This window comes from Streptomyces sp. NPDC006134 (genome assembly GCF_040628835.1).
Classification (GTDB): domain Bacteria; phylum Actinomycetota; class Actinomycetes; order Streptomycetales; family Streptomycetaceae; genus Streptomyces.
In genome coordinates this window covers 1-56,771 of the sequence record NZ_JBEXTV010000040.1, presented here as the reverse complement: position 1 = coordinate 56,771, position 56,771 = coordinate 1, and the positions used below count along the sequence as shown (strand labels likewise).

The following is a 56,771-nucleotide window of genomic DNA, read 5'->3' as shown; positions in this document are numbered from 1 at the left end:
CGTCCCCGGCCGGGACCGGGCATCCGGGGAGGAAGGCCGGCGGCCTTTGCGGGCCCGTTTTCCTCCGCACCCGGCGCGCGGGGAGCGGGCGCCGGCCGTCCTGGCCTCGTCTCCCCGACGTCTCCCCATGGGTCCTGAAACGCCGGAACGGCCCGGCCGCTTCCCGCGGCCGGGCCGTTCCGTTCGCCGTTCCGGCCTGCGATGGTGCACCGATCGCGGGTCGTGGAGGCGGAGCGCCGGCTCAGGCCTTCTTGGCCTCCTGGCGATGGGGTGGGTCGGTGCCCTGCGGCGATGGTGGCCGCAGGGCCCTGAACTGGCCTTTTGGTGATGGGTGGTGATGGGGTGCGACTGTCTCGAGCGGATGTCCTGCGGACTGTGTGCGGACTGCTCGCGATCCAGTGGCAGGCAGCTCGTGCTTGGGGGAGCCCCTAGCCTCGACTTGTCCCACACCGCCATGGCCGTCGGCGCTTCGGAACTCACCGCCCGCCCGAGGTCCGGGAGGCGCACCACGTGGTCGGCGAGGACTGCTGGGTCCTCAAGGTCGCCGTCACCGACACCATCCACCTGGCGCAGGTCCCGGAGCAGATCTCCGCCTTCGGGTCGTTCCGTCTCCCCGGTGGAACGCAAGCCGCTGCTGCCGCACGAAGGCGCTTGAGCCGTCCCTGAGGCGCCTCAGCCGGTCAGCTTCGCAGCGAGCCGGAGTCGCTCGTCGAGTTGGTCCTTCGCCAGCTTCAGGGTCTCGGCGTTCTTCTCGACGGCGCGCTGCTCGTAGGCGGACAGCACGGCGTAGTGGACGCCGATCAGGTTGACCCGATGCTTGCAGACCACGTCGGTCTTGGCCGCGTTGACGGCCTGAGCGCTGGAGCGCGCGCCGTCGAAGCCGAGCTCCTTGGCCGCGTTGTGCGGGTCACGTGCCTTGTACCCGGACTTGGCCATGCAGTCGGACCACTTCTGGTTGACCGCGCGCACGCGGGAGTCCCCGCGGTACTCCGAGTCGGCCTGATTGCGCAGATTGAAGACGTAGAGCAGGTCGACGCTGCCCGGCTTGGGGGCGTACAGCTTGAGAAAGGACTCGCGGATGCAGCCGCCGACCGGGATCCGCTGATTGTTGACCTTGGTCGTGCTGCCGCCCTGGCGCTCGGCTTCCTCCTGGCTGGCCGGCAGGTGCTTGGGATCCTGCGCGTCCCCCATGAGCGCGAGCTCGGCGGACTTGCTCAGCGTTCCCCGGCCCGTGTCCGGTGGGTCGGACCGGGCGGTGCGCGGGTTGCGGTAGCCGTACTGTGAGGCCGTCTTCAGGTCGCTCACCCCGAACCGGCGGGAGTTGCCCTGCGGGCCCTGTGGCGGGTCGTCCTGCTTGTCCTGGTAGCGGAAGCCGAAGCGGGCCATGCACTGGGACGTGAGGACCCCCTGTGCCCGGCCCAGGGTGCGGCTCTGCTCGTCCGTCGCCTCATAGGCGTCGAGCGGGAACTTGAGCGCCGTCGCCTCGGTGAGGGTGGGGATCGAGGTCACCTGTGGCTCGGCCCCGCCGTCGGCGCGGGAATCGGTGTCGGAGCACCCGCTGAGCAGGACGACGGCCCCGAGCACGCTGACCCAGGGCAGAGTGCGGCGGCTTGTGGGTGACGAAAGCATGATGGTCCTCGGGTGATGTGCGAAAGCCTTGTGGCGGGCGGCGCGCAGGGACCCCGTTGCGCCGCCCGCCACGTGCACCGTCGTGGCGATCAGTGGGCGTCGTACGGGAACGCCGAGGAGATCTCGTTCTTGAAGGTGCTGCTGGCGTCACCGGCGTAGCCGGCGGGCAGGGTGCCTTCCGCGCCGTCGCCGTCGGCGTCCGTGTAGACCCACCACGTCTCGTTGTCACGGTTGCGGTAGGAGGCCGTGTTGTCGTTGGTGCTCTGGCCGATGCCGTTGCAGGTGCCGCTCACCTTCCAGAACGTGTCACCCGAGAAGTTCCAGTCGGAGTTCGCGAGGTCGAAGACGCAGCCGAGCTGACCGGAGTTGTAGTACAGGCCGAACTCGTACGCCTCCAGCGCACCGTCCTTGGTGAGGGCGGATGCGCTCGGAGCCGACGCGAGACCGATGCCGGCGACGGCTGTCACGGCCAGCGCCATTCTGGAGAGCCGGCGCACAGTGGTGCTGTTGTTCATGGAAACCCCCCACGTGAGTGACCCGGTTCCGAGGGCTGTCGGACCCAAACGGGGTCAATTAGACGGGAGTTGAGGAAGTCATGTCTAGGGTTTTCTGTTCTTCACACCTATGGGATGATCGCGAAGATGTCGTCGGGGTAATGGATCCTTCTGGTGGACGACCTCGGCGGACCGCGTGACTGTCTGCCACCTTCTGTGGCTTTCTTCCTCTCTTGTTCGGGATCTTGGGGGTCTGTCCATGTATGACGTGCGCACGGTTTCGCGCCGTGGCCGTCGCGCCGCCGCCGCGGTGCTCCTCGCGGCCGTTGCCGTCGGGTGTTCCGGTTCCGGGACGCCCGAGGCGAGCGACTCCCCGGCGCCAAGCAGTCAGGAGGTGGCCTACTTCGGCTGCCTCGAGCAGCACGGCGTCACCCTGGAGCGGCGGGACGACGGCCAGCTCCGGGTGGACAAGGACGCGACCGCCAAGGACCCCGATTCCCTGACCCGCGCCGAAGCCGCCTGCAAGGACCGGGTGCCACCACGGCGCGACGAGAAGCCGTCCGCGAAGACGCTGGCGGCGAGCAAGGCGTTCAGCGCCTGCATGCGCAGGCAGGGGTTCGCGGACTACCCCGACCCCGATCCGGAGACCGGCGACACCCGTCTCCCGGCCAGCGTCCAGAGCAAGGGGATGGATCGGCTGCGGGCCGCCCAGCGCTCGTGTGCGCCCGGGGCCGGTTCCGACAGCGGCGTGCTCGGCGGGTGAGCGGATGACCGGACGCCAGGAGGACGCGGCGAAACCGGCACCGCGCAGTGACGTGGCGCGGCGTCGGCGGTGGGCGCTGGCGGTCGCCGGTACGGCGCTGGCCCTGACCGTCGGTGGGGTACTGGTCGCCGGCACCGTCAAGTCGCCGGCGCAGGCCGCCGCTGACGCGGGCCCGCCTCGGGCCGATGTGCTCACCGCCCCGGTGGAGCACCGCGTGCTGGTCACCTCCGTCATCACCCGCGGCCAGGTGACGGCCGAACAGTCCCTGCGGATCAAACCACAGGTCGGGGCGGGCGAGGGGGTCACGGCCCCGGTGGTGACGCGGCTCCCCGTGCGCCAGGGCGAGGCCGTGCGGAACGGCAAGGTCCTCGTCGAGGTGAGCGGACGGCCGGTCATCGCCCTGCAGGGCTCGCTGCCCTCGTATCGGGATCTGCGCCCGGGCGCGTCCGGCGACGACGTACGCCAGTTGCAGACCGCTCTCGGGCGTCTCGGCCACCAGACGGGTCAGGACAGGAAGGGCTTCTTCGGCGCCGGTACCAAGACCGCTCTCGCGGCGCTCTACGCCGCCGTCGGTTATGACCCGCTGCCCGCACAGGACGACGAGGGCGCGGCGCTCACCGCTGCCCAGGAGGCCGTGAAGCAGGCCGAACGGGCTCTGGAGGACGCACGCGAGGCGGGCACGGGCGCGGACGCGGGCCAGAGCGGAGCGGCCGGCGGCAGGAGCGACTCCGACCGTGCCGTGCGCCGAGCAGCCGAGGACCTGGCCGCCGCCCGAAAGGCACTGGCGAAGGCCGAGGCCGCCTCGGGTCCCATGCTTCCCGCCGGCGAGGTCGTCTACCTCGGCAGCTTCCCGGGACGACTTGACGCCGTGCAGGGGAAGGTCGGCAGTGAGGCCGCGCAGACCTCGCTCACCGTGTCGGCGGGACGGCTGCTCGTCCAGTCGTACGTGCCCGAGTACCAGAAGGGGCTGCTGCGCCCGCAGCAGCGGGTGGAGATCCACTCCGAGCTGACCGGCGTGACCGCCTCGGCACGGGTCGCCTCGGTCGCTGCAACCCCCACCGAGCCGCCTCAGAATGAGGCGGAGGGGGCGCAGACCGGACCCGAGACGTCCGGCTACCTGGTGGAGGTGGTTCCGGACCGCCCGCTGGACGAACGCCTCACCGGGCAGGACGTACGACTCACCATCGAGGCGGCCTCCACCGGGACGAAGGCGCTCGTGGTGCCCATCACCGCACTCAGCTCCGGGAGCGACGGCAGGACGGTGGTCACCGTGGTCACCGGCTCCGGCGACCGGCGCCGGGTCGAGGTACGCCCCGGCACGACCGGAGACGGCTACGTCGCCGTCACCCCATTCGGCGGCGGCCGGCTTCGAGCGGGTGACGAGGTCGTCACCGGAATCGCCCACGCCACGACGGACGGCTCCACAGGAACGGTCGGCGACGGGACATGACGCTCGACGCCCCGGCGCTCCCGCCCGACGATCGCCCGCCGGTCATCGAATTCCGGGACGTCGGTCTCACCTACCCCGGAACGCCGCCGGTCGAGGCCCTGAAGCCCTGCCGGCTCACCGTGACCGCAGGATCCTTCCTGACCGTGGTGGGCCCTTCGGGATCCGGCAAGTCCACCTTCCTCAATATTCTCGGCCTGCTGGACGCGCCCTCCACCGGCACGTACCTCCTCGACGGCATCGACACCGGGGCACTGAAGGACACCGAGCTCACAGCTCTGCGCGGGCGTCGTCTCGGCTTCGTCTTCCAGGCGTTCCATCTCCTGCCGCACCGCAGCGCCCTGGAGAACGTCGCGCTCGCCATGCTCTACAACGGCGTGCCGCGCAAGGAGCGCGACGGCCGCGCTCTTGCCGCGCTGGAACGCGTCGGACTCGGGGACCGGGCCCATGCCGTCCCGACCACGCTGTCCGGCGGCGAGCGGCAGCGCGTCGCCGTCGCGAGGGCCCTCGTAGCCCGCCCGTCGGTGCTGCTGTGCGACGAGCCGACCGGAAACCTCGACACGGCCAACGCCCGTTCCGTGATGGCGTTGTTGAGAGAGCTGCATGAGGACGGCATGACCATCGTCGTGATCACCCACGACCCGGAGGTCGCTGCTCAAGGCGGCCGTACCCTCGCAATCCGGGACGGGGTACTGGAGGAGACACCTCCTGCCGTACCGCTCAGGACGGGAGCACGATCGTGATCCGTCGCCGTGGACTCCTGGTGCCGCCGTCGGTGTTCGGGTGGCGGGACCTGCTGGCCGAGGCTCTCGCCGGGATGCTGCAGAGGCCGGCCCGCTCCGCGCTCACCGCGCTCGGGACGGTGCTCGGCGTGGGCGCCTTCGTGGCGATCCTGGGCCTGACCGCCACCGCTTCCTCGCAGATCGATGCGCGCTTCAACGCCCTGACAGCGACGGAGGTCACCGTCCAGGACGTGGCCCGGGAACACAACGAGTTCGCCGGTCCCGCCTTCCCGGACGACGCCGAAGCGCGCATCGAGCGGCTCGCCGGAGTACGTGACGCCGGGGTGTACTGGCCGGTGAACCTGCCGCCGACCACTGCCGTCCGCTCAGCACCCGTGACCGGACCGGGCGGAGCGGCCGACAGCGAGTACGTCGAGGTGGTGGCAGCGTCTCCCGGCGTGCTGCGGGCCGCCGCCGCCTCGGTCGTCGAGGGCCGGCTCTACGACGACTACGCCGCGCAGAGGTCCCAGCCGATCGCCGTCATCGGCCGCGGCGTCGCCGCCCGGCTGGGCATTACCACGCTGCAGACCCGTCCGGCGGTGTTCATCGGGGACCAGCCGTTCACGGTCGCAGGCATCATCGGCGGTACCGAGCGCAAGGCGGACCTGCTGCTGTCCGTGGTCGTCCCGCACCGTACGGCGATGCGCATGTGGGGACCACCGGACGAGGGCGCCGCCATGCTGATCGCCACCGATCTCGGCGCGGCCCGCCAGATCGCGGACGAGGCCCCCACCGCGCTGCGCCCCGATCACCCGGAGTACCTCAAGGCGGTGCCCCCGCCGGATCCGCGCGCTCTGCGCGGCAGCGTGAGCAGCGATCTGAGCCAGCTGTTCCTCGTGCTCGCCGCGATCTGCCTGGTGATCGGCGCCGTGGGCATCGCCAACACCACCCTGGTGGCAGTGCTTGAGCGCACTGCGGAGATCGGCCTGCGGCGGGCGCTCGGCGCCCGGGGACGCCACATCACGGCGCAGTTCCTCGCCGAGTCGGGCGTGCTCGGCGCGCTCGGTGGACTGGTCGGCACCTCGATCGGCGTGCTCACCGTGGTGACGGTGGCCCTCGTCCGGGACTGGACGCCCGTAGTTCACCCCGCCACGGTCGCGGCGGCGCCCGCTATCGGCCTGGCCACCGGACTGCTGGCCGGGCTGTACCCCGCCTGGCGGGCGTCCCGCATCCAGCCCGTGGAGGCCCTCAGACGCTGAGCCGGCGCATGGCAGCCGCCTCACAACTCCCTCGACAAGGGTTCTGCCGGGGCGTTCGGATGAAGGGACTCGCGGCGCGTGTCGGTCCGCGCTCGAAAGCGGAGGCATGGAGGCAAGAGGACAGCAGGACGGCTTTGCCTCTCCATGACAAAGTGAAGGCCGCCGTGCTCAGGAAGAACTTCACGGTCGTGGCGGATGAGCAGGCCCGTGGCCGGGGGTGACGGTGTACGAGCAGACCGGCCGATCGCCGGGGCGGGAGTCCGCCGGAGATCGACGTGTGGTTCGTGAGCCGGCCGGGGCAGGAGGCTGCCCAGGCCGTGCGGCGTGCGATGCTCGGCACCAGCTCCAGCCGTCCAGGGAGACCTGCGGCCGGCCACTCAGGTGGCAGTGGAGGGCGCCGGCTGTGGTGCCGACGAAGTTCTCAGGGATGGTGTCCGCGTCGACCCAGCGGACATGGGCGTGTTTGCGCGGCTCGCGGTTTTCGGGTTCGCCGGTCCATTCATGGGCGGCGAAGACGACGGTGAGGAAGCCGTTGGGCGCTTCGACGCCCCCGGCGCCGTGAATGATGTGGGCGACCTTGAAGGCCTCCGGCTTCACGGTCAGGCCGGTCTCTTCGTACAACTCGTGTACGGCGGTTTCCGTGAGGGCTCTTGGAGCCGGCGTCAAGATGAACCGGACGGCGGCCTCCAACGGTAAATGGCGGGCCCGCTACCGCGACCTCGACGGCAAAGAGCACGCCCGCCACTTCGAGCGGAAGCTCGACGCCCAGTGCTGGCTCGACGAGGTCACGGCCAGCATGGTCACCGGCCAGTACGTTGATTTCCGCACCGGCCGCGTGACGTTCGAGAAGTACGCCGAGAAGTGGGAAGGCCCGCTCATCGCGAGCGAGGCGGGCGAGCGCATCACCGACAACGCGCTCCGGCTCCACCCCGCACCGGCGCTGGGTGTCCGCTCCATGGCGGCGATATGCCGCAACGACAGACAGGTGCTCTTCAAGCACCTGTCCGGCCAGCTCGGCCCCGGCAGTGTGCGGAACGTCTACGACGTCCTCGTACGCGTCATGACAGCGGCCGTGGACGACAAGGCCATCGCCTCCAGTCCGTGCCGCCGGATCACCCTCCCGGCCAGGCCGGACGAGGAAGTCACCCCGCCCGCGGTCGAGCAGGCCGAGGCGATGGCGCGGGTGATGCCGCCGTACATCCGCGCGGCGATCGTCACCCTGGCCGGATCAGGGCTGCGCATCGGTGAACTGCTCGGCCTGAAGGTGTCGGACGTCGACTTCAAGGCCGGCACCATCCGCGTCGAGCGGCAGCGGCTCCAGCCCGGGAAGATCGGCCCGCCGAAGACTGCCAAGTCCCGGCGTACGGTCCCGGTAGGCGAGGTCGTCGCCGACGCGCTCCTCGCCGCGCGTCCCGCCCAAGGAGTGGCTGTTCACGATGGAGGAGAGGGAGCCGCTCGACCATCGGCGGTGGAGGGCCGAGTGGAATGGGGCTCGAAAAGCGCTTCGGGCGGGCCGGGAACGGGGTCGCCGGACGCGAGGGCCGTAAGGCCGTCGAGCTGCCGCACATGGTCACCCACGACCTGCGGCACTTCTACGCCTCCGCGCTCATCGCCGGCGGCGCGAGCGTCAAGCAGGTGCGGATGGTCCTCGGGCACGCGTCCGCCGTCATCACGCTGCGGATCTACGTGCACCTGTGGCCGGGCGAAGAAGACCGCACCCGGGCCGTCACGGACGCCGTGCTCGGCGGCCTGCGGACCGGGTGCGGACAGCTAAGCAGCGCGACTGCGAAAGCGCAGGTCAGGCAGCCTAGGCTGCGATCAAGCCTTCTTGGTCTCCCAGAAGATCTTGTCGATCTGGGCGATGTAGTCCAGCGCCTTCTGGCCGGTGGCCGGGTCGGTCGACGCCTTGGCGGCCGACAGGGCCTTCAGGGTGTCGTTGACCAGCTGGTGCAGCTCCGGGTACTTCTCGAAGTGCGGAGCCTTGAAGTAGTCGCTCCACAGCACGGAGACGTGGTGCTTGGCGAGCTCCGCGCGCTGCTCCTTGATGACCGTGGCACGCGCCTGGAAGTGCGGGTCGTCGTTGGCGGCCATCTTCTCCTGGACGGCCTTCACCGACTCCGCCTCGATGCGGGCCTGGGCCGGGTCGTACACACCGCAGGGCAGGTCGCAGTGCGCGCTGACCGTGACCTTGGGGGCAAACAGGCGGGAAAGCATGGAGCAATCCTTCCTCGTGATCGTCTTCTCAGGGGGGACATTACTCCCTGGGAGACGTGTTTTCGCGGGTGCCCCCGTGGGCTTAGGACAAAAGTCCGGGGTGAGACTGGGACTGGTGGAGGAAAGACCGGGGAGGTGCCGGGTGATGCCGGAGCTGTCGCAGGGGACCGAACGCCCGAGGGGTGCGTTGCCGTTCGGGCCGGCCGAGGTGACGGGGCCGTCGATGGTGCCCACGCTGTACCACGGGGACCGGCTCCTGGTGCACTGGGGCGCCCGGGTCAGGCCGGGTGACGTGGTCGTGCTGCGGCATCCCTTCCAGCAGGACCTGCTCGTCGTCAAGCGGGCCGCCGAGCGGCGCGAGGGCGGCTGGTGGGTGCTCGGGGACAACGCCTACGCGGGCGGGGACAGCACCGACTACGGGGTCGTCCCCGAGGAGCTGGTGCTCGGCCGGGTCCGCTTCCGCTTCCGGCCGCGCAAGCCCGCTCAGCGCTCCCCGTTCGCGCTGGTCGGCTGGGCGCTGTCGGCCGTCAGGCCCGTGCTGTCGGGCCGGTCCGCCTCCAGGCGTTTGCGGGCGCGGTAGGCCGCCACGTTGGCGCGGGTGGCGCAGCGGTCGGAGCAGTAGCGCCGGGAGCGGTTGGTGGAGGTGTCCAGGTAGGCGTTGCGGCAGGGGGTCGCCCGGCACAGGCCGAGGCGGTCCACGCCGTACTCCGTCAGGTGGAAGGCCAGGCCCATCGCGGCGATGGCGGTGTAACCGGCGGTGGCGTTCGACGGGTGGTCCGCCAGGTGCATGTGCCACAGGGGGCGGCCGTCGTCGTCGCGGAAGTCGTGGCCGGAGATCTGCGGGCTCACCGGGAACTCCAGCAGCAGGGAGTTGAGCAGGTCCACGGCGAGGGTCTCGTCGCCGCCGTCCGCCGCCTCGAAGACCGCCCGCAGCCGCGCCCGGACCGACCGGAAGCGGGTGACGTCGGCGTCGGTGGCGCGCCGGGCCGCCGACCGGTTCTCGCCGAAGAGTCCGCGGACGGCCTCGACCGAGGTCAGGGAGTCCTTGCCCCGGATCGGTTCCTCCGTGTTGACGAGGCGTACGGCGTAATCCGAGTAATAGGCCAGTTCCACTTGTAGTCCTTACGGAGGGGCTCTATGGTCGTGCCTGCGCTCGGTAACAGCCGAACGCGCTTCCAGGGTATTACGTGACCTAGGTGAGGGAGGTTCGATGACGGACGCGGACACCACCACGGCCGCCGCCGACTGGCAGGCCTGGCAGGAGAGCTGGGACCGGCAGCAGGAGTGGTACATGCCGGACCGCGAGGAACGCTTCCGGATCATGCTCGACATGGTCGAGGCCCTCGTCGGCCCCGCCCCGCGCGTGCTGGACCTCGCGTGCGGCACGGGAAGCATCACGGCCCGGCTGCTCGCGCGGTTCCCGGAGGCCACCAGCACCGGCGTCGACCTCGACCCGGCCCTGCTCGCCATCGCCCGGGGCACCTTCGCGGGCGACGAACGGGTCACGCTGGTCACCGCCGACCTCAAGGACCCCGACTGGACGGCGAAGCTGCCGCACGACACGTACGACGCCGTGCTGACCGCGACCGCGCTGCACTGGCTTCACCGGGAACCCCTCACCGTCCTCTACGGCCGGGTCGCGGAGCTGGTCCGCGACGGCGGTGTCTTCATGAACGCGGACCACATGATCGACGAGACGACGCCCCGCATCAACGAGGCCGAGCGCGCCCAGCGGCACGCGCGCATGGAACAGGCCAGGCGGGACGGCGCCCTCGACTGGGCCGAGTGGTGGCAGCTCGCGGCCGAGGACCCGGTCCTCGCCGGACCGACGGCCCGGCGCTTCGAAATCTACGGCGAGCACGCCGACGGCGACATGCCGTCCGCCGCGTGGCACGCGCGCGTGCTGCGCGAGAAGGGCTTCGGCGAGGTGCGGCCGGTGTGGTGCTCCCCGTCCGACACCCTGCTGCTCGCCCTCAAGTAACCCGGTCCCGGGCAACCCCAGTTCCGAGCAAACCCGGTCCCGGACGCCCCCTGTTCGACGGTCACGAGGCGGTACGGAGAAATCCGTGCCGCCTCTTCCGCGTCCTGTCCGGCCCCCCAACGCACTGGAAGGGGTGAGACGGTCCGTACCCGGTGGGCCGGGAAGGGGGAGGGATGACGCGGGGCGCAGAAGCGGCTCTGCACGCCTTCGTCGAGGGCAGACGCACGGCGCTGTTCCGCAGTGCCTATCTGCTGTGCGGCAACCGCGACGAGGCGGAGGACCTCGTCCAGACGACGCTGGTGAAGGTCGTTCTCGGCGCGCGCCGGCACGGACGGCTGGAGAACATCGAGGCCTTCGCGCGCAGGACGCTGGTCAACACGTACATCTCGGCCCGCCGCCGGTTCTGGCGGCGGGAGCAGGCGTACGGCGATGTGCCGGACCGCCCGGCGCACCTGGTGGACAGCGACACCGGGCTGATGGTGCGGACCGCTCTCGCGGGGCTCGCGCCCAAACAGCGGGTGGTGCTCGTGCTGCGCTACTGGGAGGACCTCAGCGTGGCCGCCACCGCCGAGCTGCTCGGGATGCGGGAGAGCACGGTCAAGAGCCACACGGCGAGGGGACTGGCGGCGCTGAGGGCCGCGGTGCGGGAGGAGCACGTATGAGCGAGTGGGGGACGGGGGAGGACGGCGGTGAGGTGCGCGCGCTGCTGGGCCGGGCCGTCGAGACGGTCCCGGTGCCGGCCGGGCGCGGCAGCGAGGCCGTCTTCGCCCGGGCGGCACGACTGCGCCGGCGGCGCCGCGCGGCGGTGACCGGGGCCGCCGCGGCGGCGGTCGCGGCGGCGGTGGTCCTGGGGTCCGGCGTACTGCCCGGCCCGTCGGGAGGGAACGTGGCCGCGTCACCGGCCGGCGGCGGCACCGGCACCGGCGCCGCCGGATTCGCCGGGCTGCTGCCCCCGGGAACCGGCGAGGTGCGCGAGGTGTCGCTGCCGCGCCTGATCAAGCAGGTGCCCGACGCGGAGCCGCCCGAGGACGTGGGGCCCTACGACGGGGAGTACGCCGTCGAACGGAACGGCGGGACCGGGTACCTCGTCGTCCGGGTACGCGCCCCGGGGGCCCCGTGGAAGACGGACCCGGCCGAGGACCCGTGCACCGTCGACGGCGGAGCCGACCGGCGGGACTGCACGACCGAGCGGCTGCCCGACGGGTCCCGGCTGTCCGTCTGGGAGTCCGTCCAGGACCCCGACGACGGAGGGCGGCCCCAGTGGGGACCGGAGCTCGCCGCGCGCCTGCTCCTGAAGGACGGCACGGTACTGGACATCCGTGACTCCACGGGCTTCCGGGGCACCGGCGAGCAGGGCCCGCTGCTCAAGACGTTCCCCCTGACCCGGGCGCAGCTGCGTGAGCTGGCGCTGCGGCCGGAGCTGCTGCCCTGAGCCAGGGGAACGGGGAGAGGGAAGGGGCGGTACGGATCTCCCGTACCGCCCCTCGCCGCCGGTGCCGTCAGAGCACCTTGGACAGGAACGCCTTCGTCCGCTCGTGCTGCGGGTCGGTCAGGACGTCGCGCGGGTTGCCGGACTCGACGACCACGCCGCCGTCCATGAAGACCAGGCTGTCGCCGACCTCCCGGGCGAAGCCCATCTCGTGGGTGACGACGACCATCGTCATGCCGGTCTCGGCCAGGTCGCGCATGACGTCGAGGACGTCGCCGACCAGCTCCGGGTCCAGGGCCGAGGTCGGCTCGTCGAACAGCATCAGCTTGGGTTCCATGGCCAGCGCCCGGGCGATCGCCACGCGCTGCTGCTGGCCGCCGGAGAGCTGCGAGGGGTAGTTGCCGGCCTTGTCGGCCAGGCCCACGCGCTCCAGGAGCTGCATCGCGTGCTCCTTGGCCTGCGCCTTGCTCACGCCCTTGACCTGCACCGGCGCCTCCATGACGTTCTCGACGGCCGTCATGTGCGGGAACAGGTTGAAGCGCTGGAAGACCATGCCGATGTCCCGGCGCTTGAGGGCGACCTCGCTGTCCTTGAGCTCGTAGAGCCGGTCGCCCTTCTGGCGGTAGCCGACCAGCTCGCCGTCGACGTACAGGCGGCCGGCGTTGATCTTCTCCAGGTGGTTGATGCACCGCAGGAAGGTCGACTTGCCGGAGCCGGAGGGGCCGATGAGGCAGAACACCTCGCCCGGCTTCACCTCCAGGTCGATGCCCTTGAGGACCTCGACCTGGCCGAAGGACTTGTGGACGCCCTCGGCCTTGACCATGGCGGGGGAGGACTGCGTCATGCCGTGACCCCCTTCGGGCGGCGCGTGGGAAGAACGGCGGCCTTGAAGCGCTGCAGCGGCGTCGGCGGCAGGGTGCGGCTGGAGCCGCGGGCGTAGTACCGCTCGACGTAGTACTGCCCGACGCTCAGGACCGAGGTCATGATCAGGTACCAGGCGGCGGCGAGGAAGTACATCTCCACCGTCGAGCCCGCGTTCTGGCCGATGTCCTGGGCCTGCTTGAAGAGGTCGGCGAACTGCACCGCCGAGACCAGCGAGGTGGTCTTCAGCATGTTGATGACCTCGTTGCCGGTGGGCGGCACGATCACCCGCATCGCCTGCGGGATCACGATCCGGCGCAGCGTCTTCGCGTGGCTCATGCCGAGCGCGTGCGAGGCCTCCGTCTGGCCCTCGTCGACCGAGAGCAGACCGGCGCGGCAGATCTCGGCCATGTACGCGGCCTCGTTGAGCCCCAGGCCGAGCAGCGCCGTCAGCAGCGGCGTCATGAAGGACGACCAGTAGTCCTTGTAGATCGGGCCCAGATTGATGTACTCGAACACCAGGCCGAGGTTGAACCAGACGAAGAGCTGGACCAGGACCGGCGTACCGCGGAAGAACCAGATGTAGAACCAGGCGACCGACGAGGTCACCGGGTTCTTCGACAGGCGCATCACGGCGAGCAGGACGCCGCCGGCGATGCCGATCGCCATCGACAGCACCGTGAGCAGCAAGGTGTTCCAGACACCGTCGAGGATGCGGTCGTCGAAGAAGTAGTCGGGGACCGCACCCCAGTTGATCTTGCCTTGGGCGAAGGCGTAGACGACCGCGCCCAGGAGGGCGAGTGCGACGGCCGCGGACACGTACCGCCCCGGGTGCCGGACCGGTACGGCCTTGATGGCCTCCGGTCCGGCGGGGGGCGTCGCGTCGGGACCGTTCGTCTTGCTGACGTCGACAGTCACGGGTGGAACCTTTCGGGCCGGGACGAACGGGGCGGGTCAGGAGCCGCCGTTGATCTTGGCCTCGGTGACCGCGCCGTCCGCGACGCCCCACTTGTCGATGATCTTCTTGTACTCGCCGTTGTCGATGACCGCCTGGACGGCCGCCTGCAGCGCGTCCCGCAGCTGGGTGTTGTCCTTGGCGACGGCGATGCCGTACGGGCCCGCCTCGACCTGGTCGCCGACGATCTGGAAGTACTTGCCGCCGCCGGAGTTCTTCACGGAGTACGCGGCGATCGGGAAGTCGGCGGAGACGACGTCCGCGCCCTTGGAGCGCATCCGGGTCTCGGCCTCGGGGTTGGTCGCGAAGTCCTCGATCTTCAGGGCCTTCTTGCCGTCCTTCTCGCACTTGTCCGCCTGCTCCTTGGCGAGGTCGTGGGAGAAGGTGTTGCGCTGCACGGCCATGGTCTTGCCGCACAGGTCGTCCCAGGTCTTGATCCCCTGGTCGTCGCCCTTGTTGGTGTAGAGCGAGACGCCCGCGGTGAAGTAGTCGACGAAGTCGACGCCCGCGCCGACCTTCTTGCCGGTGTCCTCGTCGATGCCCTCCTGGCGCTCCTTGGTGTCGGTCATGGCCGACATGGCGATGTCGTAGCGCTTGGAGGCGAGCCCGCCGATGAGGGTGTCGAACGTGGCGTTCTGGAACTCGAACTTCACGCCGAGCTGCTTGCCCAGCGCCGCGGCGAGGTCCGGGTCGATGCCGACGACCTTGCCGGAGCCGTCCTTGAACTCGACCGGGGCGTAGGCGATGTCGGAACCGACCCTGATGACGCCCTTGTCGCGGATGGCCTGCGGCAGCTTGCCGGCGAGCGGAGCCGCGTCCGCCGACGCGTTCGTGCCGCCGGACTCCTTGTCCTTGGTGTTCTTGGTCTGGTCACCGCATCCGGTGAGCAGCAGGGCGCCTGCGACCGCGATCGCACCGACCACTGCTGTCCGGGAGTGCGCTGCGGTCGTACGACGGGTGGAGCGTGCGGTCATGGTGGTTCCTCCGGCGGATGGGTGGACGTGCCGATGGGACGGGGCGCCCGCCGAGCGGGCCCGGCGGGTGCCGTGCCGTGGGCCGACGGGAGCACACGGCGGTCGACTGGCGCACACACCTTCGAGTGTCGCGACCTCGTGTGATGACGGCATCTTGCCATTCGGACTGAGCCGTTCAGGGGGCTCGTCATGTCAAAATCGGATAACGGGTGCCACCTCGAACCCCAACAGGTCGGTACAACGCGACCGAACCCTTCCGGTGATCGATCGCTCCGACAGGAAGATCTGCGGCGCGTCTCAGGATGCGGACATCCTCGGGTCCGCTCGCCCTTCTCCGGGTCTCCCTTTCGTGGACTTGTCAAGAGCTCGGCGGAACCTTGTCCGGATGTCGGGCTATGAGGGATGTCACCGGCATATGACGTCGTCGTGATCCCGGGGTGACCTGCGGGTGACCTTCGGCGTCCGTGATGTGAGCTTGCTCCGAATGGACTCGTCGGCGGGGGCGTCCGTCGGGTAAGAAGGTTCTTTACACCCCTCATCCGGGGCTCAGGGCGCGTGTGCGGCGCGCCCGTCGCGCAGGCGCTCGCGCGCATCCGACGGTCAGGGCCTTGCGCGGTCCCGCCCGCTCCTCACCAGGAGTGGACAAACCCTCACGACAAGAAAAGCTAAGGGGTAAACGAAGTGGCAGCGGAGATCGTCAATCCTCGCAGCGCGAGCAGTCAGGAGAACGACAAGAGCAACAAGGGCCAGGAGGGCGGTGCGGAGCCCCTGGACTCCTTCGATCCGGCGTTCGCGCTGCACCGCGGCGGCAAGATGGCCGTGCAGGCCACCGTGCCGGTCCGGGACAAGGACGACCTGTCCCTGGCGTACACGCCGGGCGTCGCGAAGGTGTGCAGCGCGATCGCCGAGCAGCCGGAATTGGTCCACGACTACACGTGGAAGTCGTCGGTCGTGGCGGTCGTGACGGACGGTACGGCCGTCCTGGGGCTCGGGGACATCGGGCCGCAGGCCTCCCTCCCGGTGATGGAGGGCAAGGCCATCCTGTTCAAGCAGTTCGGCGGCGTGGACGCCGTTCCGATCGCGCTGGACTGCACGGACGTGGACGAGATCGTCGAGACGGTGGTGCGGCTCGCGCCCTCGTTCGGCGGCGTGAACCTGGAGGACATCTCGGCGCCGCGGTGCTTCGAGATCGAGCGCAAGCTCCAGGAGCGGCTGGACATCCCGGTCTTCCACGACGACCAGCACGGTACGGCGGTCGTGACGCTGGCGGCGCTGCGCAACGCGGCGCGGCTGAGCGGGCGGTCGCTGGGCGAGCTGCGGGCGGTGATCTCGGGCGCGGGCGCGGCCGGTGTCGCCATCGCGAAGATGCTGGTGGAAGCCGGTGTCGGGGACGTGGCGGTGACCGACCGCAAGGGCATCGTGTCGGCGGACCGGGACGACCTGACGCCGGTGAAGCGGGAGCTGGCCGAGTTCACGAACAAGGCCGGGCTCACCGGATCGCTGGAGACCGCCCTGAAGGGCGCCGATGTCTTCATCGGCGTCTCCGGCGGTACGGTGCCGGAGACGGCGGTGGCGTCGATGGCCGAGGGCGCGTTCGTGTTCGCCATGGCCAACCCGAACCCCGAGGTGCACCCCGACGTCGCGCACAAGTACGCGGCGGTGGTGGCGACCGGGCGGTCGGACTTCCCCAACCAGATCAACAACGTGCTGGCGTTCCCCGGCATCTTCGCCGGCGCCCTGCAGGTGCGGGCGTCCCGGATCACCGAGGGCATGAAGCTCGCGGCGGCGGAGGCGCTGGCCTCGGTCGTCGGGGACGACCTCGCGGCGGACTACGTCATCCCGTCGCCGTTCGACGAGCGGGTCGCGCCGGCGGTCACGGCCGCGGTGGCGGCGGCCGCGCGGGCGGAGGGCGTCGCCCGGCGGTGAGCCGGTGTCGTGACGTGGCATCGTGAGCACGGTGCCGTGCCATGACGTGGCACCGTAAGCCGGTGCCGTGATGTGACGTGATGTGCCGAGGACGGCTTCGCCCGGGTGGGCGGGGCCGTCCTTTTCGTGGCCGGCCCTTTCGTGACCGTCCTTTTCGTGACGGTCCTTTTCGTGACGGTCCTTTTCGGGACGGTCCTTTTCGTGGGAGGGGCGTGGTGCGCGGGCGGTCCGCAAGAGGGCGTGTCTCACAGGACCGGACGGTTCCGGACGGCGGGCGCGGACCCTATCGTCAAGGTCATGTTCGCTGTCTACGCCGCCCGAATCGACCGCGACCGGCCGCTGTCCGGCCTGGAACTGGGGGAGCGTCCGGCCCCCGAGGCCCGCCCCGGCTGGAGCGTCGTCCATGTCAGGGCCGCTTCCCTCAACCATCACGACCTGTGGACCCTGCGCGGGGTCGGCATCACGGAGGACCGGCTGCCGATGATCCTCGGCTGTGACGCCGCCGGGGTCGACGAGGACGGCAACGAGGTCGTCCTGCACTCCGTCATCGGGCAGACCGGGCACGGGGTCGGGCCCGGGGAACCCCGCTCGATCCTCACCGAGCGCTATCAGGGCACGTTCGCCGAGCGGGTCGCCGTGCCCACGTGGAACGTGCTGCCCAAGCCGAAGGAGCTGTCGTTCGAAGAGGCCGCCTGTCTGCCGACGGCGTGGCTGACGGCGTACCGCATGCTGTTCACCAACGCCGGGGTGCGTCCCGGTGACTCCGTGCTGGTGCAGGGGGCCGGCGGCGGTGTCGCCACGGCCGCGATCGTGCTCGGCAAGGCTGCGGGGCTGCGGGTCTTCGCCACCAGCCGGGACGAGGCCAAGCGGAAGCGGGCCGTGGAGCTGGGGGCGGTGGAGGCGGTGGAGCCGGGTGCCCGGCTGCCACAGCGGGTCGACGCCGTGATCGAGACCGTGGGGGCCGCCACCTGGTCGCACTCGGTGAAGTCGCTGCGGCCCGGCGGCACGCTCGTCATCTCCGGGGCGACGAGCGGCGATCGGCCCTCGCACGCCGAGCTGACCCGGATCTTCTTCCTGGAGCTGAAGGTCGTCGGGTCGACGATGGGGACCAAGGACGAGCTGGAGGACCTACTGTCCTTCTGCGCCGCCACCGGTGTCCGTCCCGTCATCGACGAGGTGCTCCCGATGGAGCGGGCCCGTGAGGGCTTCGAGCGGATGGAGTCCGGGGAGCAGTTCGGCAAGATCGTGCTGGCGTCGGCCTCCTGACGTAGCGTCACCGTTCGCTCCGTCTGCGGCGGGTTCGGGCAGGGTGCCCGGGCCCGCCGTTCGCTTTGTCCCGCACGGCCGGGGTGTCAACTTGTCCCGCACGGCCGGGGTGTCAACTGGGGTTGACGCGGTCGGGATGTCAACTTACGTTGACGTCATGACCGAAGCAACGGATCTGGCCGAGCGTGCGGGCGACCGCGACCCGCGGGTCGGGCTGCGGGCCGTCGCCGCGCTGCGCAGGCTGCTGGAGCAGCTGGAGGCGGTGCAGGTGCGCAGTGCGCGCCATCAAGGCTGGTCGTGGCAGGAGATCGCCACGGAGCTCGGGGTGAGCAGGCAGGCCGTGCACAAGAAGTACGGGAGGCGCTGATGTTCGAACGGTTCACGAAGGACGCCCGTGCCGTGGTGCAGGGGGCCGTCGAGCAGGCCGAAGGGGCGCGGACCGTCGAGGCCGAGCACCTGCTGCTGGCCCTGCTGGACCGCGGGGAGGGCCGTGGGGCGCACGCGCTGTCGGCGCTGGGGATCACGGGGCGTGAGGAGTCGGTGCGGCGGGCGCTGGGCGAGGCGCGGCGGCGGGCCGGGCTGTCACGGGCCGAGGCCGACGCCCTCGCCGGTCTGGGGATAGACGTCTCGGAGATCGTCGCCCGGGTGGAGGAGGTCCATGGCACCGGGGCGATGTCCGGTGACCGTGAGGACAGGGGCTGGTGGTCGGGGCGGCGCGGCTTCGGCCGGGGCGCCAAGGAGGTGCTGGAGAAGTCCCTGCGTATCGCCCTGGCCCGACGCGACCGGCATATCGGCGACGAGCACCTCCTCCTCGCCCTGACCACGCGGCCCGGTGTGCCCGCCGAGGTCCTCGCCGACCACGGGGTGACCTATGAGTCGGTGACCAGGGTGCTGGACGGGGCGGGGCGCGCCGAGGCGGGGTGACGGGCGCTTTCGGCGGTGTGCGCGCCGGCTTCCGTTCCCGTGGCGGCCCCGAGGTCTGCCGGTGGCGCACCCGGCCTGCGGAGTGCCGGGTGCGGCCGTGTCAGGTCTTCGGCGCCCGGAGGATCGCCCCGATGTGAGCCGCCGCCGCCGACAGGTGACGGCGGGCGTCGCGGAGCTGGTCGGGGGTGACGCCGTGGTCGCGGGCCGCGTCGCGGATGCCGTCCCGGAAACGGTCCAGCAGGCGTTCCAGGTCGCGGGCCGGGTCGCCGGAGGAGTCGGCGGCGTCCTCGTGGGCCCAGGACGGCAGGTAGTCGGCCGGGAAGTCCTCCGGGGTGTGGGAGTACTCCGGGGTGTGGGAGTGCTCCGGGGTACGGAAGTCTTCCGAGGCACGGGAGTCTTCCGAGGAGCGGGGGTGCTCCGATCGGGGCGCATGCGAGTCGGTGCCGCCGCCCGCGCCGGACCGGCCGGAGGCGAACTCCTTGCCGAAGTCGCCGAACTCCCTGGCCAGTTCGGCCAGGCCCTCGCGCAGTCCCGTCGGCCAGTCACCCCGTGCGAAGTGGTCCTGCACCTGCTCCTGGACGCGCCGGGCGATGCGCTGGACCTCCTCCTGCGCCTGGGTCCGGGCCCGTTCCTGCGCCTCCTTGGCCTGGCGCCGGGCGCGCTCGGCCTCCTCGCGGGCCCGGCGGCTCTCCTCCCTGGCACGCCGGGCCTGCTCCTTCCACTCCTGCTTGACGCGCCGCATCTCCTCCTTGGCGACCTGCCAGGCCGCCTTGTCACCGAGGTCCGCGAAGCCGCCGAAGGGACCGCCGGACTCGCCGGACTCGCCGGACGGCGAGCCGGTGCCCCGGCGGGTCGCGCCGACCGCCGCCCGCATCTCCCGGCGCAGGTCGCCCGCCGCGCCGCGCACGTCCGCGCGGATCTCGGCGGCGAGCTCGGCGACCGACTCGCGGATCTCCAGCTCCAGGTCGGCCAGCTCGCCGCTGCGGTCGGCCAGCTCGGCCCGGCCCGCGTCGGTGATGGAGTACACCTTGCGTCCGCCCTCGCTGGTGTGGGTGACCAGTCCCTCGGCCTCCAGCTTGGCCAGACGGGGGTAGACCGTGCCCGCCGACGGCGCGTACAGGCCCTGGAAGCGTTCTTCGAGGAGTCTGATCACCTCGTAGCCGTGACGGGGGGCCTCGTCGAGCAGCTTCAGGAGGTAGAGGCGGAGGCGGCCGTGGGCGAAGACGGGGGGCATGTCAGAGCACCTTCTTGTCGGTCGAGCCGTCGGCCGGGGCGCCGGTGGCTCCGTCGTCGCGGCCGGAAACGGAATTGTCCCCCGGGCCGCCCTGCGCGCCGCCCGCCGGCCCGGCGTCCTGCGGCGCCCGGTCCCACGGCTCCTCCTCGGCCGGCCTCCGCAGCAGGGCGATGGAGCCGGAGACCGTCGTCACCTTCAGCCGGCCGTTGCCCGCGCCGAGCCGGCCGGTGATCCGCTTGGCGCCCCACCGGCCGGTGACCCGGAGATCCTCGAAGGCGCTGGAGACCGTCCCGCCGGTCGTGCCGGCCTCCACCTGCGCGTCGGCCGGGTGGGGCAGCCGGACGGCGATCTCACCCGAGACGCCGGTCAGGGAGACGTCGGTGGGACGGCCGGCCGGATCCAGGTCGAGGATCATCGAGCCGCTCACCGACTCGGCCCGGACCGAGGAGCCCGCCTCCACCACGGTCAGGTCCCCGGAGACGGAGTGGAAGCGCAGGTCTCCGGTGAGGGCCTGGGCCTCCAGGTCCCCGGAGACCGTGTCGGCCCGCACCGGGCCGGTGAGACCCACCAGCGTGGTGTCCCCGCAGACCCCCTTCACCTCGGTCCGCCCCTGTGTCCCGGAGACCACGGCCGTGGCGCCGACCACGCCCAGTTCCACGTCCGCGCGCGCCGGAACGGCCAGGGAGACCACCGCGCTGCGGCGCCGGCTCCCGCGGTCCGGCCAGGTGAGGAAGTCCTTCCAGGTCAGGTCCTCGTAGGCCACCGTGAGCGTGCCGTCCCGCTGGGTCACGGTCAGGGGCGGGCCCTCGATCTCGGAGACCTCCAGGCGGGCGGAACCCTCGTCCGTCCCCACCACGTTCACCGTCCCGCCGACGATGCGGACCCGGAGCTCGCTCACGGGCTCCGGGAAGGTGAGCTTCTGCGGCTCCGCGACGGACCACTCGGACATGGTGCAGACCTCCTGGAAGCAGAACGGAACGGACCAGACCGGACCGGGGTGGAAGGCGACGGAAGGCGATGGAAGGGGACGAAGAGGAAAGGAGGGGAAGGGAACGGAAGGGAACGGAAGGGAACGGAAGGGAACGGAAGGGAACGGAAGGGAGTGGGCCGGACCGCACCGGGCCGGACGAGTGGACTCGACGCAACGAGCCATATCGCGTCCCGTAGCAATACGATATATCGCGGTGTGGGGTTGTCAAGGCACCCGTTCAGGTGATCAGTGATCGGTTCGAGCGGGTGGATTGCCCTAGTTTGTGGGCATGTTGTCGACGCAAGAGTCCTCGGCCGGCCGCCCCGCCGGGCCCGCGCCGGGCGCCCTGCTGCTGTGCCGGGCGGCACCGGACTCCGTCGCCCTCGCCGCCCCGCTGCTGCGTGAGCGCATGCTGTTCACGTCCGCCGGCGAGGAGTGGAGCGTGCTCGTTCCGGAGGGCACGCCGTGGCGGCACGGGGGCGAACCGGTCGACCGCGTCCTCACCGGCTGGGCCGCCGCTCTCGCCGTCGGCGCGCCCTGGCCCGTCCTGGCCCTGTGGTGGGACGCCGACCGGGCCGGCTTCACCCTCGCCTCCGGTTTCCGCCGGTCCGTCGGCTACGTGTGGCTCGCGAACGGCGCCCCGGCCGGCGAGGGGGAGGCGCTGCGCACGTTCGCCGCGCGGCTCGGCCTCGACCCGGTGCTGGACGTGCAGACCCTCGACCGGCTCACGGCACCCGACCCCGCCTCCGACGCCCGGGCCCGCCTGCGCGGCCTGCTGGCCGTCCTCACGCGCGTGGGCGTCGCGCCACCACGTTGGGCTGCTGCGCTCTGGTGGAGTGGCCGTCCTCACGCGCGTGGGCGTCGCCCTGCCCGACGGGCTGGAGACCGGGGAGCCCGCCGACCGGCTGTGCGCGGCGGCCCGGGCGTCGGAGGCGGAGTCGGGCGTCCTGGAGACCGGGGGGACGGCATGGCGCACCGCGGTCGACGTCAGCCCTCTCGGCCCCTGGATGCCCTGGGCGGACGGCCCCAGGGCCCGCGCCCTGGCCCTGATTCAGCTGGCCGGGGGCGCCCCGCTCCTGGCGTGGGGCATACGGCACCGCAGCGGCGACTGGACCACCGCCGGGGCGCTGCTGCTGGCCCACGGCGCACTGGGCCTGGCCCACGGCCTCTCGCGCGCGGGGAGGCCGGAGCGCCCCGCTCCGGCCTGAGAGCGGGGTTCACCGCGCCCCGTCTCGCTTGAACGGGATCACCGCGCTCCGTTCCGAACGGGGCCGCCGTGCTCCGTTCCGAACAGGGACCGCCCCGCTCCGGCCCGAACGGCGCGCGGATCCGCCCGTCCCGCGCGGGCACCGCTCCCGGGCGTCGCACGCGCCCCCCGGGGGCCCGCCCCGGCGGCCCGCGTCCCGTGGGGCGGACGGTTGCATAGGCTGTGGGACGGAAGTCGGACACGGACGCACGCAGGAGAACAGCCCCATGTACTTCACCGACCGCGGCATCGAGGAACTGGAGAAGCGGCGCGGCGAGGAGGAGATCACCTTCGAGTGGCTTGCCGAGCAGCTGCGTACGTTCGTGGACCTCAACCCGGACTTCGAGGTGCCCGTCGAGCGGCTCGCCACCTGGCTGGCGCGGCTGGACGACGAGGACGAAGACTGAACCACCCGAACCACCCGAACCACCCGAACCACTCGAACCGCCCGAACTACTCGAACCACCTGAACCGCGCAGGCCGCCTGAGCCGCCTGAAGCGCGCAGGCCGCCGCCCACGCGAGGAAACGGCCGAAAGACGCCGTGCGGCCCGTTCGCGCACCCTCGCCCTCGCCTTCATCCGGCGTTAGCCTTCTGCTCCCACTGGGGCAGGGGGCTTTCCCCGCAAGCGGGGAGCCGGAAGCGGACGGACGGGGGCGTCGTGGCTGGCGGGATCGAACGGATACGGCTCGACGACGGGACCGTCGTATGGGCGAGGATCACGGCGGCCGACGACGCCGCACCGGCGGAGGACGGCTACCAGGACACCGGCGTACGGGACCGCGTGATCACCATGGCGGGCGGGCTCGCCGACACGGTGGGCGGCGTCGTGCGCTCCCTGCGCGCCGGTCTGGACACCACGGAACCGGTCGAGGTCGGCGTGACCTTCGGCATCGAACTGTCGGCGCAGTCCGGCAGCGTGGTGAGCGCCATCGCGGGGGCCGGCGGGAACGCCTCCCTGTCCGTCTCCCTGACCTGGACCGAACCCGCCCGGCAGGACGGCCGTCCGCGCCCGGCGCCCGCGGACGGTGGCGCCGCCCCTGACGGAACACCGGCCTCCGGCGCCGTATGAGCGCCCTCGAAGCAGAGGTGCGCCCCTCGCTCGCGCGCATCGTCGCACCCGGTGACGGGTATGCACCGGACCGTGGCGAGTACTGGGGATCGGGCTTCTTCATCGCTCCGGGCTGGCTGCTGACCTGCGCTCACGTCGTGGGAAAGGGGGGCGCGGAGGTGTGGCGGAGCGGACGTGCCGTGGGAGTCACCTGGCAGGGCGGGACCACCACCGGCGAGGTCGTGCTGGCCAAGCCCCGCCCCGACCCGCCCCACGAGGGCCGCGCGCGCTGGGACTTCCCGGACATCGCGCTGGTCCGGGTGCGCGACGCGGACGACGCCCGCTGCGTCTGGCTGAGCGACCGCGCCCCGACCATCCCCGCCCCGGTCAGCCTGCACGGCTGGTCGCGGCAGACCGGCGCCCTCGGCATGCGGCACGGCATCGGCGAGGCCGGCGCCCTGGACGGCAAGGCGCTGCTGCTCAGCGGCAGCCTCCCGGTCGAGGGCGTCTCGGGCGGCCCCGTGGTCGACCTGCGCTACGGCGCCGTCATCGCCATGAACAAGGGCGTCGGACGCACCGAGGGCGCCGCCGTCCCGATCACCGCCCTGCGCGAGCTGTACGACGTCCGCGGCGGCGACCTCCTGCACACCGTCCTGCGCGAGCACGACCTGCACCACCTGGCGCGCTTCACCCGCCCCGGCACGGACCCCGACTGGACCCGCACCCAGACCCGGCTGCGCGGCCCCGGAGCCCCCGGCCTCGCCCCCGCGCTCCGCGTCCACCTGTACGGGCACTTCGCCCACCTGCCGCCGCCCGGCGGCCCGGGCGAGGTCATGCACCTCGTCCAGGAGGTCCGCTCCCGCGTGGTGCACGAGGACTACCGCTCCCCGATCCTGCACGACCCGCGGACCTGGCGGGAGGGCGCGGGACTGCTGCACGGGCTGCGCGAACTGAGCGGCAAGGGCGGCAGACCCGAACTCGACCTCGACGCGGTCCTGCTGTACGCGGCGAAGGTGGCCCGGCACACCGCCCTGGAACACCCCGCCGACACCGACTCCGAACGGCTGCGCGACCTCGTGCGGTGGATCGACGAACAGGCGACCCTGTACGCCCACCCGGCGATCCAGGAGGACATCGACGGCCTCTTGGACGGGCTCGGCGCGCGGACCCCCCGGCGGACCGGCCCCGTCCTGGTACGGCAGCGGCCCACCCGGGCCGGAGCCGACGTCCTGGTCGACATCGGCGAGCCCGTCTACGGCGAGCGCTACCCGCTGAGCGTGCGGCTCCTGTACGACGGCCGGGACGTCACGCCCGTCTACAGCAACGACCTCGGGGTGCGCCGCCACGAACTCCAGCAGTACCTGAGAGAGCCGCTGGCCAAGGCCCTGGGCCTGGGCGACCGCGGCGAACACCTGGCCGTCGTCGAGGCGTTCCTGCCGCGCGCCCTGTTCGACGAGCCTCTCGACGAGTGGCGGCTGACGCCCGAGGAGGCCACCGACGAGGACGCCGACCTCTTCGACGAGCACTCCATGCCGCTCGGGCTGCGCCGGAGCGTCCTCGTGCGCGACCGCCGCCGCAACGCCCGCCCGCCCAGCCCCGAATGGCGGCGGCGCTGGGCGGGCGCGGCACGCGGCCCGCTGTCCGGCGTGCCGCTGCGCGGCGAGGCCACGGCGGACGGCCACCGCGCCGGCGAGCGCCGCGAGGGCAGGGTCGCGGCCTACGGCCGGCTGTCGGGCAGCGGCGACGGGTGCGTTCCGGTCTTCTGCGGACCCGTCGCCGGCGGCGACGGACGGGAGGCGATGGCCGCCGCCCTGGCCGCCGGGCACCCGCTGGTGCTGTGGCGCCGGGACGGCCACGACCACGAGGAGTGCCGGGCGTTCCACCGGCGGGCCGCCCGCCTGCTGGCCCTCGCCGGCCGCGCCAAGGGCCTGCACCGCCACATACGTGACCTGCGCATCGACGTCTCGGACCCCGACACCGCCCGCAGCGAGAACCTCACCGGCAGGATCGCCGTCCTCTACGACCCGCCCGACCGCCCCCCGTACGGAACGGAGATCATGCAACCACCCCTCATGGCCGGCCCGGCGGGGGACCGGCCCCCCGCCTGACGGTCCGTCACCCCCGCACCACCCGGACGTCCGGCGGCCGGAAGCGGCACCGGACGCCCGGATACCTCGGCAGGCCCGGCTGCCGGGCGGTAACGTCGTACCTCGGACGGCCCGGGCCCGCTGCAAGATCACCAGAGCCGGGAGGAGCCCATGGTGAACGACTGGCGGATCTACCGCGGAGTGGGTCAGCCGCACGAAGGCGTGACGCGGTTGCCCGCGCCGCCGCCCTGGCGGGACTTCGCCCGGGCGCAGGACCGGCCGGAAGACGGGCCGGACGACGGTCCGGAGGACCCCGGTGCCGCGCGCCGGCTCGGCGTCCGCCGCCGCCTCGTGGAGAACTACGCGCCTCGCCCCGCCGAGGTCGACGCGGTCAACGCCGCCCTGTACCTGCGCCGCCCGCTCCTGGTCACCGGCAACCCGGGCACCGGCAAGTCCACCCTCGCCTACGCGGTCGCCCACGAGCTGGGCCTGGGCCGGGTGCTGCGCTGGCCGATCGTCAGCCGTACCACGCTCCAGGACGGCCTGTACCGCTACGACGCCATCGGCCGCCTCCAGGACGTCCAGCTGGAGCGGGCCCGCGGCGCCGGGCAGGACGCCGCGCCCGGCATCGGGTCCTACATCCGGCTCGGGCCGCTCGGCACCGCGCTGCTCCCCTCCGAACTGCCCCGGGTCCTGCTCATCGACGAACTCGACAAGAGCGACCTCGACCTGCCCAACGACCTGCTGAACACGCTGGAGGAGGGCGAGTTCGCCATCCCCGAGCTGGAACGCGTCGCCGACCGCGAACCCGTCGTCGAGGTCCTCACCCACGACGGCCACCGGGTCGCCGTACGCGGCGGACGCATCGCCTGCACCGCCTTCCCGATGATCGTCCTGACCTCCAACGGCGAACGGGACTTCCCCGCCCCGCTGTTGCGGCGCTGCATCCAGCTCGAACTGGAGCCGCCCGGCGAGGAACAGCTCACCGCCATGATCGAGGCCCACCTCGGCGAGGAGGGCGTCGGCGCGGGCCGCGACCTGATCGCCCGGTTCCTCGACCGCGAACCGGGCGAGGTGGTCGCCGCCGACCAGCTGCTCAACGCCCTCTTCCTCACCCAGCACACCCCCCAGGCGGAACGGCTCACCCGGGAGCGGATCGCGGAGATGCTGATGCAGCCGCTCGACCGGTCGAGGTGACGGCCGTATGCAGGGGGCGCCTCTCGACGAGCTGATCGGCAGGTTGCGCCGGGGCGGCCTCGACCCGGCCGCCGAGGACGTCGCGGACGCCCTGTGGCTGGCCGGGCAGCTGGGCCCCGCCCGCTCCCGCGCCGCCCCGGACCGGCCCGGGTCCGCCCCCGCCGACCCGCCGGGGCGCTCCCGGGACTCCCGCGCGCGACAACCGCGCGCCGCGGACACGGACACGAGCACGGGAACGGGCGCGGACACGGACGGCGCGCCCCACCGGACCGGTGGGAACCCGCCCTCCGCACCGGTGCCCCTGCACGTCTCCGGCGGCGGCGACCGGCCGCGCGGCGACGGCGCGTCGTCCCTCTTCCCGGTGCGCGCCCCCGCCGCCACCGCGCTGCCCGGCCTCCTCGGCCTGGAGAAGGCCCTGCGCGCCCTGGGCCGCTACCGGGCCACCGCCACCGCGTCCGGGGACGGGCCGATCGACGAGGAGGCGACCGCCGAGCGCGCCGCCGCCGGCGGCATCGTGCTGCCCGTGCGGCGCCCCGCCCGCCGCCGGCGCTGCGACATCCAGCTCCTGATGGACACCGGCCCCGCCATGGCCGTCTGGGGACAGATGGTCGAGGAACTGCGGCAGGCCTGCCAGCAGTCGGGCGCCTTCGCCGGCGTACGGGTCCACCACCTGTACGCCGACGCCTCCGGCGCCCCCCTCGTCGGGACCACCGCGGGGCCCGGCCGCCGCGTCCGGATGCGCTCGCCCGACGAGCTGCACGACCCCTCCGGCCGCTGCCTCACCCTGGTGATCAGCGACTGCGTGGGGCCCCTGTGGCGCAACGGCAGCGCCCAGCGGCTCCTGCACGACTGGCCGCGCTCCTCCCCGCTCGCCGTCGTCCAGCCGCTGCCGCCCCGCCTGTGGGGCCGCACCGCGCTGCCCGCGGAACCGGGACGGCTCCTGCGCCCGGCGGAACTGGGCGGGCGCATCACCTTCCTGCCCGACGAGGAGAGCTGGGACGAGCCGGCCGGCGGCGCCCGCCCCGTGCCCGTGCTCCAGCCCACCCCGGAGGCATTCGAGACCTGGGCCCGCCTGCTGTCCGGCACCGGTCCCACCAGCGAACGGGCCTGGGCCGCCTGGACTACCCCCGCCGCCGCGCCGGCCGTCCCCGAACCCCCGCCCGCCACCGGCCCGCGCAGCGACGACGACCTGCTGCGCGCCTTCCGGGCGACCGCCTCACCCGGCGCCGTCCGCCTCGCCGTCTACCTCGCCGCGGCCCCGCTCACGCTGCCGGTCATGCAGCTCGTCCAGCGGGCCATGCTCCCCGACACCGGGCCCATGGAACTCGCCGAGGTCCTGCTCGGCGGAGTGCTGCGCCAGCTGCCGGGCACCGAGGATCAGCCCTGCTTCGCCTACCCGGGCCGGGTGCAGGACCTGCTGCTCAGCTCCCTCGACCAGGACACGGCCGGACTCGTCCTCAAGCACTGCTCCGCCTACGTCGAACGCCGCTTCGGCAAGGGCACCCGCAACTTCGCCGCCCTGGCCGCCGCCCGGCTCGCCGACCACGGCGCGGCGGCGAGCCCCCCGCCCGCCGGCGACGGCGGCGGCACCCCGGATTCCGGCGACGTCGAGACCGAGCTGTTCGCCCGCATCCCCGCCCGGGTCCTGCGCTTCTACCTGCCCGACCTCGTCACGCCCGAGCCCGGCGCGGAGGCGGAGCGGCTGCTCGGACAGTGGCGGTCGCTGGCCGACCCGGAGACGCTGCACCGGGCACGTGCCCAGGCCGAGGCCGCGGTGCGGGCCGCCACGGCACCGGGCGACGGCGTACGGGCCCGCCTGGTCCTCGGCCGGGTGCTGCGCGCCGAGGCGGGCACCGCGGCGGCCCGCACGGGCGAGCGCCGCGCGGAGCTGCTGCGCGAGGCCGCCGGCGAACTCGCCGCGGCCCACCGCGCGGCCCCGGCCGACAGCGCCGAGCGGGCCGAGGCCGCACTCGAACTCGCCGCCTGCCACAGCGACCTGTGGCGGCTGACCCGTGACCGGGACCACCTGACGGCCGCGCTCGGCGTCCTCGCCCAGGACACCCCGCCCTGGCCCGCCGTCACCCGCCGCGCCCAAGGCGCCCAAGGCACCCAAGGTGCCCAAGACGTCCAAGCCGCCCAGGACGCCCCGGCGGACGGCGGCCCGGCACCGCGGACGGCGGGCGGCTGGCGCACGCTCCACCGGTCCCGCCTGCTGCGCCGCGGCCGGCTCCTGCTGGACCTCGGCCGCCCCGCCGAGGCCGCCCCCGAACTGCGCGCGGCCCGCGCCCTGCTGGACGACGCCCCCGGCGCCGTACGCAGCCGGGCCCTGCTCGACCTGGCGCGAGCCCTGCGCGGCGCCGGGGCGGAGGCGGAGGAGACGCGGGAGGCGTTCCTGCGCGCGGAGGAGGCCGCGGGAGACGACCCCGCCCTGCGGCTGCCCGCCCTCGCCGCCCGGGCCGCCTTCCACGAGGCGGCGGGCGAGGCCGGCGAGGCCGACGCGGCCTACGAGACGGCCGTCATGCTGGCCCCGCCCGACAGCACCCGGCGCTGCGAACTCCTCACCGCGTGGGGCGAGTCGCTGCTGCGCCGCGCCTCCCGCGCGGACGGCGCCGCGATCGTCGACCGCGCCGAGAACGTGCTGCGCGAGGCGCTGAAGGCGCTGCCCGCGCGGTCCGCGCACCGCGGCCGGCTGCAAGGGCTGGTCGGCAGCGCGCTGGCCCAGCGCTTCCGGCACCTGGGCTTCCTGCCGGACCTGTTCGAGAGCCGGCACCTGCTGGGCCAGGCCGTCCGCGCCGCGCCGGACGCCGCCGTCCGGGCTCAGGCGTGGCTCCAGCTCGGCCGGGTGCGTCTCGAAGGCTGGTACCGCGCCGGGACGCCCGTGCTGGTGGAGGCGCTCCAGGCGTACGCGAGCGCCGAGTACGAGGCCCGGCTGGCGCACGGCGTGGACCCCGGCTCGGTGACGGCGGCACGGGCCCGGCACGGGAGCGGCGCGGTGCTCGCCCTGATGGGCCGCCCCGGGGCGGCCCGTACGGCGTACCGCGAGGCCCGGGAGGAGTGGCAGCGGCTGGCGGGGGCGTTGCGGGAGGTGGACTGGGAGGAGGTGGAGCTGACGCGGCGCAGGGAGGAGGAACTCGCCGCGGAGCGGGCACCGGCCGAGGGCGGACACCCGGCCGAGCCGGAGTGGGCGCGGACGGCGCCGCCCTGGTACCCGTGGGCGGAGCGGCGGGCCGGCATGGCCACTCTTGACGCGAGTTGATCCCGGCCGGGTTTCTGCCTCCGGCCCGTCGGGAAGAACTGGGCAGCCGTTTGCGGCTGTGCGGGGCGGGCGTGGGCAGGGAGGAGCCGAGGTGGCGGAGCAGACGGAGAGGGCGGCCGGCACCGGCGAGGACGCCGGACGGACCGCTCTCCTGCCGGACCTCACCGACGTGGACCTGCGGGCCTTGCGTGCCATGGACGATCCGGGGCTCACGGCCGCCGTCGACCACGTGCTGACCACCTGCCGCAGGCCGGGAGAGGTCTGGTATACCGGCGGTGAGTACAGCCGGCCCGGGAAAGCCGCTGCTGGGCGTACGTTTTCGGTCAGGAGTACGGAGCCGGCCGCGGGGGAGGGAAGGCCGGCATGACGCCGGTGCCCGTGCTGCCCGCGGTGGTGACGGAGCTGGCCGGGACCCGGCCCCGGCCCCGGGCCGTCGCGGCACTGCGTGCCGGGCTCCACGCGCGTCGCCTGCTGCTGCTGAAGGCCCTCCTGGTGCGGGTCGAGCGGCTCGGCGCCCGGACGGCCGCGTCCGCGGCCCGGCGGGACTTCGAGCGGGACTGGCGGCTGCTGGAGCAGGCGGAGCGGACGGACGCCGCCGCGGTCCGCGACGTCGTCGACTACCCGATGACCGGCGCCTGGCTCGCCGAGGCGCTCGCCGCCCCCGAAGGCCCCGCCTTCGAGGAGCACCTGGCGCACTTCCACGGCGTGGCCGTGGCCGCCGCCCTCCGCGCGGGCCGCGCGGTCGACCCGGCACCGGCACCGTCACGGGCGCTGGTCCTGCCCGGCCTGGGCGTGCTCGTCCACCGCGCGGGCCGCATCCGGCTGAGCGGCGCGGCGCGGGGAACGGTCACGGACGGCGAGGGCCGCGAGGTGCCCGGCTGGACGGCGCTGCGCACCCTGCCCGGCGGCGGCGTGGTCCTCGACGACCTGGACCCCTACCGGGTGCCGCCGCAGGGCATCGGGCCCGCCGGCCTGCCCGCCGCCGAGCGGCCGCGGTCCGCCCACCGGCTGTGGGCGCGGCGGTGGCGGGAGGCCCACGCACTGCTCTCCGTGACCGACCCCGGCCGCGCCGCCGAGACCGGCGCCGTGCTGCGGGCCGTCGTCCCCCTGGCGCACTCCGGAGCCGACGGCGCGATGAGCGCCACCCTCCGCGCCGCCCCCGGCGCCGTGCTCGCCCAGCTGCCCGGGGACGCCGAGCAGTTGGCGGAGGCGCTGGTGCACGAGGTGCACCACACCAAGCTGGCCGCGCTCCAGGAGCTGGTGCCCCTGTGCCGGCCGGGCGGCGCCGCCGTGCACCGCGTGGGATGGCGGACCGACCCGCGGCCCGTCCCGGGGGTGCTGCACGGGGCGTACGCGCATCTGGCGCTGACCGACCTGTGGTGGCGGGCGCACACCGGGCCCGCCGTCCCCCGGGCGTGGCGGCGGCGTGCCGGAGAACAGTTCGACAAGCACCGTGATCAGGTCGGCGCAGCCTTGTCCATCCTCCGCGAATCCGATGAACTGACCCGTACGGGAGTCGAGTTCGTCCGGGAGATGGACCGGTGTCACGCCCGGCTCGGCGTGGCGGCGCCCGGCTCGCGGTGACGGCGCGTGGATGATCGGTTGCGTACCGTGCGCGGCACCGGCAGAGTGCCGCACACGACAGGCAAGTGCGGCAGACGTGGAACAGGGAGCGTTCGATGGCGGAACAGCGGAAGCCGGGCGGGGACGGTGCGGTGGCGTCCGAGCACTTCCTCGTGGTCTTCCCGGGCTACCACCGCTCGTGGGCGGCGTGGCTCGCGCAGTGCCTGGAGCGGCACGGCCACCGGGCCACCCTGCACCGCTGGGACCCGCCCCGCCAGGTTCCGCTGGAGGACTCGCTGGAGGACCTGCTGCTGTCCAGCGGGCGCATCCTCCTCGTCCTCGACGACTGGTTCTTCGAACTCGGCCCCCGGCCGGCCGGCGAGTGGAACGACGTCCTGCGCGGCTTCGTCGCCGCGCACGCCGACCGCTTCACCGCCGTCAACCTCACCAACCGTCCGCTGCTCCCGGCCACCGCCGTCCTGGAGCCGGCCAGCCTGTGGGGACTGAGCGAGGCCGGCGCCGAGGAGCGGCTGCTGAGCAGACTCGGCCTGGAGCGCCGCCGCATCCCGAAGAACCTCACCACCCGGGTCCGCTACCCGGACACCCGCTGCGAGATCTGGGGCGAGGTCCCGCGCCGCAACCCGCGCTTCACCGGCCGCGACGACCTGCTGACCGAACTGCACCAGCGGCTCGCCGACGCCGAGCGCGGCGCCGCCGCCTGCACGCTGCTCGGCATGTCCGGCATCGGCAAGACCCAGCTCGCCGCCGAGTACGCGCACCGCTTCAGCCCCGACTACGACGTCGTGTGGTGGGTCAACTCCGACGACCGCAACATCCAGCGCGACCGCTTCGGCGAACTCGCCGTCGAACTCGGCCTGCGCATCGGCAGCGAGCCGGGCGAGCGCATCCGCGCCGTCCGCGACGCCCTGCGGCGCGGCGAGCCGCACGCCAACTGGCTGCTGATCTTCGACGGCTGGGACGACACCGAGGGGATCAACGCGCTGTTCCCGCAGGGGCCGGGCCACGTCCTGGTCACCTCCCGCAACCGGGCCTGGAACGAGCACACCGACGTGCTGGAGGTCCCCACGTTCCAGCGCGCGGAGTCCACCGGCTACCTGCTGCGCCGCGCCCCCCACATCTCCGCGGAGCAGGCGGACGAGGTCGCCGCCGAGTTCGGCGACGTACCGCTGCCGCTGGTGCAGGCCGCCTCCTGGCTCGGCGAGTCGCGCATGGAGGTGCCCGAGTACCTGCGGATGGTGCGCGAACGGCGGCTCTCCACCGTCGACGAGCCCGCCACCGGCGAGGGCTTCCCCCAGTCGTCCATGACCTCCTGGTCGATACTGCTCAACCGCCTCCGCCGCGCGCAGCCGCAGGCCATCGACATCCTCGGCCTGTGCACCTCGTTCGCTCCCGGACGCATCCCCCTCGGCCTGATCCGCGCCTACCCGCAGGCCGACCTGCCCGAGGAGCTGCGGTGGATGGTCAACGACCTGCCCGCCTGGACCCGCGCCCTGGACACCCTGGTCAACTATTCGGTGCTCACCCGCGAGACCCGCGGCCCCGTCGGCGCCGAGATGGGCCCGCACCAGGAGTCGGTGCACATGCACCGGCTCGTCCACGACATCGTCTCCAAGCTGACCAGCGACGACAGCAGGGCCGTCCACCGCAGGGCCGTCCACACCCTGCTCGCGGAGGCCGACCCCCGCAACCCGGTCGACAGCCGCACCTGGCCCCGCTACGCCGAGCTGCTGCCCCACCTGGAACCCTCCGGGGCGCTGGGCAGCACCGATCCCCGGGTCCAGGAGACGGTCCTGAACTGCCTGCGGTACTGCTACCGCAGCGGGGAGTACAACGGCGGCCTGGAGCTCGCCCGGCAGATCCGCGACCACTGGTCGCAGGCGATGGACCCGCTGGCCCAGCCGATGCTCGACCTGGCCACGCAGGAGAGCTACATCCTGCGGGCCAGCGGCCGGTTCCGCGAGGCGTACGAGCTGGACCGCGGCGTCCTGGAGCGGCTGGAGGCGGCCGGGCAGCGCAACGAGCTCGCCGAGCTGACCACCAAGAGCGCCATGGCCAACGGCCTGCGCCACCTGGGGCGGTACGACGACGCGCACGAGCTCCAGCTCCAGGTCCTGGACGGAACCACCCGGCTGCTGGGCCCGGACGAGGTCGCCACCCTGGTCGCCCGGCACAACCTCGGCGTCGGGCTGCGGCTCCTGGGCCGGTACGCGGAGGCGTACGAACTCGACCTGGAGACCCTCGCCCGCCGCGAGAGCGTCCTGCGCGCCCGGCACATCAGCACGCTCAACTCCGGCAACGCCGTCACCCACAGCCTGCGCCTGCTGGGCCGCTACCGCGACGCGCTCTCCCGCCAGGAACCGGTGGTCCGGCTCCACGTCCAGGTGCTCGGCGCCCAGCACCCGCAGACCCTGGAGGCGCGCGCCCAGCTGGCCATGTGCGTACGCCGGGAGGGCGGCCCCCGGCAGGACGTGGGGCCGTCGATGGCCGCCCTGCTGGAGCAGCTGGTGCAGCTCCACGGCCGCGACCACTACCGCACCCTCGCCTTCCTCACCAACTACGGCAACTACCTGCGCGAACACGGCGACCTCAGCCAGGCCCGCGAGCTCATCGAGGAGGCGGAGGCCGGCTACCGCGCCCTGCTCGGCCCCGCCCATCCCGTGGCGACCGGCATGCTCGCCAACACGGGGCTGGTCATGCAGGCCGCCGGCGAGCGCGCCGAGGCGATGTCGATGTTCGAGTCCGCGCTGGCCGGGCTCACGGCCACGCTGGGCCCGGACCACCCCTGGGTGCTGGGCTGCGCCCTCGACGCGGCGAGCGCGCGGAACTTCAACGGACGGATCGCCGACGCCGTGGAGCTGAGCCGGGAGACGCTGCGCCGGGCCCGGCACACGCTGGGCCACGAGCATCCGCTGACCCTGTCCTGCCAGATCGCGCTCGCCGCGGACCTGCGGGCGGCGCGGGAGCAGGAGGAGGCCGGGAAGCTGGAGGAGGACGGGCTGCTCGCGCTGACCCGCACGCTGGGCGCCCAGCACCCGCACACCATCTCGGCCCGCCAGCGCACCCGCCCGTACTGGGACTTCGAGCCCTACCTCGGCTGAGGGAACGGGCCGTTCCCCCAGCCGGGGGAACGCGAACGCCGACGGGCCCGGCCCCGAGTCCGAGGACTCGGGGCCGGGCCCGCTGTGCGGTGGGGAGCCGGGTTCAGCGGCTCACGCCTCGAACACCTCGCGCACGAGCTGCTCCTGCTCGGCCTGGTGCCGCTTGGCGGAACCGACCGCCGGGGACGAGCTGTGCGGACGCGAGATGCGGCGCAGGCGCTCGCCGGCCGGGATGTCAGCGCCGACGGCCAGGTCGAGGTGGTCGATCAGGTTGAGCGCGATGAACGGCCACGCACCCTGGTTCGCCGGCTCCTCCTGCGCCCACAGGTACTTCTCGGCGTTCGGGTACTTGGCGATCTCCGCCTGGAGCTCGGCACCCGGCAGCGGGTACAGGCGCTCGATGCGGATGATGGCCGTGTCCGTCGTGCCGCGCTTCTTCCGCTCGGCGTCGAGGTCGTAGTAGACCTTGCCGGAGCAGAAGACGACCTTCTTCACCGCGGACGCCTCGACCGAGGTGTCGCCGATGACCGGGCGGAACTGGCCCGTGGTGAACTCCTCCGCCTTCGAGGCCGCCGCCTTCAGGCGCAGCATCGACTTCGGGGTGAAGACGACCAGCGGCTTGTGGTGCGGGTTGTGCACCTGCCACCGCAGGAGGTGGAAGTAGTTCGCCGGCGAGGTCGGCATGGCGACGGTCATGTTGTTCTGGGCGCAGAGCTGGAGGAACCGCTCCGGGCGGGCCGAGGAGTGGTCCGGGCCCTGGCCCTCGTAGCCGTGGGGCAGCAGCAGGACGACACCGGAGGTCTGGCCCCACTTCTGCTCCGCGGAGGAGATGAACTCGTCCACGACCGTCTGCGCGCCGTTGACGAAGTCGCCGAACTGCGCCTCCCACAGCACGAGCGCGTCCGGGCGGGCCAGCGAGTAGCCGTACTCGAAGCCCATGGCCGCGTACTCGGAGAGCAGGGAGTTGTAGACGTTCAGGCGGGCCTGGTCCTCGGACAGGTACTGCAGCGGCGTGTACTCGTTGCCCGTGCGGTTGTCGATGATGACCGCGTGGCGCTGGCCGAACGTACCGCGCTGCGAGTCCTGGCCCGCCAGGCGGACCGGGACGCCCTCCAGCAGCAGGGAGCCGAAGGCGAGGGTCTCGCCCATGCCCCAGTCGATGGTGCCGTCCTCGACCATCGACGCCCGGCGCTGGAGCTGCGGCAGCAGACGCGGGTGGACGGTGACGTGGTCGGGGATGTTGACCTGGGACTCGGCGATCCGCTTGACGGTCTCCGTGGTCACCGCGGTGTTCACGGCGACCGGGAACTCGGCCTGCGGGTCCGAGGGCTCCACCGTGGCCGGCTGGGACGTGGCCTCGCGGACCTCGGTGAAGACCTTCTCCAGCTGGCCCTGGTAGTCCTGGAGTGCCTGCTCGGCCTCTTCCAGGGTGATGTCGCCGCGACCGATGAGGGACTCGGTGTAGAGCTTGCGCACCGAGCGCTTCTTGTCGATCAGGTTGTACATCAGCGGCTGGGTGAAGGCCGGGTTGTCGGTCTCGTTGTGACCGCGGCGGCGGTAGCAGATGAGGTCGATCACCACGTCCTTGTTGAACGCCTGGCGGAACTCGAAGGCCAGGCGCGCCACGCGGACGCAGGCCTCCGGGTCGTCGCCGTTCACGTGGAAGATCGGGGCCTCGATCATCCTCGCCACGTCCGTGGCGTACATCGACGAGCGGGAGGACTCCGGGGCGGCCGTGAAGCCGACCTGGTTGTTGATGACGATGTGGACCGTGCCGCCGGTGCGGTAGCCGCGCAGCTGCGACATGTTCAGGGTCTCGGCCACCACGCCCTGGCCCGCGAAGGCCGCGTCGCCATGGATCGCCACCGGCAGGACGGTGAAGTCCGTGCCGCCCTTGTTGATGATGTCCTGCTTGGCGCGGGCGACGCCCTCCAGGACCGGGTCGACGGCCTCCAGGTGGGAGGGGTTGGCGACCAGGGAGACCTTGATCTGCTCGCCGTCCAGGCCGGTGAAGGTGCCCTCGGCGCCCAGGTGGTACTTCACGTCGCCGGAGCCGTGCATCGACTTCGGGTCGAGGTTGCCCTCGAACTCGCGGAAGATCTGCGCGTAGGACTTGCCGACGATGTTGGCGAGCACGTTGAGGCGGCCGCGGTGGGCCATGCCGATGACGACCTCGTCCAGGCGGGACTCGGCGGCCGAGTCCAGGACGGCGTCCAGCAGCGGGATGACCGACTCGCCGCCTTCGAGGCTGAAGCGCTTCTGGCCGACGTACTTCGTCTGCAGGAAGGTCTCGAACGCCTCGGCCGCGTTCAGGCGGCGCAGGATGCGCAGCTGCTCCTCGCGCTCCGGCTTGGCGTGCGGGCGCTCCACGCGGTCCTGGATCCACTTGCGCTGCTTGGGGTCCTGGATGTGCATGAACTCGATGCCGGTGGTGCGGCAGTACGAGTCGCGCAGCACGCCGAGGATGTCGCGCAGCTTCATCATCGACTTGCCGGCGAAGCCGCCGACGGCGAACTCGCGCTCCAGGTCCCACAGGGTGAGGCCGTGCTCGACGATGTCCAGGTCGGGGTGCTTGCGCTGGCGGTACTCCAGCGGGTCGGTGTCGGCCATGACGTGGCCGCGGACCCGGTAGGAGTGGATCAGCTCGAAGACGCGGGCGGCCTTGGTGACGTCGTCGTCGTGGGAGGCGTCGATGTCCTTGAGCCAGCGGACCGGCTCGTAGGGGATGCGCAGCGCCTCGAAGATGTCGTCGTAGAAGCCGTTCTCGCCCAGCAGCAGGTTGGCGACGACGCGCAGGAACTCGCCGGAGGCGGCGCCCTGGATGACCCGGTGGTCGTAGGTCGACGTGAGCGTCATGACCTTCGAGATGCCGAGCTTGTTCAGGGTGTCCTGGGAGGTGCCCTGGAACTCCGCCGGGTAGTCCATCGCGCCGACGCCCATGATCACCGACTGGCCGGGCATCAGGCGCGGCACGGAGTGCACGGTGCCCAGGCCGCCGGGGTTGGTCAGGGAGACCGTGACGCCGGTGAAGTCGTCCATCGTCAGCTTGCCCTCGCGGGCGCGGCGGACGATGTCCTCGTAGGCCTGCCAGAACTCGAAGAAGTTCAGCGTCTCGGCCTTCTTGATCGCCGCGACGACGAGCTGGCGGTCGCCGTTGGGCTTGACCAGGTCGATGGCGAGGCCGAGGTTGACGTGGTCCGGCTTGATCAGGGTCGGCTTGCCGTCCTTGACCCCGTAGGACCAGTTCATGGACGGCATCGCCTTGATGGCCTGCACCATCGCGTACCCGATGATGTGCGTGAAGGAGATCTTCCCGCCGCGGGCGCGCTTGAGGTGGTTGTTGATGACGATGCGGTTGTCGAACAGCAGCTTCACCGGGACGGCGCGGACGGACGTGGCCGTCGGCATCTCCAGCGAGGCGTCCATGTTCTTCGCGACGGCCGCGGCGGGGCCGCGCAGGGTGACCAGCTCGGGACCCTCGCCGGCCTCCTTGGCGGGCGCGGCCTTGGCCTGCGGCTTGGCCGCCGGCTTCGCGGCGGGCGCGGCCGGGGCGGCGGCGGGCTTGGCGGCCGGCTGGGCGGCGGCCGGGGCCGCGGCGGGCTTCGCCGGGGCGGCCGGAGCCGGAGCCTGGGGGGCCTGGGCCTGGGCCGGGGCCTGCGCCTGGGGGGCCGGGGTGGACTGAGCCGTGCTGGGGGTCTCCGCGGCCCCCGTGGCCGCGGCACCCGACGCAGCCTGGGCGGCGGCCGCCCCCGGCTTGTAGTCGGCGAAGAAGTCCCACCAGGCTCGGTCCACCGAGTTCGGGTCCTGGAGGTACTGCTGATAGATCTCGTCGACGAGCCACTCGTTGGCACCGAACGCGGCGGCGGGGTTCTTGCCCGCTCGATCGGTGTCGGTCGAAGTGTTTGAGTTACTGGGGGACTGTGGCGACACGGCGGCAACCGCCCTCTTCCGCTTCACAAGGTGATGGACAGCGGGAATAAAGGCTACGCCTCCAAGAGCGGGAAGGTCAGACCGGGCCCGTTCAACGTCGCGTAAGTCACATCTCGGAGCGTGTTTCGGCGCTTGAAATGGCGGGAAACAAGCGGGGTTCCGCCTCAGTGGGCAAGGGGGCATCGCCACCCGGCGCCCCCAGGGCGCGGGCCTGTGCCCGATCACGAGGGTCCTGCCGCCGACGACCAGCGGGGACGCTTACGGATCTTGAGGCTCCGCTTCGAACTTTACGTCAACTTGGCATAGACGAGGGGCCCGGAAGGGTGACAAGAATCCGGCAACCCCGCTCGGATTCGGCCACGCCGATCCGGCCGCCGTGCAGATCCACCGCCCAGCGCGCGATCGCCAGGCCCAGCCCCGTGCCGCCGTCGCTGCCGGGACCGTGCGGCCGGGAGACGGCACCGCGGTTGAACCGCTCGAAGACCCGGTGCCACTCCGACCGCGGAATGCCCGGACCCTCGTCCAGGACCTCCAGCTCCAGCGACTCCGGCCCCGGCCCGCGCCGCGCCTTGACCGTCACCCGGCCGTGCGGCGGGCTGTGCTTGACCGCGTTGTCGATGAGGTTGGCGACGACCTGGTGGATGCGCTCGGGGTCCGCGTGCGCGGTCAGTTCGGGCGGGGAGACGTCGAGGTGCAGGTGCACGTCCGTGCGGGTGTGCCCGCCGGAGCCCGACGCGATGCCCGCCCGCACGGAGGCGACCATGTTGGCCTCCTTCAGCACCCCGGACAGGTACGGCCACACCTCGAAACGCCGCCTCTTGAGCGGGACGACGCCGTTGTCGAGGCGGGAGAGGTCCAGCAGCGTCTCCACCAGCCGGCCGAGCCGCTCCGTCTGCCCGAGGGCCGTCCGCATGGTCTCGGGGTCGGCCTCCGTGACCCCGTCGACGATGTTCTCCAGCACCGCGCGCAGGCCCGCGATGGGCGTGCGCAGCTCGTGCGAGACGTTGGCCACCAGCTCCTTGCGCTGGCGGTCCTGGGCCTCCAGCTCGTCGGCCATGCGGTTGATGGTGACGGCCAGGTCGCCCAGCTCGTCACGGCGGTTCTCCCGCACCCGGCGGCTGTAGTCGCCGTGCGAGATGGACCGCGCCACCGCGTTCATCTCGTCCAGCGGCGCGGTGAGCGAGTGCGCCACGAACTGCGTGATCAGCAGGGTGGCGATCATCGAGAAGACCGTGATGAAACGCAGCTCGGTCTCGGTGCGCATCGCCACCAGCATCAGGCCGGTGGTGATGAGCACCGAGATGACGACCAGCGCACCCAGCTTGGTCTTGATCGAGAACGGGCGTACGCCGCCCCAGGGGTCCCCGGGGCTCCTCCGTGCGGCCTGACGCCCCTCGCTCATGGCGTCGGGGTCTCCAGGGCGTAGCCCACGCCGTGCACGGTGCGGATGCGCTCGGCGCCGATCTTCCGGCGCAGCGCCTTGATGTGGCTGTCGACGGTGCGGGTGCCGGAGGCGTCCGCCCAGTCCCACACCTCCGCCAGCAGCTGCTCGCGGGAGAGCACCGCGCGCGGCGTGTTCGCCAGGCAGACCAGCAGGTCGAACTCGGTCGGCGTCAGGTGCACGTCCTCGGACCTGACCCGCACCCGGCGCTGCGCGTGGTCGATCTCCAGTTCGCCCAGGCGGAGGATGCCGCTGCGCGGGGTCGCGGCGGCCAGCGCCGCCCGCTCCACCCGGCGCAGCAGCACGTGCACGCGCGCGGCCAGCTCCCGCATGGAGAACGGCTTGGTCATGTAGTCGTCGGCGCCGACGCCGAGCCCGACCAGCATGTCCGTCTCGTCGTCGCGGGCGGTGAGCATCAGCACCGGCACCGGGCGCTGGGCCTGCACGCGCCGGCAGACCTCCAGGCCGTCGAAGCCCGGCAGCATGATGTCGAGGATCAGCAGGTCGGGCTGCCACGCCTCGGCGGTGTCCACGGCGGCCGGTCCGTCGCCCGCCGTTTGCACCAGGAATCCCTCGGCGCGCAGGCGGGTCGCGATGGCGTCCACGATCGTCTGGTCGTCCTCGACCACCAGCACCCGGCGCTGTGCGCCCGGGGTAGCCGCCGTCGTGCCGTTGTGGGAGGTGTGTGTCTGCTCCATCGCCCGCCCCTGAGGTGTGCTTACCGGAATCAGTGGGGTGATCCCTCGTCTGCGCATGACTGCGATTGACGCTTGAATGATCGACGTCAGGGCAGCAGCGTACGGGGATTCGCGGGGCCTTTGCTATCCAGGCCGGACGCCGAGGTGGACGACGTCCGGCACGCCTCGGGCAACGGGGATCTCTTCGGTATGCACCTGCTGGAACCCGGCATTACGCAAGGTTTCTTCGAATTCCGGAGAGGGCTGCGCCGACCACACCGCGAGTACCCCGCCGGGCCTCAACACCCTTGCGCAGCTTGCCAGTCCGGACTCTGCGTACAGCGCGTCGTTGCCCTCGGTGACCGTCCAGCCGGGCCCGTTGTCGATGTCGAGACACAGGGCGTCGAATGTGGCGCAAGTCTCATTGACGAAATCGGTCAGGTCGGCCGCCACGACCTCGGTCCGCGGGTCGGCCAGGGCCTCGCGGGTCAGCTCCGCCAGGGGGCCGTGGCGGTGCCAGTCGATGACGGCCCGCTCGCGTTCGACGACCGTGATCCGGCCCCAGCGGGGGTTCGCGGCCGCGTGTGCGAGCGAGAAGCCGACGCCGAGGCCGCCGATCAGCACGTGCGGCGCCGGGCGCCCGCCGGAGGCGTCCAGCGCGGCGAGCGCCGCGTCGACGAGGCGGCGCTCCGAACGGCCGTCGGAGGTGTCCATCAGGAAGCAGCCGTTCGCGATGATCTGCAGCAGCCCGCCGTGCCGGCGCAGCACCACCTCGCCGTAGGGGCCCTCGCGGCGGTCCAGCACTTCGGGGAGGTCGGGTACTTCGGGAAGGTCGTACGCCATGGACATCCCGCCATCCTGGCACTTCGGTGACGGCTTGTCGGAGGAATCGCGCAGGTGGGCACGGTGTCGGCGGCTGATCGCCCAGAGCGAACAAGGCTGGGGGAACAATCACCCGCTCATGAGCATTGAGTCGGCATAACTCAACTTGACTGCCGAAGGGGAGATCATGGCTGTTGACTCCGCAGCGTCCGCACCGCTCACCCTGCCCGTGCTGCCGCTGGACGACGAGGTGGTGCTGCCCGGGATGGTGGTCCCGCTCGACCTGAGCGACGCCGAGGTGCGCGCCGCGGTGGAGGCCGCGCAGGCCGCCGCCACGTCGGACCCCGGAAAGCCCAGGGTCCTCCTGGTGCCGCGCGTCGACGGCACGTACGCCGCCACCGGCGTGCTGGGCACGGTCGAGCAGGTCGGCCGGCTCGCCGACGGCGACCCGGGCGCCCTCATCCGGGGCCGGGGCCGCGTGAAGATCGGCGCCGGCACCACCGGCCCGGGCGCGGCGCTGTGGGTCGAGGGCACCCGGATCGACGAGAGCGTGCCGGACCCGCTGCCCGGCCACGTCACCGAACTGGTCAAGGAGTACAAGGCCCTGGCCACCGCGTGGCTGAAGAAGCGCGGCGCCTGGCAGGTCGTCGACCGCGTCCAGGCCATCGACGACGTCTCCGCGCTCGCCGACAACTCCGGCTACTCGCCGTTCCTGTCCACCGAGCAGAAGGTCGAGCTGCTGGAGACCGCCGACCCGGTCGCCCGCCTGAGGCTCGCCACCCAGCAGCTGCGCGACCACCTCGCCGAGCAGGACGTCGCCGAGACCATCGCCAAGGATGTCCAGGAGGGCGTCGACAAGCAGCAGCGCGAGTTCCTGCTGCGCCGTCAGCTCGAGGCCGTCCGCAAGGAGCTGCGCGAGCTCAACGGCGAGAAGGAGGGTGAGGAGTCCGACGACTACCGCGCCCGCGTCGAGGCCGCAGACCTGCCCGGGAAGGTCCGCGAGGCCGCGCTGAAGGAGGTCGACAAGCTGGAGCGGGCCTCCGACCAGTCCCCCGAGGGCTCGTGGATCCGCACCTGGCTCGACACGGTCCTGGAGATGCCGTGGAACGAGCGCACCGAGGACGCGTACGACATCCAGGGCGCCAAGGAGATCCTCGACGCCGAGCACGCCGGGCTGGAGGACGTCAAGGAGCGGATCACCGAGTACCTGGCGGTGCGCAAGCGGCGCGCGGAGCGGGGACTCGGCGTCGTCGGCGGGCGGCGCGGCGGCGCCGTGCTGGCGCTCGTCGGCCCGCCCGGCGTCGGCAAGACCTCCCTCGGCGAATCGGTGGCCCACGCCATGGGGCGGAAGTTCGTCCGGGTCGCCCTCGGCGGCGTCCGCGACGAGGCCGAGATCCGCGGCCACCGCCGGACCTACGTCGGCGCCCTGCCCGGCCGGATCGTGCGGGCGGTCAAGGAGGCCGGGTCGATGAACCCGGTGGTCCTCCTCGACGAGATCGACAAGGTGGGCTCCGACTTCCGCGGCGACCCGGCCGCGGCCCTGCTGGAGGTCCTGGACCCGGCGCAGAACCACACCTTCCGGGACCACTACCTGGAGGTCGAGCTGGACCTGTCGGACGTGGTCTTCCTGGCCACCGCCAACGTCCTGGAGGCCATCCCGGAGGCGCTCGCCGACCGCATGGACATCGTCCGCCTGGACGGCTACACCGAGGACGAGAAGGTCGTCATCGCCCGCGACCACCTGCTCCCGCGCCAGCTGGAGCGGGCCGGGCTGGACGAGGACGAGGTGACCGTCGACGAGAGCGCCCTGCGCAAGCTGGCCGGCGAGTACACCCGCGAGGCCGGCGTGCGCAACCTGGAGCGGTACATCGCCCGGCTGCTGCGCAAGGTCGCGGCCCAGCACGAACTGGGCGACCGTGAGCTGCCGTTCACCGTCACCGACGCCGAGCTGCGCGACCTGGTCGGCCGGCCGCACCACGTCCCCGAGTCCGCGCAGGACCCGGCCGAGCGGCGAACCTCCGTCCCCGGCGTGGCGACGGGGCTGGCGGTCACCGGCGCGGGCGGCGACGTGCTGTACGTCGAGGCGTCCCTCGCCGACCCCGAGACGGGCGCGGCGGGCCTGACCCTGACCGGCCAGCTGGGCGACGTGATGAAGGAGTCCGCGCAGATCGCCCTGAGCTTCCTGCGCTCCCACGGCGCCGAGCTGGAGCTGCCGGTGGGCGACCTGAAGGACCGGGGCGTGCACATCCACTTCCCGGCGGGCGCGGTCCCCAAGGACGGCCCGAGCGCCGGCATCACCATGACCACGGCCCTGGCCTCCCTCCTCTCCGGCCGCCTGGTCCGCACGGACGTGGCGATGACCGGCGAGGTCTCGCTGACCGGCCGGGTGCTGCCGATCGGCGGGGTGAAGCAGAAGCTGCTCGCGGCGCACCGGGCGGGCATCACGACCGTGATCATCCCCAAGCGCAACGAGCCGGACCTGGACGACGTCCCGGCCGAGGTGCTGGACACGCTCGACGTCCACGCCGTGACCGACGTCCGCCAGGTGCTGGAGCTGGCGCTGACGCCGGCGACGAGCGGCGCGGAGCCGGAGGTTCCCGTGGCGGCGTGATCGGAGCCGGAGGTTCCCGTGGCGGCGTGACAGGAGCCGGAGGTTTCCGTGGCGGCGTGACGGACGCCGTGGGACGGGAGAAGGCCCGGGTCCCGGAGAGGGAGGCCCGGGCCTTCGCCGTGCGCGCGGGACGGCTTCGTCCGTGGAGGACGGCTCCGCGCGCGGGACGGCTCCGTGCGTGCGGGACGGCCGGTCAGCCGTTGGCGAGCGCGACCACCCGGTCCAGCGCCCCGTTGAACCGGTTGTGGTCCCCGACGATCGGGCCGGAGGACGTGTACTGCCACATGGTGTAGTAGCTCCAGCCCGCCGGCAGCGTCCCCACCGTGGAGGCGTAGCGGGCGATCCACAGCGGGTTGGTGGTGGCGAAGCCGCCGTAGTTGCCGGTGCACTGGGTCCACCAGCTGGTGGCCGTGTAGATCACGGCGTCGCGGCCGGTGCGCGCCTTGTAGGTGGTCAGGAAGTCGCGGATCCAGGAGACCATCTGGCTCTGCGTCTTGCCGTAGCAGGCGGCCCCGTAGGGGTTCCACTCGATGTCCAGCGCGCCCGGCAGCGTCTTGCCGTCGCGGGACCAGCCGCCGCCGTGGTCGACGAAGTAGTTGGCCTGGGTGGCGCCGCTGGTGGTGTCCGGGGTGGCGAAGTGGTACGCGCCGCGGATCATGCCGACGTTGTACGAGCCGTTGTACTGCTGGGCGAAGTAGGGGTTGGTGTAGTACGTCCCCTCGGTGGCCTTGACGTAGGCCCACTTCACGCCGCTGCTCCACAGGCTCGACCAGGCGACGTTGCCCTGGTGGCTGGAGACGTCGACGCCCTCGGTCTGGGTGGCGTCGCCGGGGACGGGCGTGCCGTGCTGCCCGTCGTGGGCCAGGACGCCCATGCCCATGTGGGCGGAGCCGCGGGGCGGGATGTCGGCGTCCGGCGCGGACTGGGCGGGCGCGGTGAGGAACAGCGAGAAGGCGGCGAGCAGGATGCCGACGGCGGTCAGCCGCCGGGTGCGGGCCGTTCCGGATCTGTGCACGGGCATGGACGTGCCTCCGAAGGCTCGGTGGTGCTCGGTGGGGGAGTGCGGGCATGCCGGGGCCGCGGGCGGGGAAGGGCGGGACGTCGTCGGCCCGTCCGTCACCCGGTGGCGTGGGCATGCCATTCGTTGCCTGGTGAAGAAGCTACGCACGTAGACGACCCGGGGGGAAGAGGGCCGGGAGCCGCCGTTGGTCTACGCCTGCGAAATACTTGCGGAGCTGCGGTGCAGGCGGCGTCCGGCGAAAACTTTCAGGAACGGCACAACCGAGGCAGGGACCGACGTGCGGGAAGACGGAAACGACGGCGGACACAGAGGTGAATCCGGGGGTACCGCCTCCGGGGGAGAGTCCGGCAGTGGTGTGAACCAGCCCGAGTTCCTGGAGCTGGAGCGCGAGCTGACGGTGCTGCTGCGGCGCGCCCGGGCCAACCAGGGCGAGATGGCGCGCCAGGTCCACCCGGACCTGGAGTCGTCCGCGTACGGCATCCTCGTACGGCTGGACGAGTGCGGCCGGCAGCGGGCCACGGAGCTCGCCGGCTACATCGGCGTCGGCAAGGCCACGATGTCCCGCCAGCTGCGCGCCCTGGAGGAGCTGGGCCTGGTCGCCCGCGAGCCCGACCCCGCCGACGGCCGCGCCTGGCTGGTCGCCCTCACCCCGGAGGGCCACGACCGGGTCTCCCGGGTACGGCGGGCGCGCCGCGCCCGGTACGCCGGCCGGCTCGCCGACTGGGAGCCGCGCGAGGTCGGGGAACTGGCCCGGCTGCTGCACCGGCTGAACCGGGGCATGGAGAAGTAGCCCCGACCGGTCCCCGACCGGTCCCCGACCGGTCCCCGACCGGTCCCCGGCCGGTCCCCGACCGGTCCCCGGCCGGTCCCCGGCCGGTCCGCCTCTGTGTCTCGGCCGATCCCCGGCCGGCCCGCCTCCGTGCCTCGGCCGGTCCGCCTCCGCGCCTCGGGCGGTCCGCCTCCCCGCCGCGGGCGGCTACGGCTCCACGTACACCACCGTCGCGTCGTCGTGGGTCTTGCTCCGGCCGAGGAAGACCCGCTCCGTGTCGGCGCGCTCCAACTCCCGCACCCGGTCCACCAGGGCCTGCGCCCCCGCCTTGCGCACGAGCCGGAAGCAGTCCGTCCAGTCGCCCTCCCGGAACGTCACCACCCAGCGGGCCGCCCCGTCGGTCAGCGCGGCCAGGGCGCTCACCTCCCCGCGCGGCAGGACCCCCGTCACCGCGCGTGCCGCGACCGACGGATCGGCGGCGGCCGTGAAGAAACCGCCCTCCTTGTTGCGCAGGGTGGCGTCGATCAGTGCGTCCGTGGCCAGGGCGGCGCGGGGCAGGCGGGCCAGCCGGTCGTCGAGGAGCGGGGTGACCGTGCCGTCGGGGGACTCGGCCAGCAGGACCGAGTCGGACAGCACCAGGTACTCCACCGTCCGCGCCGACCAGCGCGCCAGGACGACCGTCGCCTGCGGAGTCCGGGGGTGAGAAAGGTCACAGGTTGCGGCGTGTGCCCGCGCGGTACGCGCGATCGCGTGGGACAGGGCGTCGGAGAGAGGAACATCCGGGAGTGAAACGGTCAGTTCGGTCAGGGCCCCGCCGAGGCGCGCGGTGAACCAGGGGACCGTGTGCGAACAGCCGGTGTCGCCCCGGGGCGGCGTCACCCCGTCCAGCACGACGAGCGAACCGCCCTGTCCGCACGCCGGTAGTCCGACACTGGCGAAGTCCTCGTTGGGCCGTTCGGGGTCGCCCGGCCGCGTGATGAGTTCCGTACGCACCGGACCAGTCTGCACGAGGTCTTCACGCTGTCCGCGAAAGGCCCGCAACGGTTGCGTGAACGGCGTGGAAGCGCAGGTCAGGTGCCGGATTTGGAGGGGAACGCGGTACTTCGACAAGACGTGGCGGCGAATATTGCCACCGCCTGCCGTGGACGTCCAACCGGCGCACCGTGCAAGGCCGTCGCATACGCCGGGGAAACTTGCTCCCCAACTCGCCTCCGATGTTCACTCCTTCGGGTGGCGGGACAGGCGATGCGCGTGCAGCGCCCACCGGCACTGGGAGGGTCGGGGACCGGTTGGAGGGGCGCCCCGCTCCTGCCGAGAGCTTGGGGGAGGGTGTACGCGCCGGCCGGTCGGTTGACGGAGCGCCACCCGGGTCCACGGGTACACGAGTTCAGGAATGCGAGCACCGGTGCAGAAGACGCGGCCTCGTCGCACAGGCAAGCAGACGGCCCCCGCGCAGGGCGCGGAGCAGACCTCCGGCAGCCACGGCCCCGGCTCCCCGAGCGCTCCCGTCGGCAAGGGCCGCCCGACGCATGTGCGCAACCGCCTCATCGTCGCCGTCGCGGTGGTGGCCGCCGCCATCGCCGGCGCCGGCGTGCCGTCGGTCGTCGCCGCCTCGGGGCAACTGAGCGACACCCAGGACCTGGTGACCCTGGCCGAGCGGACCGAGGACGCCCTCGCGCTCGCCCACTCCCTCGCCGACGAGCGCGACGAGGTCACCCCGTACGTCGCCGCCGGCCGCCCCCGCTCCAAGGCGCCCTCGGAGCAGCACAGCGCCCGCGTGGACCGGCAGGTGGAGGAGTTGCGCGCCGACCCCGACACGCCCGCCTCCCTGCGCGAGGACCTCGACGGCATCGCCGCCCTGCGCCGGTCCGCGCTCACCGGCAAGAGCACCGCGCTCCAGGCGCACGAGGCGTACTCCGCCGTCATCGCCGACCTGCACCGGCTCGCCGAGCGGCTGGCGGAGCGGATGCCGCCCCGGGCGGGCGCCGGAGCCCACGCCCTGGCCGAGCTGGACTCCGCCGTCCAGCAGGCCGCCGCCACCCGCGGTCTGCTCCTGGCCGCCCTCGGTGTGCCGCACAGCACCCAGACCGTCATCGACCCGACGACGGGGCTGCCCGCGACCACCAGCGCGTCCTCCGGCGCCGACAGCGAGCAGCGCGACGCCCTGGCCGCCGCCGCGCAGCAGGCCCGGGTGCGCTCCGACGCCGCCCTCGCCGCCTTCCGCGAGGCCGCGCCCAAGCCGGCCCGGGAGAGCTTCGACTCCACGGTCACCGGGCCCGAGGTCAACTCCGCCGAGAAGTACCTGGACGCCCTCACCGACGCGCCCGCCCTCTCCGACGACGACCTCGGCACCAGCGTCAAGCGGCTGGACGCGGCGCTGTCCGCCCGCATCGACGCGATGCGCGGCGCCGAGTCCGCCCTGTACGACCGCCGCACCAAGGACCTGGAGCGGCTGCGCGACGACGACGTCACCGCGCTGGAGATCCGCATCGCCGTCCTCGGCGCCCTGATGCTGCTCGCCGTCGGCGTCGCCACCGGCATGGCCCGCTCGCTCACCCGGCCGCTGGCGGTGCTGCGCCGCGGCTCGGCCCGGCTCGCCGAGGCCGAGAACCCCGCCGCCCAGGAGCCCGTCGCCTTCACCGGCCGCAACGACGAGTTCGCCCAGGTCGTCCGCTCCGTCAACGCCCTGCACGCGCACGCCGCCGCCCTGGCCGAGCGCGTCACCACGCTGGAGGCCGACCGCAAGCACCTGGTCGGCCAGCGGCAGAAGATGGCCGACGCCCGCGAGGAGCTGCGCGCCGAGCTCGCCGAGTCCGCCGCGCGGCTGGAGACCCTGCGCAAGAGCATCGGCTCCACCTTCGTCAGCCTCGCCCTGCGCACCCTGGGCCTGGTGGAGCGGCAGCTCGCCGTGATCGAGGGCCTGGAGGAGCGCGAGCAGGACCCGGAGCGCCTGTCCACCCTGTTCAAGCTCGACCACTTCGCCACGGTCATGCGCCGGCACAACGAGAACCTGCTCGTCCTCGCCGGCACCGAGCACATCCAGCACACCGCCCACCCGGTGCCGCTGGTCGACGTCGTCCGCGCCGCGGTCAGCGAGATCGAGCGCTACGAGCGCGTCCGCATCGCCGCCCTGCCGCCGCACGCGCACGTCGCCGGGTTCGCCGCCGACGACCTGTCCCACCTGCTGGCCGAGCTCATGGAGAACGCCACCTCGTTCTCCCCGCCCGACGTGCCCGTCGAGGTCTCCGGCTGGCTGCTGGAGAGCGGCGAGGTCATGCTCTCCGTCCAGGACGAGGGCATCGGCATGACCGCCGAGCGGCTGGAGCGCCTCAACGCGCGCCTGGCCGACTTCGACCCGGAGGCCCCCTACGATCAGGACGGCGAGGACGGGCTCGGGCTCGGCCTGTACGTCGTGGCCCGTCTGGCCCACCGGCACGGCGCCCGGGTGCAGCTGCGGGAGCAGAAGCAGGGCGGTGTCGCCGCGGTCGTCGTCCTGCCGACGGCGCTGCTGGCCGACGAGCCGGCCTCCCCGAAGCCGCCGGTGCCGGAGCGGACCGGTGTCGACACCACCCAGACGGTCACCCTGCCGGGCGCCGCCGCCGAGGCCAACTCCAACGTCCTGCACGGGCGCTCGGAGGACGGCGACCCGCTGGTGTCGCTGGCGGAGCAGGCGGTACGGCGCTCGGAGGCCGCGGAAGAGGCCGCCGAGCAGGCGACCGAGGGGGCGGCCGGTACGGCGGCGGAGCGGGAGACCGCCGTACCGGAACCGGAGGCCGCCACCCAGGAACCGGAGCCCACGGCCTCCCCCTCGGGGAGCGCCGGGCGGCAGCCGGCGGCCGAGGATCTGGAGACTCTCTCCGAGACCACCATGGAGCTCCTGATCCCGGCGCCCGCCCGCGCCCCGCAGGCGCCGCGCCCCGCGGCCACCGGCCACGCGTCCGAGGCGGAACCGGCGCACGACCGCGTTCCCGACGGCCCGAACGACGCAGACAACGCAGACAACACAGACAACGCGAACGAGCCGAGCGGTCCGGGCGATCCGCGCGAGCCGAGCGGTCCGCGCGAACCGGGCGATCCGCGCGAGCCGAGCGGTCCGCGCGAACCGGACGAGCCGAGCGAGCCGGGCGAGCCGAACGAACCGGACGAGCCCGTCACCGCCAAGGGCCTGCCCAAGCGGACCCCGAAGATCACCACCCCCTCCTCGGCCCCGCGCCCGCGCACGGGGTCCGTCGACGCCGAGGCCCTGCGCCGCCGACTGGGCGGCTTCCACCGGGGAGCGGAGGCCGGCCGGCGCGACGTGGAGGCGGAGATCGCCGAACAGACCACACAGACCCGGGTCCCGACCACCGGAACAGCTCGGCCGGCCACATCCGAAGAAGCCACGGGGGGCACCGTCGAGGAGGCAACCAGTTGACCGCGCCCAGTACCTTCGGACTGAGCAGTGAAGCCCGCAATCTCCACTGGCTGCTGACCAATCTCGTCGAGGAGGTGCCCGGCATCCTCTCGGTCGCGGTGGTCTCCTCCGACGGCCTGCTGCTGCTCTCCTCCGACCCAGGGCGGCAGAACGCGGCCCGCCAGGCACAGGGGGAGCGGCGCACCGGACCGCGCGGCTCCGCCGCGGACCTCGCCACCGTCGTCTCCGGCATCGGCAGCCTGACCGTCGGCGCCGCCCGCCTGATGGACTACGGCGGGGTCAAGCACACGATGGTCGCCATGGACGAGGGCAGCCTGTTCGTCATGTCGATCAGCGACGGCTCGCTGCTCGGCGTCCACGGCTCCGCGGACTGCGACATGAGCGTCGTCGCCTACCACATGGCGCTGTTCGTCGGCCGCGCCGGCCACGTCCTGACGCCCGAACTCCGCAGCGAGCTCCGCAAGTCCCTGGAGTCCGAGCCGACGGAGGCCGTCCGATGAGCAGTGTGCAGAAGAAGCGGCAGCTCCCGGTGCGCGGCGCGGACCGCAAGCCCGCCCGCGTCCGCCCCTACTCGCTCACCGGCGGCCGGACCCGCTTCGGCCACGTCCTGCTCGTCGAGACGTTCGTGGGGACGACCGCCGCCCTCGAAGCCGCCGACGAGCGCAAGGAACTGACGAACGGTTCGCTCTCCACCCGCGTGATGCCGGAGATGCGGGCCATCGTCGAACTGTGCCGCCGTATGCGTACGGTGGCCGAGATCGCCGCGCTGCTGAAGATGCCGCTCGGCGTGGTCCGCGTCCTCCTCAGCGATCTCGCGGACCAGGGAAAGATCCGTGTGTACGGAACCGGGACCGGCCACGGGACGGGCCGCCCCAACCGTGCGCTGCTGGAAAGGGTGCTGGGTGGACTCCGCCGTCTCTGATGCCGCCTCCTTCGGCGTCTCCCCGCTCGTCGAGGACGACGAGCCGTCGCAGCCCTGGCAGACGGACCGCACGCGCGCTCCGGTCGCCACGAAGATCGTGGTGGCGGGCGGCTTCGGCGTCGGCAAGACCACGCTGGTCACCTCCGTCTCGGAGATCACGCCTCTGCAGACCGAGGCGCTGATGACCGAGGCGAGCGAGGACCACGACGACCTCACCGCCACGCCGGACAAGCTGACCACCACGGTGGCCATGGACTTCGGCCGCATCACGCTCGACGACGACCTGGTGCTGTACCTGTTCGGCACGCCGGGCCAGCAGCGGTTCTGGTTCATGTGGGACGACCTGGTGCGCGGCGCGATCGGCGCCGTCGTCATGGCCGACACCCGCCGCCTGAAGGACTGCTTTCCGGCCCTGGACTACTTCGAGAGCTGCGGCCTGCCGTACATCGTGGCGGTGAACCACTTCGACGGCAGCGAGCTGTTCGAGCCGGAGGACGTACGGGAGGCGCTGACGATCCCGCGGCACATACCCGTGCTGATCATGGACGCGCGGCGCCGCATCTCGGTGATCGAGACCCTCCTGGCCCTCGTCGGCCACGCGCTCGACCAGACCCCCGAGTAGCCCCGGGACCTCCCCGCCCTCCGGGACCTCCCCCACGCTCCCGGACCGGCCCGTGGCCGTCCCCCGTCCCGTCCCCCTAGGAGACAACCCCGCATGCGGAAGATACTCGTCGTCGGAGCCGGCCAGTCCGGTCTCCAGCTCGCCCTCGGCCTCCAGTCGCACGGCTACGAGGTCACCCTGATGTCCAACCGGACCGCGGACGAGATCCGCGCGGGCCGGGTCATGTCGACGCAGTGCATGTTCCACACCGCCCTCCAGCACGAGCGCGACCTGAAGCTGAACTTCTGGGAGCCCCAGGCCCCGAAGATCGAGGGACTGGGCGTCTCGGTCGCCGCCCCCGGCTCCTGGGCCGAGGGCCCCGCGGCCCGCGCGATCGACTGGGTGGGCCGGCTCGACGGGTTCGCGCAGTCGGTGGACCAGCGGGTGAAGATGGCCGGCTGGATGGAGACCTTCGCCCAGCGCGGCGGCCAGCTGGTCATCCACGGCGCCGCCGTCGGCGACCTGGACTACTTCTCCCGCGCCTACGACCTCGTCCTGGTCTCGGCCGGCAAGGGCGAGCTGGTGCGGATGTTCGCCCGCGACCCCGAGCGCTCCCCCTACAGCGAGCCGCAGCGCGCCCTCGCGGTGGCGTACGTCCACGGCCTGGCCCCGCGCCCGGAGCACCCGGACTTCGACGCGGTCCGCTGCAACCTCGTCCCCGGCGTCGGCGAGCTGTTCATCATGCCGACCCACACCCTCTCCGGCCGCGCCGACATCCTGTTCTGGGAGGGCGTGCCCGGCGGCCCGCTCGACGTCTTCAAGGACGTCAAGGACCCGGCGGAGCACCTCTCCCTGACCCTGGAGCTCATGGAGCGGTACGTCCCCTGGGAGTACGCGCGGGCCACCAAGGTCGAACTGACCGACGCCGGCGGCACCCTCGCCGGCCGCTACGCCCCCACCGTCCGCAAGCCGGTCGGCCGCCTCCCCGGCGGCGGCCTGGTCCTCGGCGTCGCCGACGTGGTCGTGGCCAACGACCCGATCACCGGCCAGGGCTCCAACTCGGCGTCCAAGTGCGCCGCCTCCTACCTCGCCTCCATCCTGGACCACGGCGACAAGCCGTTCGACGAGGAGTGGATGCAGCAGACCTTCGACCGCTACTGGGAGACGGCCCGGCACGTCACCAAGTGGACGAACACCATGCTCGCCCCGCCGCCGGAGCACGTCCTGAACCTGATCGGCGCCGCCGGCCGGCTCCAGCCGGTAGCGGATCGTTTCGCCAACGGTTTCAACGACCCGGCCGACTTCGAGAACTTCTTCTACGACCCGCGGAAGACCGAGTCCTACCTGATGGAGGTCTCCGGCGCCGCGGGCGCGTGAGGGGAGGAGTACCCCTCGTCGGACCCCCGGGCCGCCCCGGCGGGGAGCCTCGGCGGCGTGTACCGCCGCACGGGCTCCCCGCCGGGGTCGGGCCGGACCGCGCCCAGGACCGGGTTGGCCGCGATCGGCGACACCTTGACCCGGGCACCGGGCCGCGGCGCCTGCACCACCATCCCGTCGCCCAGGTACAGCGCCACATGGGTGGCCTCGGGGAAGTAGACGACCAGGTCGCCGGGGCGCAGCTCGCCGAGCCCGATCCGCTCCAGCCGAGCCCACTGCTCCTGGCTGGTCCGCGGGATCGCCGCCCCGGCCCGCCGCCACGCCTCGGACGTCAGCCCCGAGCAGTCGTAGGCGCCCGGTCCCTCCGCTCCCCACGCGTACGGCTTGCCGAGCTGCTCCACCGCGAAGCGCACCGCGCTCTCCCCCGCCGCGGACGGCTTGGCGTCGTCACCGAGCGCCCCGGACGCCAGGAACTGCTCCTGCGCCCGCGCGATCCCCTTCCTCTCCAGTTCGGCGAGCGCGGCCAGCTGCCGGGCGCTGAGCGAGGCGAGCAGCTTCTCGACCTCCCGCAGCCGCGCGCGGACCGTGTCCCGCTCCTTCTTCTGCTGCTCGGCGAGGGCCAGCCGGCCGTCGAGGGCCTTGCGGGCCCGGCGGGCCAGGTCACCGGCCCTGCGCTCGCTGCCGGTCAGCCGCGCCACGGCCTCGGCCCGCTCCCGCGCGAGCTGTCCGATCACCTGCCCTTGGTCGAGCGCGTGCTGCGGGTCGCGGGCGAGCAGCAGCCGTACGTAGGGGGAGATGTCGCTGCGGCTCTGGTACTGGCGGCGGGCCAGCAGCCCCGCCGCCTCGCGGCGCTCGCGCAGGGACAGCCGGGTCCGGACCAGCTCGGCGTCGAGCCGCTCGGCCCGGGCGCGCTGCCTCCTCAGCTTCTCCTCGGTCGCGTTGTAAGCCTCGGTGGCCTTCTCGGCCTCCCGGTACAGTCGCTGAAGGTCCGACAGCAGCTCGGCGACGGGCCGCTCCGCGGGCCGGGGATCGGCCGCGGCGGGCACGGGCGCGGGGGGTGCGAGGACGATCCCGGCCGCCACCGCCGCCGTACAGGCCAGACGCAGAAGCTTTCCTGACACCTCATCACCTCCGGTGCGCAGCGGGCTGTCCGCTCCGCACCGCGAGCATCAGGCGGTCACGCGCCGCCCGCGCGCCGAGTGTGCGCGGTTCGGCGCAACGGGGTCACCCGTCGGTGTCCTCCGGCTTGCCGCCCGGCGTGGCGTCCGGCTTCGACCAGGGCCACCGGTGCCGGGAGCCCCGCTTCCCCTCGGGGTCGTACCGGTACTTCCAGCGGGCGAACCCGAGCCGGCCCTCCTCCCGCGGCACCCGCCGGTAGACGAGCACCGTGGGCGGCCCGCCGTCCGGGTCCGGCACGGGGATGCGGTAGGTCTTCGGCGGATGGCCGGTCATCCCCACCAGCACGGGCAGCACCCGCCCGTCCATGGGCCCGCCCTCGAAGGGGGTGTCTTCGCTCTTCACGGCACCAGTGTCGGACATTCCCCGGCACCGGACGGCCGACTGCCCGGCGCCCGGGTGGTCGGCTGCCCGGCACCGGGCGGTCAGGCGTCCGATGCTTGGGTGGTCGGATGCCCGGCCCCGGACGGTCGGGCGCCCGGCGCCCGGATGCCCGGCCCCGGGCGGTCAGGCGTCCGGACGGTCAGGTCTCCGCCGCGAGGGCCTGCACCAGCGCGTCCGTCTGCGGGTCGCGCCGCGCGGTGACCGACAGCACCGCCGCGAACTGCTCCACCAGCCAGTCCCGCAGCTCCTCGGCGGGCGGCTGTTTGCCCTCGTCCAGCCAGATCAGCGAGGCCGCCTCCACTGCCGTGATCCACATGCGGACCGTCATCCGCAGCCGGGGGCCGGGGCCGGCGACTCCCAGGTGGCTCAGGATGTGCTCGGCGGCGGCCCGGCGCACGCCGTCCACGATCGCCGACGTCCGCGAGGTCTCGGCGACGCTGCCGCCGCGCAGCAGGGCGCTGAAACCGGCGTCGTGCTGGCCGACGAAGGCCAGGTAGCGGTCCAGGGCGTGGGAGAGCCGGGCCAGCAGCGGCCCCTCGCGGGGCTCGTCGAAGCACAGCCGCAGCTCGTCGGCGGCCGAGCGCAGGGCGGCCTCGTACAGCTGCTGCTTGCCGCCGGGGAAGTACCGGTACACCAGGGGGCGCGAGACCCCGGCCCGCTCCGCCACGTCGTCCAGCGAGACCTCCTCCGGCGGCCGGTGGGCGAAGAGGGAGAGCGCGGCGTCGAGGAGCTGACTGCGGCGCTCCTCGACACTGAGCCTGCGGTAGGCGGGGGTGGGGGCCTGCGGGGTCATGACCCGCAGGGTAACCGGTGCCCCGGGGCGGCCCCCTACGCGAGCAGTCCCGAGGACCGCCACAGCCGCCGCCCCACGCCCCGCAGGACGCCTATGTCGTCCAGGAAGTCCGTCAGCCGCTTCGCGCCGGTCTGCATGACCTCCCGGCGGTGGGCGCTGGCCTTCACCTGGGCCATGGCCTCCCGCTTGTCGAGTCCCACGTTCGTGTACACCTCGGGGTTGATGAAGGCGACCGAGAAGACGCGGGCGAACTCGCCGGAGGTGACGCGGGTGAACTCCCGCGACCACTTCGGGGCCGTCACCATCTGGCGGCGCAGCTCCTCACGCGCGTACCGCACGTGCCGCGCCTCCTCCACCACGTGGATCCGCGTGACGCCCCGGATCAGCGGCTGCACCCGCTCGTCGGGGAAGGTCAGCCGCTGCATCCAGTCCAGGATCTCCTCGCCGAGCAGCGTGGCGGTGAAGGAGCCGGGCGTGGTGGAGATGGTCTTGAACAGCCGCCCCAGGTTCTGGTGGACGCGGCTGACGGGGTACCACGGCGTCCCGCCGCGCGTGATCACGCGGGCGAACATCTTCGAGTGCCGGCACTCGTCCTCGATCTCGGTCAGCGCGTACCGCACGTGCGCGCTCGTCGCCGCCTTGTCGTAGACGTGCCGCACCAGCAGCTGCATCAGGATCAGCTCGAACCAGATGCCGAGCGAGGCGAGCGCCGCGGCCTCGTGCTGGGACAGCAGGATGCGCTGCTCCTCGCTCATCCGCTTCCACAGCGGGGTGTCGTACAGCGACACCAGCTCCGGCGGCCAGAACCACTTGCCCTCCTCGAAGGGGGCGTCCCAGTCCAGTTCCTTGTCCGGGTCGAAGGAGTGCTTGGCGGAAGAGTCGAGCAGCCGCTCGGCCACCTGCTCGCGGTCCTTGAGCAGGCCGAGCGCGTCGCGCAGACCTTCGAGCGCCTCGGCTTCCGTCAGGGTCGTCATGGCTGTCCCACCTCGTCGTACGGGATCGCGTCGGGGATCGCGTGGTGTTACCCGCGGTCACTCACTGGTCTTATAAGACTGCGCGTCAGCAAGGCCGTCAATCCCCTGGGGGGGACTTGTTTACCGCGAGTAAAGGCGGGAGGGGGACGTCAACGGCGCGTTCCGCGACCGCCCGATGGGGCGCCGCACCGGCGTTCCCCCCCGTTATGTTTTCCGCGGTCCTGCAAGAGGGCCGCTGGCCTCCGGGCCCGGCATGACTGTTGCCCCCTGTCGAACGGATGACCTGGGGGGTG

Annotated in this window: 45 protein-coding genes and 4 pseudogenes; 29 read left to right on the top strand and 20 right to left on the bottom strand. The window is 72.8% G+C overall.

Annotated features, from left to right (window positions below; genetic code table 11):
* Nucleotides 1-474 precede the first annotated feature (474 nt).
* Nucleotides 475-655: pseudogene (locus ABZ340_RS24545) on the top strand (Lrp/AsnC ligand binding domain-containing protein); the annotation flags it as partial.
* A gap of 17 nt (nucleotides 656-672) precedes the next feature.
* Here ABZ340_RS24545 and ABZ340_RS24540 read toward each other — a convergent pair.
* Together ABZ340_RS24540 and ABZ340_RS24535 are read right to left on the bottom strand one after the other, a co-directional pair.
* Complete coding sequence (locus ABZ340_RS24540; RefSeq protein WP_358783966.1) at nucleotides 673-1,629, bottom strand: hypothetical protein; 957 nt, start codon at nucleotides 1,627-1,629, stop codon at nucleotides 673-675.
* Between the two features lie 89 nt (nucleotides 1,630-1,718).
* The gene (locus tag ABZ340_RS24535; protein WP_358783965.1) at nucleotides 1,719-2,144 is read right to left on the bottom strand and encodes a peptidase inhibitor family I36 protein; all 426 of its coding nucleotides are present in this window, start codon (nucleotides 2,142-2,144) and stop codon (nucleotides 1,719-1,721) included.
* A 373-nt stretch (nucleotides 2,145-2,517) separates the two neighbouring features.
* Here ABZ340_RS24535 and ABZ340_RS24530 point away from each other — a divergent pair, with 373 nt between their 5' ends.
* Genes ABZ340_RS24530 through ABZ340_RS24515 form a run of 4 tightly spaced genes read left to right on the top strand, consistent with a single transcriptional unit; the run spans nucleotide 2,518 to nucleotide 6,314 of the window.
* The gene (locus ABZ340_RS24530; RefSeq protein ID WP_358783964.1) at nucleotides 2,518-2,886 is read left to right on the top strand and encodes a hypothetical protein; all 369 of its coding nucleotides are present in this window, start codon (nucleotides 2,518-2,520) and stop codon (nucleotides 2,884-2,886) included.
* Nucleotides 2,887-2,890: 4 nt separating this feature from the next.
* Complete coding sequence (locus ABZ340_RS24525; protein ID WP_358783963.1) at nucleotides 2,891-4,336, top strand: peptidoglycan-binding protein; 1,446 nt, start codon at nucleotides 2,891-2,893, stop codon at nucleotides 4,334-4,336.
* Entirely contained in the window at nucleotides 4,333-5,076 is a 744-nt protein-coding gene (locus ABZ340_RS24520) for an ABC transporter ATP-binding protein (RefSeq protein ID WP_358783962.1), read from the top strand. Before ABZ340_RS24525 ends, ABZ340_RS24520 begins: the two co-directional genes overlap by 4 nt.
* The gene (locus ABZ340_RS24515) at nucleotides 5,073-6,314 is read left to right on the top strand and encodes an ABC transporter permease (protein WP_358783961.1); all 1,242 of its coding nucleotides are present in this window, start codon (nucleotides 5,073-5,075) and stop codon (nucleotides 6,312-6,314) included. The genes ABZ340_RS24520 and ABZ340_RS24515 overlap by 4 nt, the downstream gene beginning before the upstream one ends.
* Before the next feature lie 345 nt (nucleotides 6,315-6,659).
* Here the strand turns inward: ABZ340_RS24515 and ABZ340_RS24510 are convergent.
* Nucleotides 6,660-6,959, bottom strand: a pseudogene (locus ABZ340_RS24510) (NUDIX domain-containing protein); the annotation flags it as partial.
* A gap of 22 nt (nucleotides 6,960-6,981) precedes the next feature.
* Between ABZ340_RS24510 and ABZ340_RS24505 the strand changes: the two are divergent.
* A pseudogene (locus ABZ340_RS24505) lies at nucleotides 6,982-8,125 on the top strand (site-specific integrase).
* A gap of 7 nt (nucleotides 8,126-8,132) precedes the next feature.
* On the opposite strand, the gene sodN reads toward ABZ340_RS24505, so the two are convergent.
* Nucleotides 8,133-8,528, bottom strand: a complete 396-nt coding sequence (sodN, locus tag ABZ340_RS24500) for a superoxide dismutase, Ni (protein ID WP_358783960.1) — start codon at nucleotides 8,526-8,528, stop codon at nucleotides 8,133-8,135.
* A gap of 145 nt (nucleotides 8,529-8,673) precedes the next feature.
* On the opposite strand from sodN, the gene sodX reads away from it, so the two are divergent.
* A complete protein-coding gene (sodX, locus tag ABZ340_RS24495) occupies nucleotides 8,674-9,108 on the top strand; it encodes a nickel-type superoxide dismutase maturation protease (RefSeq protein ID WP_358783959.1) in 435 nt (144 codons plus the stop codon).
* Here the strand turns inward: sodX and ABZ340_RS24490 are convergent.
* Nucleotides 9,012-9,641 carry a CGNR zinc finger domain-containing protein gene (locus ABZ340_RS24490; protein ID WP_358783958.1) on the bottom strand — a complete coding sequence of 210 codons (630 nt, stop codon included), beginning with the start codon at nucleotides 9,639-9,641 and terminating at the stop codon, nucleotides 9,012-9,014. The two genes, sodX and ABZ340_RS24490, sit on opposite strands and share 97 nt — an antisense overlap.
* A 97-nt stretch (nucleotides 9,642-9,738) precedes the next feature.
* Between ABZ340_RS24490 and ABZ340_RS24485 the strand changes: the two genes are divergently transcribed.
* From ABZ340_RS24485 to ABZ340_RS24475, 3 genes are all read left to right on the top strand, one after another.
* The gene (locus ABZ340_RS24485) at nucleotides 9,739-10,509 is read left to right on the top strand and encodes a class I SAM-dependent methyltransferase (protein ID WP_358783957.1); all 771 of its coding nucleotides are present in this window, start codon (nucleotides 9,739-9,741) and stop codon (nucleotides 10,507-10,509) included.
* Nucleotides 10,510-10,682: 173 nt separating this feature from the next.
* Entirely contained in the window at nucleotides 10,683-11,171 is a 489-nt protein-coding gene (locus ABZ340_RS24480; RefSeq protein ID WP_358783956.1) for a sigma-70 family RNA polymerase sigma factor, read from the top strand.
* Complete coding sequence (locus ABZ340_RS24475; protein ID WP_358783955.1) at nucleotides 11,168-11,941, top strand: hypothetical protein; 774 nt, start codon at nucleotides 11,168-11,170, stop codon at nucleotides 11,939-11,941. Before ABZ340_RS24480 ends, ABZ340_RS24475 begins: the two co-directional genes overlap by 4 nt.
* A 67-nt stretch (nucleotides 11,942-12,008) precedes the next feature.
* On the opposite strand, the gene ABZ340_RS24470 is transcribed toward ABZ340_RS24475, so the two are convergent.
* The 3 genes from ABZ340_RS24470 to ABZ340_RS24460 are packed head-to-tail and all read right to left on the bottom strand — an operon-like array spanning nucleotide 12,009 to nucleotide 14,728.
* Nucleotides 12,009-12,761, bottom strand: a complete 753-nt coding sequence (locus tag ABZ340_RS24470) for an amino acid ABC transporter ATP-binding protein (protein WP_358783984.1) — start codon at nucleotides 12,759-12,761, stop codon at nucleotides 12,009-12,011.
* Between the two features lie 17 nt (nucleotides 12,762-12,778).
* Nucleotides 12,779-13,717, bottom strand: coding sequence for an amino acid ABC transporter permease (locus tag ABZ340_RS24465; protein WP_358783954.1), 939 nt, complete (start codon nucleotides 13,715-13,717; stop codon nucleotides 12,779-12,781).
* A 36-nt stretch (nucleotides 13,718-13,753) separates the two neighbouring features.
* Nucleotides 13,754-14,728 (bottom strand): ABC transporter substrate-binding protein, encoded by a 975-nt coding sequence (locus tag ABZ340_RS24460; protein ID WP_358783953.1) that lies wholly within the window; start codon nucleotides 14,726-14,728, stop codon nucleotides 13,754-13,756.
* Nucleotides 14,729-15,409: 681 nt separating this feature from the next.
* Between ABZ340_RS24460 and ABZ340_RS24455 the strand changes: the two genes are divergently transcribed.
* The 4 genes from ABZ340_RS24455 (at nucleotide 15,410) to ABZ340_RS24440 (ending at nucleotide 18,844) form a co-directional block, all read left to right on the top strand.
* Nucleotides 15,410-16,654, top strand: coding sequence for an NADP-dependent malic enzyme (locus tag ABZ340_RS24455; protein ID WP_358783952.1), 1,245 nt, complete (start codon nucleotides 15,410-15,412; stop codon nucleotides 16,652-16,654).
* Between the two features lie 297 nt (nucleotides 16,655-16,951).
* Nucleotides 16,952-17,920: a zinc-binding dehydrogenase gene (locus tag ABZ340_RS24450; RefSeq protein ID WP_358783951.1), complete on the top strand. Its 969-nt coding sequence runs from the start codon at nucleotides 16,952-16,954 to the stop codon at nucleotides 17,918-17,920.
* 157 nt (nucleotides 17,921-18,077) lie between these two features.
* A complete protein-coding gene (locus ABZ340_RS24445) occupies nucleotides 18,078-18,287 on the top strand; it encodes an HTH domain-containing protein (protein WP_358783950.1) in 210 nt (69 codons plus the stop codon).
* Complete coding sequence (locus ABZ340_RS24440; protein WP_358783949.1) at nucleotides 18,287-18,844, top strand: Clp protease N-terminal domain-containing protein; 558 nt, start codon at nucleotides 18,287-18,289, stop codon at nucleotides 18,842-18,844. Before ABZ340_RS24445 ends, ABZ340_RS24440 begins: the two co-directional genes overlap by 1 nt.
* A gap of 100 nt (nucleotides 18,845-18,944) precedes the next feature.
* Here the strand turns inward: ABZ340_RS24440 and ABZ340_RS24435 are convergent, their stop codons facing one another.
* On the bottom strand, nucleotides 18,945-20,078 hold the full coding sequence (locus ABZ340_RS24435; protein WP_358783948.1) for a PadR family transcriptional regulator: 1,134 nt from the start codon (nucleotides 20,076-20,078) through the stop codon (nucleotides 18,945-18,947).
* A gap of 1 nt (nucleotide 20,079) precedes the next feature.
* A complete protein-coding gene (locus ABZ340_RS24430) occupies nucleotides 20,080-21,027 on the bottom strand; it encodes a hypothetical protein (protein ID WP_358783947.1) in 948 nt (315 codons plus the stop codon).
* 313 nt (nucleotides 21,028-21,340) lie between these two features.
* Between ABZ340_RS24430 and ABZ340_RS24425 the strand changes: the two are divergent.
* From ABZ340_RS24425 to fxsT, 8 genes and pseudogenes are all read left to right on the top strand, one after another.
* A pseudogene (locus tag ABZ340_RS24425) lies at nucleotides 21,341-22,256 on the top strand (hypothetical protein).
* A gap of 265 nt (nucleotides 22,257-22,521) precedes the next feature.
* Nucleotides 22,522-22,701, top strand: a complete 180-nt coding sequence (locus tag ABZ340_RS24420; protein ID WP_240118762.1) for a DUF6104 family protein — start codon at nucleotides 22,522-22,524, stop codon at nucleotides 22,699-22,701.
* 253 nt (nucleotides 22,702-22,954) lie between these two features.
* On the top strand, nucleotides 22,955-23,365 hold the full coding sequence (locus tag ABZ340_RS24415) for a CU044_2847 family protein (RefSeq protein WP_358783946.1): 411 nt from the start codon (nucleotides 22,955-22,957) through the stop codon (nucleotides 23,363-23,365).
* A complete protein-coding gene (locus ABZ340_RS24410; protein WP_358783945.1) occupies nucleotides 23,362-25,452 on the top strand; it encodes a trypsin-like peptidase domain-containing protein in 2,091 nt (696 codons plus the stop codon). Before ABZ340_RS24415 ends, ABZ340_RS24410 begins: the two co-directional genes overlap by 4 nt.
* A gap of 153 nt (nucleotides 25,453-25,605) precedes the next feature.
* Nucleotides 25,606-26,628, top strand: coding sequence for a MoxR family ATPase (locus ABZ340_RS24405; protein ID WP_358783983.1), 1,023 nt, complete (start codon nucleotides 25,606-25,608; stop codon nucleotides 26,626-26,628).
* Nucleotides 26,629-26,635: 7 nt separating this feature from the next.
* Entirely contained in the window at nucleotides 26,636-29,884 is a 3,249-nt protein-coding gene (locus ABZ340_RS24400; protein WP_358783944.1) for an SAV_2336 N-terminal domain-related protein, read from the top strand.
* A gap of 363 nt (nucleotides 29,885-30,247) precedes the next feature.
* Complete coding sequence (locus ABZ340_RS24395; protein WP_358783943.1) at nucleotides 30,248-31,468, top strand: HEXXH motif-containing putative peptide modification protein; 1,221 nt, start codon at nucleotides 30,248-30,250, stop codon at nucleotides 31,466-31,468.
* Nucleotides 31,469-31,563: 95 nt separating this feature from the next.
* Nucleotides 31,564-34,566, top strand: coding sequence for an FxSxx-COOH system tetratricopeptide repeat protein (gene fxsT / locus ABZ340_RS24390; RefSeq protein ID WP_358783942.1), 3,003 nt, complete (start codon nucleotides 31,564-31,566; stop codon nucleotides 34,564-34,566).
* Between the two features lie 111 nt (nucleotides 34,567-34,677).
* Here fxsT and ABZ340_RS24385 read toward each other — a convergent pair whose 3' ends face one another.
* The 4 genes from ABZ340_RS24385 to ABZ340_RS24370 all read right to left on the bottom strand — a co-directional run bounded on the left by ABZ340_RS24385 (nucleotide 34,678) and on the right by ABZ340_RS24370 (nucleotide 41,463).
* Nucleotides 34,678-38,496: a multifunctional oxoglutarate decarboxylase/oxoglutarate dehydrogenase thiamine pyrophosphate-binding subunit/dihydrolipoyllysine-residue succinyltransferase subunit gene (locus ABZ340_RS24385; protein ID WP_358783941.1), complete on the bottom strand. Its 3,819-nt coding sequence runs from the start codon at nucleotides 38,494-38,496 to the stop codon at nucleotides 34,678-34,680.
* A gap of 292 nt (nucleotides 38,497-38,788) precedes the next feature.
* Nucleotides 38,789-39,898, bottom strand: a complete 1,110-nt coding sequence (locus ABZ340_RS24380; protein ID WP_358783940.1) for an ATP-binding protein — start codon at nucleotides 39,896-39,898, stop codon at nucleotides 38,789-38,791.
* Nucleotides 39,895-40,635: a response regulator transcription factor gene (locus ABZ340_RS24375; RefSeq protein ID WP_358783939.1), complete on the bottom strand. Its 741-nt coding sequence runs from the start codon at nucleotides 40,633-40,635 to the stop codon at nucleotides 39,895-39,897. The genes ABZ340_RS24380 and ABZ340_RS24375 overlap by 4 nt, the downstream gene beginning before the upstream one ends.
* A 123-nt stretch (nucleotides 40,636-40,758) precedes the next feature.
* Entirely contained in the window at nucleotides 40,759-41,463 is a 705-nt protein-coding gene (locus tag ABZ340_RS24370; protein WP_358783938.1) for a spermidine synthase, read from the bottom strand.
* A gap of 160 nt (nucleotides 41,464-41,623) precedes the next feature.
* Between ABZ340_RS24370 and lon the strand changes: the two genes are divergently transcribed.
* The gene (gene lon, locus ABZ340_RS24365; RefSeq protein WP_358783937.1) at nucleotides 41,624-44,047 is read left to right on the top strand and encodes an endopeptidase La; all 2,424 of its coding nucleotides are present in this window, start codon (nucleotides 41,624-41,626) and stop codon (nucleotides 44,045-44,047) included.
* Between the two features lie 193 nt (nucleotides 44,048-44,240).
* On the opposite strand, the gene ABZ340_RS24360 is transcribed toward lon, so the two are convergent.
* Complete coding sequence (locus ABZ340_RS24360; protein WP_358783936.1) at nucleotides 44,241-45,068, bottom strand: lysozyme; 828 nt, start codon at nucleotides 45,066-45,068, stop codon at nucleotides 44,241-44,243.
* A 355-nt stretch (nucleotides 45,069-45,423) separates the two neighbouring features.
* Here ABZ340_RS24360 and ABZ340_RS24355 point away from each other — a divergent pair, with 355 nt between their 5' ends.
* Nucleotides 45,424-45,858 carry a MarR family transcriptional regulator gene (locus ABZ340_RS24355; protein WP_358783935.1) on the top strand — a complete coding sequence of 145 codons (435 nt, stop codon included), beginning with the start codon at nucleotides 45,424-45,426 and terminating at the stop codon, nucleotides 45,856-45,858.
* A 186-nt stretch (nucleotides 45,859-46,044) separates the two neighbouring features.
* Here ABZ340_RS24355 and ABZ340_RS24350 read toward each other — a convergent pair whose 3' ends face one another.
* A complete protein-coding gene (locus tag ABZ340_RS24350) occupies nucleotides 46,045-46,830 on the bottom strand; it encodes a protein phosphatase 2C domain-containing protein (RefSeq protein ID WP_358783934.1) in 786 nt (261 codons plus the stop codon).
* Nucleotides 46,831-47,242: 412 nt separating this feature from the next.
* On the opposite strand from ABZ340_RS24350, the gene ABZ340_RS24345 reads away from it, so the two are divergent.
* The 5 genes from ABZ340_RS24345 to ABZ340_RS24325 all read left to right on the top strand — a co-directional run bounded on the left by ABZ340_RS24345 (nucleotide 47,243) and on the right by ABZ340_RS24325 (nucleotide 53,151).
* Nucleotides 47,243-50,251, top strand: coding sequence for a nitrate- and nitrite sensing domain-containing protein (locus tag ABZ340_RS24345; protein ID WP_358783933.1), 3,009 nt, complete (start codon nucleotides 47,243-47,245; stop codon nucleotides 50,249-50,251).
* Nucleotides 50,248-50,751: a roadblock/LC7 domain-containing protein gene (locus ABZ340_RS24340; RefSeq protein WP_358783932.1), complete on the top strand. Its 504-nt coding sequence runs from the start codon at nucleotides 50,248-50,250 to the stop codon at nucleotides 50,749-50,751. Before ABZ340_RS24345 ends, ABZ340_RS24340 begins: the two co-directional genes overlap by 4 nt.
* A complete protein-coding gene (locus ABZ340_RS24335; RefSeq protein WP_358783931.1) occupies nucleotides 50,748-51,173 on the top strand; it encodes a DUF742 domain-containing protein in 426 nt (141 codons plus the stop codon). The genes ABZ340_RS24340 and ABZ340_RS24335 overlap by 4 nt, the downstream gene beginning before the upstream one ends.
* On the top strand, nucleotides 51,154-51,795 hold the full coding sequence (locus ABZ340_RS24330) for an ATP/GTP-binding protein (RefSeq protein ID WP_358783930.1): 642 nt from the start codon (nucleotides 51,154-51,156) through the stop codon (nucleotides 51,793-51,795). Before ABZ340_RS24335 ends, ABZ340_RS24330 begins: the two co-directional genes overlap by 20 nt.
* A gap of 93 nt (nucleotides 51,796-51,888) precedes the next feature.
* The gene (locus ABZ340_RS24325; RefSeq protein WP_358783929.1) at nucleotides 51,889-53,151 is read left to right on the top strand and encodes a styrene monooxygenase/indole monooxygenase family protein; all 1,263 of its coding nucleotides are present in this window, start codon (nucleotides 51,889-51,891) and stop codon (nucleotides 53,149-53,151) included.
* On the opposite strand, the gene ABZ340_RS24320 is transcribed toward ABZ340_RS24325, so the two are convergent.
* The 4 genes from ABZ340_RS24320 to ABZ340_RS24305 form a co-directional block, all read right to left on the bottom strand.
* Entirely contained in the window at nucleotides 53,115-54,272 is a 1,158-nt protein-coding gene (locus ABZ340_RS24320) for an NlpC/P60 family protein (RefSeq protein ID WP_358783928.1), read from the bottom strand. The genes ABZ340_RS24325 and ABZ340_RS24320 overlap by 37 nt on opposite strands.
* A 103-nt stretch (nucleotides 54,273-54,375) precedes the next feature.
* On the bottom strand, nucleotides 54,376-54,672 hold the full coding sequence (locus tag ABZ340_RS24315) for a hypothetical protein (protein WP_358783927.1): 297 nt from the start codon (nucleotides 54,670-54,672) through the stop codon (nucleotides 54,376-54,378).
* A gap of 178 nt (nucleotides 54,673-54,850) precedes the next feature.
* On the bottom strand, nucleotides 54,851-55,504 hold the full coding sequence (locus ABZ340_RS24310; RefSeq protein ID WP_358783926.1) for a helix-turn-helix domain-containing protein: 654 nt from the start codon (nucleotides 55,502-55,504) through the stop codon (nucleotides 54,851-54,853).
* 35 nt (nucleotides 55,505-55,539) lie between these two features.
* Nucleotides 55,540-56,478, bottom strand: a complete 939-nt coding sequence (locus ABZ340_RS24305; protein ID WP_358783925.1) for a diiron oxygenase — start codon at nucleotides 56,476-56,478, stop codon at nucleotides 55,540-55,542.
* Nucleotides 56,479-56,771 lie beyond the last annotated feature (293 nt).

Bases quoted from the DNA above. Each gene is read 5' to 3' on its own strand.
- ABZ340_RS24400 (WP_358783944.1), top strand. From the start codon at position 26,636: ATGCAGGGGGCGCCTCTCGACGAGCTGATCGGCAGGTTGCGCCGGGGC.
- ABZ340_RS24445 (WP_358783950.1), top strand. From the start codon at position 18,078: ATGACCGAAGCAACGGATCTGGCCGAGCGTGCGGGCGACCGCGACCCG.
- ABZ340_RS24410 (WP_358783945.1), top strand. From the start codon at position 23,362: ATGAGCGCCCTCGAAGCAGAGGTGCGCCCCTCGCTCGCGCGCATCGTC.
- ABZ340_RS24485 (WP_358783957.1), top strand. From the start codon at position 9,739: ATGACGGACGCGGACACCACCACGGCCGCCGCCGACTGGCAGGCCTGG.
- ABZ340_RS24375 (WP_358783939.1), bottom strand. From the start codon at position 40,635: ATGGAGCAGACACACACCTCCCACAACGGCACGACGGCGGCTACCCCG.
- ABZ340_RS24520 (WP_358783962.1), top strand. From the start codon at position 4,333: ATGACGCTCGACGCCCCGGCGCTCCCGCCCGACGATCGCCCGCCGGTC.
- ABZ340_RS24470 (WP_358783984.1), bottom strand. From the start codon at position 12,761: ATGGTCAAGGCCGAGGGCGTCCACAAGTCCTTCGGCCAGGTCGAGGTC.
- ABZ340_RS24535 (WP_358783965.1), bottom strand. From the start codon at position 2,144: ATGAACAACAGCACCACTGTGCGCCGGCTCTCCAGAATGGCGCTGGCC.
- ABZ340_RS24380 (WP_358783940.1), bottom strand. From the start codon at position 39,898: ATGAGCGAGGGGCGTCAGGCCGCACGGAGGAGCCCCGGGGACCCCTGG.
- ABZ340_RS24335 (WP_358783931.1), top strand. From the start codon at position 50,748: ATGAGCAGTGTGCAGAAGAAGCGGCAGCTCCCGGTGCGCGGCGCGGAC.
- fxsT (WP_358783942.1), top strand. From the start codon at position 31,564: ATGGCGGAACAGCGGAAGCCGGGCGGGGACGGTGCGGTGGCGTCCGAG.
- lon (WP_358783937.1), top strand. From the start codon at position 41,624: ATGGCTGTTGACTCCGCAGCGTCCGCACCGCTCACCCTGCCCGTGCTG.
- ABZ340_RS24360 (WP_358783936.1), bottom strand. From the start codon at position 45,068: ATGCCCGTGCACAGATCCGGAACGGCCCGCACCCGGCGGCTGACCGCC.
- ABZ340_RS24420 (WP_240118762.1), top strand. From the start codon at position 22,522: ATGTACTTCACCGACCGCGGCATCGAGGAACTGGAGAAGCGGCGCGGC.
- ABZ340_RS24305 (WP_358783925.1), bottom strand. From the start codon at position 56,478: ATGACGACCCTGACGGAAGCCGAGGCGCTCGAAGGTCTGCGCGACGCG.
- ABZ340_RS24440 (WP_358783949.1), top strand. From the start codon at position 18,287: ATGTTCGAACGGTTCACGAAGGACGCCCGTGCCGTGGTGCAGGGGGCC.
- ABZ340_RS24525 (WP_358783963.1), top strand. From the start codon at position 2,891: ATGACCGGACGCCAGGAGGACGCGGCGAAACCGGCACCGCGCAGTGAC.
- ABZ340_RS24435 (WP_358783948.1), bottom strand. From the start codon at position 20,078: ATGCCCCCCGTCTTCGCCCACGGCCGCCTCCGCCTCTACCTCCTGAAG.
- ABZ340_RS24370 (WP_358783938.1), bottom strand. From the start codon at position 41,463: ATGTCCATGGCGTACGACCTTCCCGAAGTACCCGACCTCCCCGAAGTG.
- sodN (WP_358783960.1), bottom strand. From the start codon at position 8,528: ATGCTTTCCCGCCTGTTTGCCCCCAAGGTCACGGTCAGCGCGCACTGC.
- ABZ340_RS24325 (WP_358783929.1), top strand. From the start codon at position 51,889: ATGCGGAAGATACTCGTCGTCGGAGCCGGCCAGTCCGGTCTCCAGCTC.
- ABZ340_RS24460 (WP_358783953.1), bottom strand. From the start codon at position 14,728: ATGACCGCACGCTCCACCCGTCGTACGACCGCAGCGCACTCCCGGACA.
- ABZ340_RS24395 (WP_358783943.1), top strand. From the start codon at position 30,248: ATGACGCCGGTGCCCGTGCTGCCCGCGGTGGTGACGGAGCTGGCCGGG.
- ABZ340_RS24450 (WP_358783951.1), top strand. From the start codon at position 16,952: ATGTTCGCTGTCTACGCCGCCCGAATCGACCGCGACCGGCCGCTGTCC.
- ABZ340_RS24310 (WP_358783926.1), bottom strand. From the start codon at position 55,504: ATGACCCCGCAGGCCCCCACCCCCGCCTACCGCAGGCTCAGTGTCGAG.
- ABZ340_RS24480 (WP_358783956.1), top strand. From the start codon at position 10,683: ATGACGCGGGGCGCAGAAGCGGCTCTGCACGCCTTCGTCGAGGGCAGA.
- sodX (WP_358783959.1), top strand. From the start codon at position 8,674: ATGCCGGAGCTGTCGCAGGGGACCGAACGCCCGAGGGGTGCGTTGCCG.
- ABZ340_RS24540 (WP_358783966.1), bottom strand. From the start codon at position 1,629: ATGCTTTCGTCACCCACAAGCCGCCGCACTCTGCCCTGGGTCAGCGTG.
- ABZ340_RS24475 (WP_358783955.1), top strand. From the start codon at position 11,168: ATGAGCGAGTGGGGGACGGGGGAGGACGGCGGTGAGGTGCGCGCGCTG.
- ABZ340_RS24430 (WP_358783947.1), bottom strand. From the start codon at position 21,027: ATGTCCGAGTGGTCCGTCGCGGAGCCGCAGAAGCTCACCTTCCCGGAG.